Consider the following 43,840-nt stretch of genomic DNA (forward strand, 5'->3'; position numbering starts at 1 on the left):
CGCTGGACGGATCGGTATTTTCCAGAGTTTTGGACCGTGTTTCGTGACTTGGGGAAAACGGCGCTTTCGGTGTTGGAGTGGACGCCGCTTCCGGCTGATATGGCCGGCCGGACGGTGGAGGAGCTTCTTGAGGTGTACCGGCAAAGCGAAGGGATGAAATGCCCGCAGAAGGCCAAAATTCAGGCGTTGATCAACACCGCGAAGGACTCGATTGGGGTGACGGAAGGGACAGCGATGGCCCGGTTTGAGATCGCCGCGCTCGTCCGCCGATACCGCCAATTGGAGGCGGAGATCGCTGCACTGGACGCCGAGTTGAAGGCATTGGTTCAAACGACGATGGAGTACCAATGGTTGAAAACGGTCGACGGGTTGGGAGACGCCACGATCATCGATCTGCTGGCGGAGATCGGCAGCTTCGCCCATTATCGGGACCCGCGCCAATTGGTGAAGTTGGCGGGCCTGACGCTCAAGGAGAACTCCTCCGGCCAGCGCAAAGGGCAAAAGCACATCTCCAAACGGGGACGGAAACGGTTGCGCTCGGTGCTGTTTCGGGCGATGATTCCGCTGATTCGGCATAACGAGGCGTTTCGCGAGCTGCATGAGTATTATACGACCCGATCCGTCAATCCGCTGACCGGAAAGCAGTCCATCGTCGCCTTGTGCCGGAAGCTGTTGAATGTGCTGTTTGCGATTTGTACGAAGAAACAAGCGTTTGACGCGGAGCGAATGAAACAGGACGTCTTGTCCCAGGTGCAACGGGCGGCCTAAGGCCTCCCCCCTGCGAACGGAAGAATCGTTGGACAACGAGATGACACCGGAGAAGCTGGCGTGATTTCATCCATTCGACCTTGAGTCCCTAAAGGAGCTTGGCCGGCCTCCGCCTGATGACGAGACCGAACGAGGGAATGTTGGCGCGAAGACGCCCGGAGACATGGGAGGGTTCGTCCTCATCAGCGACGCGGAGATCCAAAGGGTGCATCGAATATGCTTCCCCCCNGTCGAAAAATATTTTTTGGACACCCCTGAGAGGCCGAAAAGCCTTGATAGATCAACATTTCTAGAGGGAGGAGAAGATAGACTATGAAAACGCGTCGAATTAACAAAGTACTTGTCGCAAACCGTGGAGAAATCGCCATTCGTGTCTTCCGTGCCTGCACAGAGCTAGGCATTCGCACCGTTGCTATTTACTCGAAGGAAGACACTGGCTCTTATCATCGCTATAAAGCGGATGAAGCATATTTAGTCGGCGAAGGAAAAAAACCGATTGAAGCGTATTTAGATATCGAAGGGATTATTGAAATTGCCAAAGCTCACGATGTCGATGCGATTCATCCGGGATATGGTTTTCTTTCGGAGAATATTCAATTTGCCAAACGATGCAGAGAAGAAGGAATTATTTTTATCGGTCCGAATGAAGAGCATTTAGATATGTTTGGCGATAAAGTGAAAGCACGCCATCAAGCGGAATTAGCGGGAATTCCAGTCATTCCGGGAAGCGATGGACCGGTGCATAGTTTAGAAGAAGTGGTGCGTTTTGCAGAAACATATGGTTACCCGATTATTATTAAAGCTGCCCTAGGAGGCGGCGGACGCGGAATGCGCATCGTTCGCTCTAAATCGGAAGTGAAAGAAGCGTACGAACGAGCAAAATCGGAAGCGAAAGCCGCATTTGGCAGCGATGACGTGTATGTGGAAAAACTAATTGAAAGACCAAAACATATTGAAGTGCAAATTTTAGGCGATTATGAAGGGAATATTGTCCATCTTTATGAACGTGACTGCTCTGTACAGCGCCGTCATCAAAAAGTGGTGGAAGTGGCGCCGAGCGTCTCGCTATCGGATGAATTGCGGCAGAGAATATGTGAAGCTGCGGTCAAACTCATGAAAAATGTAGGGTATGTGAACGCGGGAACGGTAGAGTTTCTCGTGTCTGGCAACGATTTTTATTTCATCGAAGTCAATCCGCGCATTCAAGTGGAACATACGATTACGGAAATGATCACCGGAATCGATATTGTTCAATCGCAAATTTTGATCGCCGATGGCTATTCGCTTCATAGCAAAGAAGTCGGCATTCCGAAACAAGAAGATATTCGCATTAACGGGTATGCGATTCAATCTCGTGTAACAACGGAAGATCCGCTTAACAATTTCATGCCAGATACAGGAAAGATTATGGCATATCGTTCCGGCGGCGGGTTTGGCGTGCGCCTAGACGCAGGCAACGGATTCCAAGGAGCAGTCATCACTCCGTATTACGACTCATTGCTTGTGAAAGTGTCTACATGGGCGCTGACGTTTGAACAAGCCGCGAGGAAAATGTTGCGAAATTTGCGGGAGTTCCGAATCCGTGGAATTAAAACAAATATTCCATTTTTAGAAAATGTCGTGCAACATCCAAAGTTTTTATCAGGAGAATATGATACATCGTTTATTGATACGACGCCGGAACTGTTTGTGTTCCCGCGCCGAAAAGACCGCGGTACAAAAATGCTGACATATATCGGTACCGTTACAGTAAACGGTTTCCCGGGCATCGGCAAAAAGAAAAAACCAGTTTTTGATAAGCCGCGCATTCCGAAAATAAGCTATAAAGAGCCAATTCCGAGCGGGACGAAACAAATTCTCGATAAACAAGGTGCAGAAGGGCTTGTTAAATGGATTAAGGAACAAGATCGCGTATTATTGACGGATACGACATTCCGCGACGCACATCAATCGCTGCTTGCAACGCGCGTGCGCACAGTCGATTTGGTCCGTATTGCTGAGCCAACGGCGCGCTTATTGCCAAACTTATTCTCGCTAGAGATGTGGGGAGGAGCGACGTTTGACGTTGCTTACCGCTTTTTAAAAGAAGATCCGTGGGACCGCTTGTTAAAATTGCGGGAACGAATTCCAAATATTTTGTTCCAAATGCTATTGCGTTCTGCGAATGCGGTTGGATATAAAAACTATCCAGACAATGTGATTCGTGAATTTGTTGAAAAGTCAGCGCAAGCGGGAATTGATGTGTTCCGCATTTTTGACAGTTTAAACTGGGTAAAAGGAATGACGGTGGCCATTGACGCCGTTCGGCAAACAGGCAAAATCGCTGAAGCGGCCGTTTGTTATACAGGGGATATTTTAGATCCGAGCCGTCCGAAGTATAATCTTGATTATTATAAAGCAATCGCCAAAGAATTGGAGCAAGCGGGAGCACATATTTTGGCCATTAAAGATATGGCTGGCTTATTAAAGCCAGAAGCCGCTTATGTGCTTATTTCTGCTTTGAAAGAGACCGTTGATATTCCGATCCATCTTCATACACACGATACGAGCGGAAATGGCATTTATATGTATGCGAAGGCGATTGAAGCTGGAGTAGATATCGTTGACGTTGCGGTTAGTTCCATGGCAGGCTTAACTTCGCAGCCGAGCGCCAATACACTTTATTACGCTTTAGAAGGAACAAAACGCGCGCCGGAGATGAATATACAAGGACTTGAACAGCTATCTCGTTATTGGGAAGATGTGCGCAAATTTTACCAAGAGTTTGAAAGCGGCATGAACGCTCCGCATACAGAAGTGTATATGCACGAAATGCCTGGCGGTCAATATAGCAACTTGCAGCAACAAGCAAAAGCAGTTGGACTTGGTGACCGTTGGGACGAAGTGAAGGAAATGTATCGCCGTGTGAACGATATGTTTGGGGATATTGTCAAAGTAACTCCATCCTCAAAAGTTGTCGGTGATATGGCACTTTATATGGTACAAAATAATTTAACCGAACAAGACGTTTTTGAACGCGGCGAAACACTTGATTTTCCGGATTCTGTAGTTGAGTTTTTCGAGGGATATTTAGGGCAACCATACGGAGGATTTCCAAAAGAATTGCAGCGCATTATTTTAAAAGGGCGTGAACCGATTACGGTTCGGCCTGGGGAATTACTAGAGCCGGTAGATTTTGAAAAATTAAGAGAAGAGTTATATCATACGCTTGACCGTGAAGTGACGGATTTTGATGTGCTTGCTTATGCCCTTTATTCGAAAGTATTTTTAGAATATGCGGAAACGGTCAAAAAATATGGCGATATTTCTGTTCTTGATACGCCGACATTTCTGTATGGAATGCGTCTAGGAGAGGAAATCGAAGTTGAAATTGAAAAAGGAAAAACGCTCATTGTCAAACTAGTTTCCATTGGACAGCCGCAGGCGGATGGCACACGCGTCGTTTATTTTGAGTTGAACGGGCAACCGCGCGAGGTCATTATCCGCGATGAAAGCATTAAATCGGCGGTCGTGGAACGGATCAAAGCGGATCGTACGAATCCTAACCATATCGCTGCTACGATGCCGGGAACGGTAGTGAAAGTGTTAGTGGAAAAAGGTGAAAAAGTGAATAAAGGCGATCATTTAATGATTACAGAAGCGATGAAGATGGAAACAACTGTACAAGCACCATTTGCTGGGATTATTAAAGACATTTATGTAAAAAATGGAGATGCCATTCAGGCAGGAGACTTACTAATTGAATTAACAAAATAAATAAAAAAGCGCTTGGGTGATTCCAAGCGCTTTTTTATTTGAGCAACATAGATGGAACGGTGTTTGTGCTGCGGCTTACCTCTTGCGCTTTTTGTTTATTATAATTGCTTCGTACAGCAAGCATCACTAAATAGCTAAGAACGCCGAATAAACAAGAAATAAAGAAGGCATGTGCCAAAGCAATATACAAATCCAATTGTGTCAATACGATCAGTGTCCCTGTTATCATTTGTAATAACACGAGGACAAGGGAAATGATCCATCCCCAGTAAACGACACGTTGATGTTTATAATATTTCACCGCCCGGATTGTTGCGATAGAAATCCAAATGATCATAATCGCTGCGGCAAGGCGATGTCCCATTTGAACCCATTCGTGAAGCTGCACAGGGATAATTCGGGTTTTTGAGCAAATCGGCCAGCTAGGACATGCTAAACTTGCTTCCATATGGCGCACTAATGCTCCGGTATAGACAACGACATAACAGTAGATGATGATGCCGTAAATGTGGAATTTCATTTTTCGATCAAGCACTAATGAGTGGGCATCGAATTTTTTATCCACTTCAAAAATGAGCAATGTTAATAAAAAAACAGCAGCAAATGAAATAAGAGAAATACCAAAATGCAATGCAAGCACAAAATCAGATTGTCCCCAAACGACAGCGGCAGCACCGATTAACCCTTGTAAAACAAGAAACACAAATGAAACGATTGCTAAAAATTTTGTTTCGCGAATATGCCCTATAGCACGCCATGCCCAAACGGATAAAATCAGCACCATCATGCCAGCCAAACCGGATACGAGCCGATGGCTTAATTCAATAACGAGTTCAGGGGTAATTTGCGAAGGGATTAGCTGACCGTGGCAAAGCGGCCATGACCGTCCGCACCCCATGCCGGATTCGGTTTTTGTTACGAGCGCCCCGCCGATGAGGACAAATAGCATTGCCAACGTTGTGACCGATGCAAACCATTTTAAAGAACGTTGCAAAATCTTCACCTTCTTATATTGAGAAATCATTATTTTGTCAATAATAAGTATACATTTATCTTACAAAAAAGAAATTGTAAGAGCAATTTCGCCAATATCATTTTACATGATGCCGAAAGAAAAACAAACTGATATTTACATATTGAATAAGTTCATTATGTTTGCTAGAAATATAATAGGATAAGCAATAAAAGCGTTTTCTCTTGATGGAGAGAATAATACGTTTTTTGTAATTCGAAAATTTGACACAAATTATTCAAAAAAAGTTCACATTATGTCATAAAAATGTGATTTAATATAAAGAGAAAATAGGTTTTTTCGTTCTAATGGAAGAAATAATTTCCTGCAATGATGATTTGCATGTGTTATGATATGATGGAGATGAAGAAAATTTGTTATATGGCACCGTCTATTATGTAATAAAAAGTTGACGGTGCGATAGGAGGAACGGGTGAATGGCTAATTTAAAAGCAATACATGAACAAGCTGCTCATTCGGGTGAAGGCTCGCGTGCAAATATAAGATCCATTTGGAAAGAGTTTTCGTCGGTCGTGAAAATCGGAATTGTTAATTCGAATCTAATTACGACATTCACTGGATTATGGTTAGCTCTCTATTTTATGGGAGAAGGTTTTTTGGAAAATCTTCATATTGTATTTTTTACGCTGTTTGGTTCCGCACTTGTTATAGCTGGTTCGTGTAGCATCAATAATTTCATTGACCGTGACATCGACCAGTTTATGGAACGAACGAAAACGCGGCCGACAGTAACAGGGACAATGGAAGCGAAGCGAGTATTGTGGCTCGGAATTATATTCATAACAGTAGGGACGCTCAGCTTGTTAATGACAACGGTCACTGCTGCTATTGTTGGGTTAATTGGCGCTATTACTTATATATTTTTATATACAATGTGGTCGAAGCGAAACTATACATTGAACACAGTTGTCGGAAGCATTTCTGGCGCTGTCCCGCCGGTTATTGGTTGGACTGCGGTAGATCCGGATTTCCATGTCGTTCCTCTTGTTTTATTTTTGATTATGTTTATATGGCAGACACCGCACTTTTTGGCATTGGCGATGAAACGATGCGAAGAGTATCGGGCGGCAGGCATCCCAATGCTTCCAGTTGTTCATGGTTTTGCGATGACAAAGCGGCAAATCGTTGTATGGGTTGCGTGCTTATTGCCACTGCCATTTTATTTGTACTCATTAGGCGTGCCGTTTTTAACTGTTGCTACGTTGTTAAACGTAGGATGGCTTGCATTGGGACTTTATGGGTTTAAAATGAAAGACGACTTAAAGTGGGCGAAGTGGATGTTTATTTATTCCCTTAACTATTTGACGATTTTATTTGTAGCAATGGTTATCGCTACCCTTTGGTAAATGGAGTTCGTTTAAAATTCTTTCCATAAAGAGAAAGAATTCATATAAAATTTTTTATTTCATCAATAGAAAGAGGGGTTTGATTAGGCTATGAAGAAATGGCTACATAACTGGCGCTTATTTTCTCTTTTTAGCATGATAGCGCTTCTGTTAGCTGGCTGCGGCAAGCCGTTTTTATCGACGCTTCAGCCGGCGGGTGAAGCAGCAGACACACAATTTTCACTGATGCTGCTTAGCACAGCCATTATGTTACTCGTTATTGTTGTTGTAACGATTATCTTTGTATACGTTGTCATTCGTTTTCGGCAACGTAAAGGTGAGGAAAACAAAATTCCAAAACAAGTAGAAGGAAATCATAAACTTGAAGTTCTTTGGACTGTTATTCCGATTATTCTTTTGCTTATTTTGGCAGTTCCGACGGTTGCTGCGACTTTTAAACTCGCAGACGTCAAACCGATGAACAAAGAAAAGCGCGATAAAGATACTCTTGTTGTCAATGTTCGCGCAAGTCTTTACTGGTGGGAGTTTGAATATCCTGATTATGGCGTAATTACAAGCCAAGATTTAGTGGTTCCGACAGATGAGCGCGTGTATTTTAACTTAAAAGCATCAGACGTAAAACACTCGTTCTGGATTCCTGCAGTTGGCGGGAAAATAGATACAAACATTGAAAACAAAAACCAATTTTGGCTAGAATTTGATCAAGAAAGAGCAGAAAAAGCGGGCAACATTTTCTACGGAAAATGTGCGGAGCTTTGCGGTCCTTCCCATGCATTGATGGACTTCAAAGTAAAAGCAGTTCCTAGAGAAGAATTTGATCAATGGATTGAAAAAATGAAAAACGCGAAAAAACCAGTTGTGACAGATCCGGTTGCTAAGCAGGGAGAAGAAATTTTCAATAAAAGCTGTATTGGCTGCCACGCGGTTACTCCAATTGACAAACGTCCAGAACAAGCGCGTACAGCGCCAAACTTGGCAAATTTCGGCGATCGCGAGCGCATTGCCGGTATTTTAGAGCATAATGAGGAAAACTTAAAGAAATGGCTAAAAGACCCTGAAAGTGTGAAACCTGGAAATAAAATGACAGGAACATATGCTAAATTAACGGATGAGCAAATTGATGCTTTAACGAAATACTTAATGAGTCTAAAGGTTGAATAACAAACGGGATTTCTATAAAAAAGGAGGTTTAAATCCGTGAGTACAGCAGTTCGTAAAAAGAGCCTAATATGGGACTACCTTACAACGGTCGACCATAAAAAAATTGCCATCCTTTACTTAATTGCCGGCGGTATTTTCTTCATCATGGGTGGTATCGAGGCTCTAATTATTCGTATTCAGCTTGCGGTGCCTAACAACGATTTTGTTAGCGCGGGTCTTTTTAATGAAATAATTACGATGCATGGTACGACAATGATTTTCTTGGCAGCAACACCGTTATTATTCGCATTGATGAATGCGATTGTTCCAATTCAGATCGGTGCGCGCGATGTTGCGTTTCCGTTCTTAAACGCATTAGGCTTTTGGTTATTCTTTTTCGGGGGGCTTTTTCTAAACTGTTCTTGGTTTTTAGGCGGAGCGCCTGATGCAGGATGGACGTCTTACGCTTCGTTATCATTAGAATCACCAGGACACGGAATTGACTTTTACGTATTAGGTTTACAAGTTTCCGGGTTCGGTACATTAATCAGTGGGATTAACTTCATCGTAACCATCATTACGATGCGTGCTCCAGGCATGACATACATGCGTATGCCGTTGTTTACGTGGGCAACATTCGTTGCTTCTGCGTTAATCTTATTTGCGTTCCCGCCGCTAACGGCTGGATTGCTTTTACTGATGATGGACCGTTTATTTGGTGGCAACTTCTTTAATGCGGCATTAGGCGGCAACACGATTATTTATGAACACTTATTCTGGATTTTCGGTCACCCGGAAGTATATCTCTTGATACTACCGTCATTTGGTATTTTTTCTGAAATTATTTCAACTTTCTCTAAGAAACGCTTATTTGGATATTCTTCCATGGTGTTTGCGATTGTATTGATCGGCTTTTTAGGATTCATGGTATGGGCGCACCATATGTTTACAGTTGGCATGGGACCGGTTGCGAACGCCATTTTTGCGGTTGCGACAATGGCCATTGCTGTTCCGACAGGTATTAAAATCTTTAACTGGTTATTCACGATGTGGGGCGGAAACATCCGCTTTACAACGCCAATGTTATATGCTATTGGTTTTATTCCTTCTTTCGTTATCGGCGGAGTAACCGGGGTTATGCAGGCAGTAGCGCCGGCTGACTATCAATATCATGACAGCTACTTCATCGTTGCTCACTTCCACTATGTCATTGTTGGCGGTGTAGTGCTAGCTTTATTAGGCGGCACGCATTATTGGTGGCCAAAAATGTTTGGCAAAATGCTAAGCGAAAAGCTTGGTAAGTTGACATTTGTGTTATTCTTTACCGGATTCCATTTAACATTCTTTATCCAACACTTCCTTGGCTTGATGGGTATGCCTCGCCGCGTATTTACATTCTTGCCGGGCCAAGGTTTGGAAACTGGAAACTTGATTAGTACAATTGGTGCCTTATTGATGGCGGCAGGTGTTATCGTCCTTTTAATCAATATCGTGATCACTACGTTCAAAGGAGAAAAAGCTGAAGCGGATGCTTGGGGACTCGGACGCACGCTTGAATGGGCGGTTTCCTCGCCAGCACCTGAATACAACTTTGCGCAAACTCCGCTTGTTCGCGGGTTAGATGCTTACTGGCTAGAAAAAATGGAAGGTAACAAAGGCTTAACTCCGGCGGAACCGCTTGGAGACATCCATATGCCAAATCCTTCATTCTTGCCGTTTGTCATTTCACTTGGGCTGTTTATCGCTTCATTCGGTTTCTTGTATCATAACGATTACTCTTGGGGCTTACCGGTAGCAATTCTTGGATTAGTGATTACCTTTGGTTCTATGTTCTTACGTTCGATCATTGATGATCATGGTTTCCACATTCATAAAGACGAAATTATCGAAGCAGAGAAAAAGGGGGTTAAGGCATAATGCATGTTGAAGAAAAATTAACGGCGGAAACATTCCCCGCATCCCCTGAAAGAGCTACCATCGAAGGAAAAAATAAATTTTTAGGACTTTGGGTTTTCCTAGGGGGAGAGACAGTTCTTTTCGCCTCCCTCTTCGGCACTTTCATAGCGCTTAGAGATAAAACGGCTGGGGGACCGACATCGCAGGAATTGTTTCATTTGCCGCTCGTGTTTGTCGCTACAATGCTTTTATTGACAAGCAGTTTAACAAGCGTTTACGCCATCTATCACATGAAAAACTTCGACTTTAAGAAAATGATGCTTTGGTTTGGCATCACTGTATTGTTAGGTCTCTGCTTCTTAGGATTAGAAATTTACGAGTTTTATGAATATGTGCATAAAGGCCTTAAGTTTTCAACAAGTGCCTTCTCATCTGCCTTTTATACGCTAGTCGGTCTGCATGGCAGCCACGTTGCATTTGGTTTATCGTGGATTTTAACGCTTATGATCCGCAACGCGAAGCGTGGTTTGAACCTTTACAACGCGCCAAAGTTTTATGTGGCGAGTCTTTACTGGCACTTTATTGACGTCGTATGGGTATTCATTTTTACCGTTGTATACCTAATGGGAATGGTGGGGTGAATATATGGTGAATCAAGCAAATTCTGGAAATGAGCGCGTTGATTTAGCATATCGCCGCAAAAAAAACGCGGAGGATATGAAGCATCAAGTTATTTCCTTTGTATTAATGATTTTGTTCACATTAATCGCATTTACCGCGGTTGGTTATGATAAATTTTCGCCTTGGTTTTCCGTTCCATTTATTCTTCTTCTTGCTGTGGTACAAGTGTTGTTCCAATTGTATTATTTTATGCATATGAGCCATAAAGGACATGAAATGCCAGCACTCTTCATGTATGGCGGTATACTTGTTGCCTTTGTGACCATTTGGGCGTTTGCGACAATTATTTGGTGGTAATAAAAAAGGAAATCAGCGAAAGCTGATTTCCTTTTTTAAACTAGTTTTGACTCAATTTTGCTTCAATCTTCTCAAGAACTTTTTCTAATTTTTCAAGCGGCACTTCTGTGCTTTCGGAAATATTTTTCAAATCTTGGTAGGAAAGTCCTTTTGAGCTGCGGAGAAGATTTCTTTGTTCATGATCATGCAGCAATAACTGAACCGCATCTGGTCTGGAATAATGCCCCAATCCGTCAAACACCACTTTTGCCGCCTTGATCTCATTCGCATGGCAATCCGCGTAAACAATCGTATCTTCGTTATAAACCGGTCCGGCGATGTATTCACCAAATGGATTAACGATAGCGGCTCCGCCTACCGCCCAACTGAAATCCATTTCTGGGCTATCAATAAAATGTTCGTATGATGCAAACAGGTTAATTGATAGCGCTTAACAATAGACAAACGATAGGAGTGTAGTATAATGAAAAGAGAAAGAATTGAGGTGATATGAAAATGGCATCGCTAAGCATGTTTGGTTTTGTCGCGTTATGGAGTCCTTATTTCCTTGCGTTTTTGTTGTTGATTACGTGTCTTTATTTTATGATTGTTGGGCCTTGGAGAACTCGTTTTACAAAGGAAGGACCACCGACGCGCAAGCAGAAAGCATATTTTCTCGCAGGGATCATGTTGCTTTATATTTCTTTCGGTTCGCCGGTTGATTTGCTCGGTCATTTGATTTTTAGCGCACATATGATACAAATGGCAATATTAAGTTTTATGGCTCCACCATTACTTATTTTAGGAATACCAAATTGGCTGTTTGAGCGACTTTTCGAAATTCGGCCATTAAAGGCGGCAGTAACGTTTTTGACAAAGCCGCTTATTGCGGTTGTTTTATTTAATAGCTTGTTCTCATTTTATCACGTTCCATTTATTTTTGATTTAGCGAACAGCAATGCGCTTTATCATGCGGTAATTACCACGATGATTTTTGTCGCTGCATGGATGATGTGGTGGCCTCTTCTTAATAAAATGCCGGGCTGGCAGTCTCTCAGCGGTCTTAAGAAGATAGGCTACATTTTTGCAGACGGCGCTTTATTAACTCCGGCGTGTGCCTTAATTATTTTTGCTGGAAAACCGCTATATGCGACTTATTACGATCCGCAAATGTGGATGAAGTCGCTTGCTCTTTGCGTTCCCGCTGGGACATTAGCTTCTCTTGATTTAACAGGACCAGAGATGTTCTTTTCTGTTCCGCTTCTTTACGATCAGCAGCTTGGCGGGATATTAATGAAAATTATTCAAGAAATTATTTATGGCATAATGCTCTTTTTCGCCTTTAGGGAATGGTACCGAAAAGAGCAGGAAAAAGAAAAATTGGAAACTGTTGCATCCCCACAACCTTCTGAGTCGTAATGTTTTATCGAAATGTTTTAATAATCAATAAAACATAGAAAGGAATTGGATATGGAGTATTCATTGCCAATTTTACCGACCATTAGCACGAGCTGTATTGTCATTAGCGCAGCGTTAGTGGCGTATGGATGGTATTTAATACTGAGGAGAAACATTGATGCCCATAAAAAGACAATGTTAAGTGCAGCGGTGTTCGCTTTATTGTTTTTTATTATTTACCTATCGCGAACGATTTTTATCGGGAACACGAGTTTTGGCGGCCCTGACAGTGTGAAAGTGTATTATACGATCTTTCTTGTGTTTCATATTATTTTGGCTACGGTTGGAGCAATTTTTGGCATTGTCACGCTTTGGACTGGTTTAAAAGACCATCGCGCCCGTCATAAGCGGCTCGGACCGATTACAAGCGTTATTTGGTTTTTTACAGCTGCAACCGGCGTTGCCGTGTATTTGCTTCTCTACGTATTTTATAAAGGCGGGGAAACAACATCAATGATTAAAGCTATTTTAGGTTTTTAAAACCCGACACGAAATTTGTCGGGTTTTTCTTATAGTAAACAAAGGTGGATAAAACACGTATACATATAAAACACATTATTGTTCGTATGAAGCTAATAAAGAGGGAGAGGGGGATGAAAACGATCGTCCGATTCCGAAAGTTGAGTGCAACGCAAGCGACCTTATTGACTATTGTTATGATGTGTTTGAAAGACTTAAACGAAATTGTTATTGATGATTGCGAAGTCCATGTGGCCATTGAGGAAGATTGCCTCTGTACAGTTACAGCGCTGATAGTAATAAAGTGGGGAGTACCGATTATTTCATTATGTGAGCAATTGCAAAAACATATTACAGAGGAAATTGAGGCAATGACGCCGTTTACTGTCGATAAGGTACATGTTGTTGTAAAACATCTGGCTATGTAATGAAAAAACGCATGAGATTTCCCTCATGCGTTTTTTTTCGCATTTTGGATTAGTCTTGAATTTTGTCAAGTTCTTCTTTTATTTGTGATAAAATGGTTTGGCATTGATTTACCAATGAAGAAGGGAAATGTTCATCGTCGCCGTATTCTACGCCATGAGGATAATAATATTTTCCTAAAATTGGAGGAAGTAACTTAATGAGTGCATAGCGGGAATCAACGTCTCCCTCAATGGCGTATCCTTGAACACGAAGATAGTAAATATCCCCCTTTATTTGAAATTTCCGATCGTATGTAACCCGTTCATAGTCCCATTGAGAAGCTCTAATAAATTTAAATTTTTCCATTAGATCATCTAAACGGGAAAGCTCCGCTGTTTGGTTTTCGATACCAGTATTTTCAAATTTCATATCTATTCCTCCTATCGACAAAGCCTAGTATACGGAAAAGAAAAATGCCCCTTCATTTATAATAGTATGAAAGCGGACGACTTTCAATCAATTGTTCGTCATTTTGCGATATTTTCAATTTATGATAAATTTTTGTCCTCCATTCATTATTTTATTGAATAAATGTCTGGTATACGAAATTCCCCTGGAAAGCAGGGGAATTCTTTTTTTACGTTTTGTTGCCATAGAAAAACGGCTATAATGGCAATAGGATATCTTTTTTCGGAAAGCGAGAGTTGCCGTGTGAAATGGTTTTTTCTTGTGTTATTGCTAATCATTGGATTTTATTATTTTGCGCCAAGTACACCACCGCTTAGCCCGCCTCAAGAAACAGAGCCGAAAGACTATATGGTAAAAGAACCGAAAGTCGAAAGCGGCATGCTTTCAATGATTGGAAAAACAGAAAGAGATGTAAAAAAGAAATTCGGCTCGCCGACACGAATTGATGCTTCCGCTTATGATTATGAATGGTGGATCTATAATCGGAGCGCAAGCACATACTTTCAAATTGGAATGATGGATGGGCGTGTTGTTACGGCATTTGTATGCGGAGAGAATGTGAATGTAAAACCATTTTACATCGGTCAGCCCCTTCAAGAAGTGTTTAAGACGATGCCTGTTTTATCCAATGTTGAAATAAAATTGAGAACAGGAATGTATCGTTTTGAGCTGTCAGAACAAGATTACGCCTCTCGGCCGATTGTCAAAGTTGGCAACGTCTACGCGCAATTATATGTAGATCGTTTTACCGGAAAGATTTCGAGCATTCGGCTTATGACTGGGGAAGTATTCGTAAAAATGAGGCCATATGAGCTTGTTTACCGTGGCAGTTTACCTAATTCAGCCCCTTTATCTTCCAAACAGCAACGAGAAGTGGAAATAGCGAATGAAAAACAAATTTTTGATATTACAAACGTTATTCGCCAACGTTACCGTGTTAAGCCACTTCGTTGGCATGAGGAAGCAGCAAAAGTTGCCTATATGCATAGTAAAGATATGAAAGATCATCACTTTTTCTCTCATAAATCTCCAAAAAATGGTGATTTAAAAGATCGGCTATTGGCTGCAAATATTAAATTTGAAATGGCGGGAGAAAATATTGCCGCACATCATATGGATGGTATTGAGGCGGTGGAAGGATGGCTAAACAGCAAAAGCCATCGAGAAACATTATTAAGCGAACAATTTACCTACCTTGGTGTAGGTGTTTCTGGTGATTATTATACTCAAGATTTTTTAAGGTTATGGAAATAAAATAGCGATTTTGTCGATGTAAAGAAAAAATGGGCGCACGTAAATCATATATAGGCAATAGTATATGGTAGATAGGCGTGAGTCGATGAGGGGAGTAGGTATTCAATGGAAAAGCATCTACATCCTTCGGTGGAGAAATTTAAACAGTTTGTGAAAAAGCATCCGAAAATAATTCAAGAAGTGCGCAATGGTCAAAAAACGTGGAAAGAGTTTTATGAAGATTGGTATTTATTTGGTGAGGATGATGAAATTTGGGAAGCCTATAAACAAAATCAAGAGCCAATAAAACGCAAGGAAAAAAGTAGTAATAGATGGATTGAAAAAATTGCAAATGTAATACAAAATATGGATGCTAATGAGGTACAAAAACATCTCGCGAGTGTTCAACAAGCGATTGACGCAATCCAAAACATTATTACTCAATTTCAAGGAAATGAAAAGCAGCATATGGGGATAACGAAAGATGAACATCCGTTTTCATTTCGTAAAGACTAGAGGGGGTGCCAATGAGAAAAGAGGTTATACAATATATTCGAACGAAAAAAATGCTGCAATCTTTTATTCGCAAAGAGCCGCGCTGGTATCGCCTTCTTTCCCGCTACCCACATAAGCTGCCATCATTTGAACTTGAGGCGCTTCATTATTATGAGCAGACGATTCCACATAAAGTGGAGAAAATCGCTAATTCCTTGCAAATGGTTTCATTAATGCTTCATATGTTTCAAGCGATGCGTGATTAATTTTTGCAAAAAAGCAAAGACTACTTCCTAAAGGGGAGTGATGTCTTTGCAAAAGCAGTTCGTTATTTTGCTTTTATTTCTTTTCGTCGTTTTAGGAGCGTGCGGAAACGATAAACCGGCGCCAGAAACAAATATCCCAAATGTTGCGTTTGCTATGACTAATCAGGAGAATAAATCATTTCAAGTCAAGCATGTTGTGAAAGGGAAAGATGTATTGATTGAGTGTATTGTCGCTGATTTTCCGTTTCGAAAAGGAACGAATGGGGGACACATAAACGTATATATAAATGGACAAAAAATAGATGAAGTATATACAGCGGCATTTATGTTGCGAGGATTACCAACTGGAAAACATGTGATACGCCTTGAGCTTATGTACAACGATGGAAAGATAACTGGATTGTCACATGAGTTTACAGTAACGATCTCTTAGAAAAAGGTCTGACGAGCAAGTCAGACTTTTTTTAATGCGCAACTTCATTACTTTCCTTTCTGATTCATCTCATGGTATCATTACATTGGAGGTGCCAAAACGTGATCATTGCAACTCTCGAGCGTCTCGAGATTTTAGATAAAGCAGAAGCATTAGCAAAAATGATTGTACAATCGGAATTGGCAGAAGAATACCGCCAATGTTTTCAACGACTGAAACAAGATCGTGTTGCTCAAGATATTATCGCTCGTTTTACAAAGGCAAAAGAGCGCTATGAGGAAGTACAGCGATTTGGAAAATATCATCCTGATTATCATAGCGTGATGAAAGAAGTGCGTGAAATAAAACGTGAACTTGATTTTCATGAGACGATTGCTGCGTTTAAAAAGGCGGAAAATGCCATGCAACAACTGTTAGATGAGATTAGCGTGTTAATTGGCAAAGCGGTATCAGATCAAATTAAAGTGCCGACAGGGAACCCGTATTTTTTGTCCATCAGCTGTTCGGGAGGATGCGGAGCAGGGGGAAGCTGCGGCTGCCGCACATAGTATATAAAAGGGGAATGGTGGTATGTTTCCAAAACGCCAAGGGATTATTGTCTGGTTGCATTCATTAAAGCATAGCAAACATCTGCGCAAATTTGGCAATATTCATTATGTTTCGAAACGGTTAAAATATGCGGTTTTATATTGTGATATGGAGCAAGTCGATGAAATGATGAAAAAGCTTGCTTCCTTGCCGTTTGTAAAGCGGGTCGAACCGTCTTATCGACCATTTTTAAAGCTAGAATTCGAATCAAAAGGGGAAAAAGAAAAAGACTCCTCTTATCCATTAGGATATTCGGCGGAGTAAAAAAAGGCTGATTTTCTTTGGAAAGTCAGCCGATTTTTATTTTTATCGCCACTATTGGAGCGGAGGGATAAAACGGTTCATCCGCATAATGCCAATTAAGTGTTGATAGTATAAATCTAATTCAGCAAAAAATGTCGAAGGCTTCACTTCTAAATGAATAATCTCCATTCCTAGTTCTTTCGCTAGTTGGGCAAATAAATCGTATCGCTTATTTGGTTTCACACGCGGATTTGGAATTCCTTCCCGGCAAATATACAACGGTTGAAAATCCCCTGGATCTGTTGGATGCAAAACGACAACACACGATGTCACCGGACGGCCGTTTTTCACCGTATGAAAAGCAAAAAGTCCAGACAAACGATGCCGATTTGCTCTGGCGAGTTCAATTAGTTCGTATATATCTGAATAACCTTCCCCTAGCTCTATAAAACGCTGAATCATCTATATCCCCCTTACTATGTTTGTCCATACATAACTTTAATCATTGTTTAACAAAATTTCAAATGGAAAAATAAAAAAAAACCCTGCAGCCTATGATCTGCAGGGGTCCTTTACGTTTACTTGCCCCTTGCGCATCGGAAGGAACAAGTAAACTAAAGGAAAAGAAAAGGGAGAGGAGAAACCGGAGGAAGAACTTATGGGGAAACGTAAGTCTTCTCCGTGGTTGGCAACAACATCCGCATGGATGTTGCCATTACTCATTATGGCCGGTTTGCTAATTTTATATACATGTTACTATGAAATTTTCAGCTGTTTTACTATAATAAAGTTTATGATACGATAATGTTGCGAAATTGTGTCAAAATGTGGTGAAAGCAATGAGGGTAATTTCAGGAAAATGTAAAGGTAGACGTCTGCAAGCGGTTCCAGGAATATCAACAAGACCGACGACAGATAAAGTGAAAGAAGCGATATTTAATATGGTTGGTCCGTATTTTTCCGGCGGGATGGGCCTTGACTTGTTTAGTGGCAGCGGCGGTCTTGGAATTGAAGCATTAAGCCGCGGGCTTGACCGAGTCATTTTTGTAGACCATGACGCAAAAGCGGTGCAAACCGTCAAAAAAAATGTTGCAACGTGTCGACTGTTAGAACAGGCAGAAATATATCGGAATGATGCAGAAAGAGCGTTGAGGGCAATTATAAAACGCGGGCTTCGTTTTCATTTGATTTTTCTTGATCCTCCATATAAAGAACAAAAATTGCAGTCAATCCTTTCGTTTATTGATGAACATGAGCTTCTTGAAAAAGATGGTGCTGTCGTTGTGGAACACTCTGCCGAAACACATCTTGCCGAACAAGTTGGTCGTCTTGTAAAGTGGAAACATGAAGTATATGGAATTACCGCGGTTTCAATCTACCGGTACATGGATGTGCAGAAAGGAGAATAGGGCATGGCGAGCATTGCGGTTTGCCCAGGAAGCTTTGATCCGGTTACATATGGGCATTTAGATATTATTAGGCGAGGGGCAAAAGTGTTTGATCAAGTGTATGTAGCGGTACTTAATAATTCTTCAAAGAAGCCGTTATTTTCTGTTGAGGAGCGGATAGAACTGTTGCGGGAAGTGACGCGGCCGTTTCCAAATGTGATTGTTGAATCGTTTCACGGCCTGCTTGTCGATTATGCGCGCAGTAAAAATGCGAGTGCGATTTTGCGTGGTTTGCGGGCTGTGTCCGACTTTGAATATGAAATGCAAATCACGTCGATGAACCGTGTTCTTGATGAAAATATTGAGACGTTTTTTATGATGACAAATAGCCAATACGCTTTTTTAAGTTCCAGTATTGTCAAAGAGGTAGCAAAGTATAATGGCAATATTTCCGACTTAGTGCCACCTGTTGTAGAGGAAGCGCTGAGAAAAAAATTTGCTTCCCTTACTTCTAACGAACGTAATGAAAGCTGACTTAAAAGAAGCTTCTTTTAAGTCAGCCTAATTTTATTTTGTCTTTATTCTTTGACCTTTTTTTGCCATTGAGCAGCAGTAAGCCATATATATAGACATAAAAAGACGATCGTAATGATTGGTCCGAATTGATGCAACAGCTCCCAATAATGGTTGATCCAGCTTGGTGAGCGTTCTATTAAAAATGTTGGAATAACGCGCATATTTCCATCGGCTGGGTGGACGTAGAGCGGTTTCCATAGTATATATGTAAAACATGCGGCAAAACATCCATGCATGATTCTGGCGATAAAAAATGGTTTAAAGCGGATGTTTGCTTCAGCGAGGATGCTTGCTACTTGTGCTTGCACGGAAAATCCGCCAAAAGCAAGAATAAAGCTTGTTGCAATGGCTTTTTCCAACAGTTCGGCTTTATCGGTTTGGCTAATCATCTGACTGCCGAGCGTAATTTCAAATAGACCGGAAATCATCGGGATGCTTAGTTCTTTTGGAAGTTGAAATAAGTGAAGAATATACTGGAAAATAAAGGATATATATTCCGTAATATGCATCATGTAAAGCAGCTTATTAATGACGGAAAAGAGAATAATAAACCCACCGATCATCAACAATGTTTGTACAGAAGACCGAACGGCGTCTCCTAACAATTTTCCAAGCGGCTGTTCGTTTTTTAGACGGGTTTCATGAAGCACTCGGAATGCGTAAGGAAAAGGAAACAAATGACTCGGTCGTTTTTGCTTTCCTTTTTCTTGTGATTTTCCATGGAATCTCATAATCATTCCTACACAAATGTTTCCTATATAGTGGGAAAGTGCTAAAATAATGCCAAGATTTGGATTGTGAAAAAATCCGATCGACACCGCGCCAAAAATAAACAATGGGTTGGATGAATTAGTAAATGAGGCTAACCGTTCTGCTTCGATCGTAGAAATTTGTTTTTCTTGATAAAGCCGTGCAGTTAGTTTTGCTCCTGATGGATAGCCGGAAGCCATTCCCATTGCCCAAACGAAACCGCCGACGCCAGGAACTCTAAAAAGCGGCCGCATAAGCGGTTCTAACAAAACTCCAAGCAAATTAACGACACCGAAGCTAATCAATAATTCAGAAACGATAAAAAAAGGTAATAGTGATGGAAAAACGACTTCCCACCACATATTTAAACCGCGGATGGATGCTTCTAATGATTGCTGAGGGTAGCAAATTAATGACAGTGCAAATAAAGTAACCGTTGAAGCGAGAAAGACGGTTTTTGCTTTTGGTTTCATATCTGTTCTGCCTCCTGGTAACGACACATCCTCTCTCCCCTTTTTAACACCATATTACGTGTACAACCTCATATAGTTTAATATACGAGTATAGGGGGGAGTTTTAGACCATAAGATGAAACAAGGTGGTCATGTAGAGAGGAGAGAAACGGTGTTTCCGAAAATTGGGTTAGCGCTAGGTTCTGGAGGGGCGAGAGGTTTCGCGCATCTTGGAGTACTGAAAGTATTGGAAGAGGAGAAAATCCCAATTTCCTACATAGCCGGAAGTAGCATCGGGGCGCTTGTCGCTGCTCTATATGCTAGCGGTCTCGGTCTTGAGCGTTTATATAAGTTAGCAAAGTCGTTTCGTCGAAATGACTACATCGATTTTACAATTCCAAAAATGGGGCTAATTGCTGGAAAGCGAATTACCGAATTTATTCGGCTTCTCACAAAAGGGAAAAAAATTGAGGAACTGTCCATCCCGGTGGCAATTGTAGCAACGGATTTACAGACAGGTCAAAAAGTGGTGTTTCGCCAAGGGGATGTTGCCCGCGCCGTACGAGCCAGCATTTCCATTCCCGGTATTTTTGTCCCTGAAAGGGTAGACGGGCGATTGCTTGTAGATGGAGGAGTTGTTGATCGCGTTCCCGTTTCCGTTGTCCGAGAAATGGGTGCGGATATTGTTATTGCAGTCGATGTTTCCCATGTGAAAGTGGACGGAGAAATTACGTCGATATTTGATGTGATTTTACAAAGCATTGATATTCTGCAAGACGAGCTTGTCCGCCATCGTCAACTTGCCTCCGATGTGATGATTCGGCCGCACGTAGAGCAATATAGCTCGCGAGCATTTACTCATGCACAGGAAATTATTGCTATCGGGGAACAGGAAACACGCAAATATGTGCCAGAAATCCGCCAAGCAATTCAAAACTGGAAGGAGCATTCACGCTGATGAAAAAACGAATGTATGTGGTTGCATTTTTCTTTGGCGTCATCGTAGCATTGTTGCTTATTTTTATTAAATTTCCTTATTACGTTACGATGCCTGGAACTGCGCAAGACTTAAAGCCGCTTGTTCATGTGGAGCATGGGGATGATGATGATGAAGGAACGTTTATGCTAACAACGGTGAAAATGGGACGGGCGAATGCTATTTCCTATTTTCTTGCACATGTTCGCTCCTTTTATGAACTATATCCGTTAGAAGAAATAAAACAAGAAGGGGAAACAGATGAGGAATATACAATGCGTCAGCTTCAGCTTATGGAGCAGTCAAAAGAGGCAGCGATTGCTGTTGCCTATAAAAAAGCGGGGAAACCAGTTTCTTATAAAGCAAAAGGCGTATACGTGATGAGTGTGCTTCCACATATGCCGGCAGAGGGGCAATTAAAAGTTGGCGATCGCATTATTAAAATAGATGGAAAAAGGATGGATACATCGGAACAAATGGTGCAATATATTCGTACAAAGAAAAAGGGAGATAAAGTTCATATTACATTTGTGCGCGGTAAAAAGGAAAAAGAGGCAACTCTTACATTAATGCCATTTGCGCATAATCCAAAACAAATAGGTATAGGGGTTTCGCTTACTACCGATTATGACATTGCTACAAACCCGCCAGTCCGCATTGATTCGGAACAAATCGGCGGGCCATCAGCAGGATTAATGTTTTCGTTAGAAATTTATAATCAACTTGTCGAAGAAGATATTACGAAAGGGCATAAAATTGCCGGTACAGGTACGATTAATATGAATGGCGAAGTCGGACCGATCGGCGGCATCTCGCAAAAAATTGTTGCTGCTGATCGGGAGGGAGCAGAAATTTTCTTTGCACCAAACGAAAATGGGGCAGCAGATTCGAACTATCGAGAAGCAGTGAAAACGGCAAAAAAAATCGGAACAAAAATGAAAATTGTTCCGGTCGATACGTTTGATGATGCGATTCGTTATTTAGAAAATTTAAAATAACCATCGTAAAGCGGCTGTTATTGCAAAAGAGGAGGAGTAGCGTACTCCTCTTTCAGCACATTGGTGCGAGCAGGTTCAGGAAATATTGCGGCATAAGCAAAAGACGCCTTTTTTTCTTGCTGGTAAATCGGGTCATGTTTTAAATTTGACACTTTTGTAACGAGCGGAAGCGGCAGATGTTTTTTTACATGTTGTAGATAGCGGCGCCCGTTGCTGCTCATTCCAAGCAAACGAATATATGTCGGCGTTTCTGTTTTTTTTCGCTGGTCTTTTGTAAAATTCGTTAAAATATGAGTGCATATTCGTTGCAGCCTCGTCCACGTATATCGTTTTGTTTTGATCGAGTTCATAAAAGCGGAAAACGTCGGGGCAGCAACAATTTCTTGCTTTAAGCGGTGTTCGATACCTTCGTCAACGCCGGCAATTTGGCGCAGCTCCGCCTCTTCCGCTGTCATGATGCGATACTTTAAAAACGGAAAATAGGCTTCCCATTCATGAAACATGCCGTATGTATCATAATATTGCTCGAGTGTTTGTTTTGTAGTGCCTGGAATATACGGGGCGATGGTTTCTAAATGTGCAAGCGACCCTTTAAGCGCTTTTCTTAAGCTTGTCGCGCTAGCGATCGATGGATGAGAGAACGTTTTGTCATGATAATCGGAAGCGATGCGGCGAATCGTACGAGGAGTGATCGGAATTTGTTTTTGTAAAATCGCTTTGACATACGCAAGACCGAGCACATTGTTCGGCTTAGATAAATCAAGGTTAGTGGCGTTCAATCGTTTCCAGGCTTCTGCGTTCGCCCGCGGATAGCTTACCCCTTCCTGAAGCGCTTCTTGCACATAACTGTCATGCTGCTGTTTTTGCTCTAAAAACGTTTTTGCCGCATCGATAAATGCGGTTATATTTCCATTTTCGCTTCCGAAGCAAATTTCTTCACAAAATAAGGAATGAAGCAATGTAACCGCGCCGCTGGCAAATCGTTCAGCAGATTGAACCGCAAATGCATACGGCAGCTCAATGACAATATCTACCCCGGCTGACAATGCCATTTTTGTTCGCGCCCATTTTGATACGAGCGCAGGTTCTCCGCGCTGCAGAAAATTTCCGCTCATGACGGCAATAATGCAATCTGCTCCAGTTTGTTTTTTGGTTTCTTCTAAGTGATATAAATGCCCGTTATGAAACGGATTATATTCGACAATGATTCCGACCGCTTTCATTTTGCTCTCCCTGCTGTTTAGTTGTTTTTTTCAAAAGAGTGATAAATTGTATATAAACTGACAACAATTATACTGTAAAGAAAAAATATTGACAAATAGGAAAACGAAACGTATAATTTTCTTTGTTGTCTTGAGGTGATTTTTTATGAAATGGACAGTCCATCAGCTTCATCAGTTTCATCATAAAGAAATCGTTATTGATGAATATGTTGATGTCTCTGATTTAAAAGAGATTGATAAACTGATCCGCGATATTTCGCCTGTGCATGTACAGGGAAGGGCAGATATCGGTTCGACAAAATTTACGTTTCACTTGCAAGTGTCGGGAACGATGGTACTGCCTTGTTCGCGGACGTTGGTCGACGTTTCGTATCCATTTTCGGTCGAAACGACGGAAACATTTTTTATGAATGATTATGATGTAGTATCGACAGATGAAGATACGCATCTAGTGAAAGACGAAACAGTAGATTTGTTACCGATTATCAAAGAACTTATTCTTTTGGAAATTCCGTTGCAAATATTTGCGGAAGAAGAAACGGTGCAGGACGGGGCTCCGCAGTCTGGAGAAGGCTGGGAAGTCATTAAAGAAGAACTTTGGGAAGCGATGGCAGAAGAACAGGCCAAACAGAAAATCGATCCTCGTCTTGCTGCATTAGCGAAGTTTTTTGATAAAGACAAAAAAGAGTAAGCGAAGTAGCCGGGATGATCCGGGCTTTTGATACTTCGACATGCTGATAAGGAGGTGGGAAGCATGGCAGTACCTTTTAGAAGAACATCAAAAACAAGAAAAAGATTGCGCCGCACTCACTTTAAATTGCAAGTGCCAGGCATGGTAGAATGCCCAAATTGCGGTGAAATGAAATTAGCGCATCGCGTATGCAAATCTTGCGGAACTTACAAAGGAAGAGAAGTTGTTAACAAATAATTATCTTTAACAACAAGCACAAGGAAGGAAAGTACTTGTGCTTGTTGTTTTTTTATTTTTAGCTATGAAAATAAGCAGGAAAATGCCCGCACGATGCCCAATTGATTTTAAGGAAAGGAGGAAACGGAAAAATATGAAAGTAGCTATAGTGGAATATGACAGTAATGGGATTATTTGGTTTACTATTCATCGCCCCGAAAAACGAAACGCGATCAATTTTGAAGTAATGGACAAGCTGGAAGAAACGATTGCGATGGTAGAAAAAAATGATGATGTGAAAATGCTTGTCATTACGGGAACAGGTGATGAAGCGTTTTGTTCAGGAGGGGATTTAAGCAAATTTCAACATTTACATACGACAGAAAATGCAAAACAAATGTTAGAAAAAATGGGGACGATTTTGTATTCATTGCTTACGTTGTCTAAACCAACTGTCGCGCTCATTAACGGCACTGCTATTGGCGGCGGTTGTGAGTTAGCATCAGCATGTGATTTCCGCTATGCGAAATCTGGAAGTAAAATCGGCTTTATTCAAGGAAAACTTGGAATAACGACTGGGTGGGGCGGAGCGACAATGCTTTTTGAAAAACTTCCGTACACTCAAGCGCTTGATATACTTTTGCGTGCAGAAAGAATAAGCGCAGAAAAAATGTACGAGTATGGATGGATACACGCGGTGCTGCCAGGAAACAATTTGCGGGAAGAATGCCGCGAGCTGCTTGCCCCTTATTTATCACAATCAGTTTCTGTATTGCGTGCATATAAAATGGCAGCTGCAGAAAAGTGGAAAAGCGATGAATTTCGGATGAGATTTTTTGCGGAAATCCGCCGTTGTTCCGAATTATGGGGGTCAGAAGAACATAAAAGAGCTATCCAATCTTTTTTAAATAAATCATAATTTTCTCCCTTCTATCTTTTCTATTAGCTGCATAAATATAGTAAAAAAGCAGCTATAGAGGGGGAAGAAGATGACAAGTGTACGTCAGGATGCGTGGACGCAAGACGAAGATTTGCTATTGGCAGAAGTCGTATTGCGCTATATTCGCGAAGGAGGTACGCAGCTTCAGGCTTTTGAAGAAGTAGGACAGCTTTTGTCACGCACCGCAGCTGCATGCGGCTTTCGATGGAATTCCTATGTTCGAAAGCAGTATAAAGAAGAAATTGAACTAGCGAAAAAACAGAGAAAGGAGAGAAAAAAAGAGGCTGCGGCTAGTGAAGAAAGAGAACGAAAAAGGAAAGAGGAAATAACAGACAAAAGCTTGACGTGGTCTGATGTCATCACATTTTTGCAAACACATGGGCAAAAGGCGCATGATTCGCAAAGAATAGCGGATGAAAACCGTGCTTTAAAGAAAGACATGGAGCAATTACAACAAATGATTACAAAACTCCAAGCCGAGAAAGAAGCATTGCAAAAACAGCTATTTGCTGTTCAAGAGGAGTATAAAACATTGCTTGCCATTATGGAACGTGCAAGAAAAATGGCGGAGCTTGAAGAAGAACAAGAACGAAAAGCTCCACTCTCGGGAAACACGGTCCTAGAAAAAGTGGAAAAATCGTAAAAAGCTGACCCCATCGTCTGCTTTTTTTTCTTAGCGGATAAATTGGCTATTTGCTAAAATAGGAATAGCATGGATTGATGGAAGGTGAGGAAGAAATTGTGAAAATTGGAATTGTTGGCGGCGGAGCCATTGGTCTATTAATCGCTGCTTATTTAAGTAATGAATATGAAGTCACTGTTTATACAAGACGTTCAGCACAAGCACAACGATTAATGAACGAAGGATTGCGGTTTGTGAAACGCGGAGAAACAAAGCGTATTTCACTTCAAGCCATGACATTTGCGGAAGCGAACATTAACGATGATCTTGTTTTTATAACGGTGAAGCAGTATGATATTGCAACGATTATCAATCACCGAAACCTGTTTGATCAGGTGAAAACGGTTGTTTTTCTACAAAACGGGATGGGGCATATTAAGTTGCTTTCTCCACTCATGGAAAAAAATATTATTGTTGGAATTGTCGAGCACGGTGCACTCAAACATGATGATCGTACGGTAGAACATACAGGAATTGGAAAAATTGTGCTTGCAAGCTTGTATGGCACATTTGGACAAGCTGTAAATTTATCGGCAAAGAGCATCTCTGATTTTCCATTTGAATTTGCTAATAATTGGGAGAATATGTTAGTGAAAAAATTGATCGTGAATGCAGCCATTAATCCGCTGACAGCGCTTTTACGCATCAAAAACGGGGATTTGCTTAAAGTGAAACCATATTATGAAATGATGAAATTGTTGTTTTCCGAGCTGAAGCAAGTGTTGCCGATCGAAGACGAACAAAAGGCATGGGAACATATTGTGAGTGTTTGTCAAAAGACAGCAGAAAATTATTCATCAATGTTAATGGACATTTCCCAAAACCGAAAAACAGAGATTGACGCCATTTTAGGCTATGTTTTAGAAAAAGGAAAAGAGCTTGGCATTGCGCTGCCGCTCTCACAATTTTTATTTTATGCCATAAAGGGGTTGGAAGAAGGGGGGACGAAAAATGAATGAGCTGTTTGCCCACCTGATTGCGGCGTTCGTTACGATGCCGTTATTATCATTTTTTCTCGTTTATTATTCTGCTCGTAAATTGTTAAAAAGAAAACGAAAATCGTTTTATGCGGCAGTGAATGTTTCGACGCTTTTTTTTATTATTGCTGTTCATTTCTTGGCTACCGTCCTTTCCGGAAAATCGTATTTATGGCACATTGTCTTCTTTTTACTTATCATGCATATGTTGATCGCGGTCGGATATTGGCGCAAAAAAGAAGATTTTCACTTTTCCGCTGTTTTTCGCTTGTTTTGGCGGGCAAACTTCTTATTGTTTTCCTCGCTTTATTTTAGTCTTCTCGTCTATGGAATGATTGTGAGAGTATCTAGCAATTTATAAATAAAAAACTTGAATGACGGTGAGCAACTGTTTTTTCATTGCAAAAAAGAAATGCTATACTCATGAAAGAACATACATAAGAAAGGAAGTTTCTAAAAATGGAAGTTCGGGAAATTTCTTTGGCTGCTACAACACCGTTAGCAACCGATTACATAAACGGTACTTTTCCGACGGAAAAAGGATTTTCTTACCCTCTTCAGGCGGACGATGTGTTTTATAGGCGGCTGCGTGACATAAAAGAAAGAACATATCCACGCCGCGAGCTTGTTGAATATTTACGTTCGTATCATCAACAATTTCACGCGAGTCCCGAAACATTTGATAATATTGAAAAATTGCTTGATCCTGAAAGTGTAGTAGTAGTAGGCGGGCAACAAGCAGGATTGCTGACCGGACCGCTTTATACGATTTATAAAATTATCTCGATCATCAAGCTTGCTAAAGAGCAAGAAAGAAAATTAGGTGTGCCGGTCGTTCCGCTTTTTTGGATTGCTGGTGAAGACCATGATATTGCCGAAGTAAACCACGTGTACATTGCAGAAGATGGAAAAATTAAAAAGTATGTTTATCCCGATATTCCGCAGGAAAAGCGTATGGTATCGGATTTACCGTTAGATCATCAAGTTTGTTCGACTTGGATAACCGATATTGTAAAAACATATGGAGAAACAGAAACGACAAATAAGTTGCTTGATTTTCTGCTTCGATGTTTAGGCCAATCGAAAACGTTCGTTGACTTTTTTGCTGCTATCGTTTTACGTCTATTTGCTTCTGAAGGATTGGTTGTTCTTAATGCAGCCGATGTCCCGTTGCGCGCCATCGAGAGCAGCTTTTTTACTGCTTTGATTGAATGCCATCGCGAAGTGACGGATGCTGTTTTGCGAAAGCAGCATCAGCTTCGGCAGCTCGGATATAAAAATACGTTAGATATTCAGCCGCATTGTGCAAACTTGTTTTATTATGATGGGAGACAACGGTGGCTGCTCGAGCATGATCCACAAAAAGAGGTATTTCATAGTAAAAAAGGAGAATTTGTTTTCTCCAAAGATGAATTAATACAACTTGCTAAAACCAAACCTGGCCATTTAAGCAATAATGTCGTGACCCGGCCGCTTATGCAAGAATTTTTGTTGCCGACATTGGCGTTTGTCGCTGGTCCTGGAGAAATTGCATATTGGGCAGAGCTGAAAGAGGCGTTTTCGATATTTGGTTTCAAAATGCCGCCAGTCATCCCGCGTGTCAACATCACTATTGTAGAACGCTCCATTCAAACCGATTTAGCTGAAATCGGGATCGATATCATGGATGTTTTCAAAGGACGGCTAGAAGAAGCGAAACAGCAATGGTTAGCGCAGCAAACTCGTTATCCGCTTGAAGAAATGTTTGCGAAAGCAAAAGCGGAAATCGAAGAAATTCATCGCCCGCTTCGGGAATTTGGAATGGAAATTGATCGCGGATTAGCAGGGTTGTTGGCGAAAAATGCAACTCTTCTTCAAGCGCAAATCGATTTTCTTCAGCAAACGTTGCAACGAGCATTAATAAGGAAATATGAGGTGGAGTTGCGAAAATTTTCCCGCGTGGAAATGTCGTTAATGCCGAATCAAGCGCCACAGGAGAGGATTTGGAATATTTTCTATTACATCAATAAATATGGATTTGATTTTTTAGAAAAACTTTTGCAGCTTGATTATAAATGGAACGGCATGCATAAAATTGTATATATATAATAGTTTTTACAAGAAAAAGTCGAAAAGAAAAGTCCTGTTTTATGCAGGATTTTTTTTTATCGGAATGAAATAGTAGACATACAGAAATTAAAATGGAAATAAAAGTAAAATAACAAATATTAGTTCGTATTTATTGTGAGCTGCCGAAATACGACAAAAGTAAACAGAAGAAGACGAGTTTTTACAAAAAAAGCTAAAATTTTGTTGTGTTTTGCAGTATAATAAGTAAATGATCGCTCTATATGAATAACGAAGCTTTCCTAGCTGATTTTCCACGACGTTTATTTTCGTATACCATATGTTGCAGCAATGAGTGATTAAAGGTGGTGAACATGTGTTTCAACATACGACAGTGCTATTAAAGGAAGCAGTAGATGGACTCCATATAAAACCGGATGGAATTTATGTCGATTGCACCCTTGGCGGTGGAGGACACAGTGAATATTTACTTTCACAACTGTCAGAGGACGGAAGACTATTTGCGTTTGATCAAGATGATATGGCGATCGAGTATGCGAAAAAAAGATTAGCTCGTTATGAAAAACAGGTGACGTTTATTCGCAGAAATTTTCGCTTTCTTGCGGAAGAGCTAACGGCGAGGGGAGTTCATAGAGTGGATGGAATTTTGTTTGACTTAGGAGTGTCCTCACCGCAGTTAGATACACCAGAACGAGGATTTAGTTATCACCATGATGCACCGTTAGATATGCGAATGAATCGCGAGCAATCATTAACGGCTTATGATATCGTTAATCATTGGCCATATGAGGAGCTCGTACATATCTTTTTCCATTATGGTGAAGAAAAATTTTCGAAGCAAGTGGCGAGGAAAATCGAAGAAGTTCGCAAAGAAAAGCGAATTGAAACAACCGGGCAATTAGTTGACATCATTAAAGAAGCTATCCCGGCGCCGGCAAGGCGAAGCGGAGGGCATCCGGCCAAACGAATTTTTCAAGCGATACGAATTGCCGTAAATGATGAGCTGCAAGCATTCAAAGAGGCGATTACACAGGCGATTGATTTATTAAAATCAGGTGGAAGAATTAGTGTTATTACGTTCCATTCATTAGAAGACCGTATTTGTAAAGTGGCTTTTAAAGAAGCAAGCCAAGGCCCACAGCTTCCTCCTGGGCTTCCGCTCATTCCTGATCAATACCGCCCGGCATTAAAAATTATCACGAAAAAGCCGATTGTCCCTTCCGAGGAAGAGATCGAACATAATCATCGCGCGCGTTCCGCAAAGCTGCGTATCGCCGAAAAGCTATGAACAAAAAACGATGTTGAATCACTAATGACAGGAGGGAAAAACAATGAATAATACGGCAGTAAAAATTCATGAACGACAACGTCCGTCATCACGTCCGCGCACTAGAAAGCAACGAAAGCTAAAAATTCGCTTTACGTTAGGGGAAAAGCTTTTATTCCTATCGTTTTGCGTATTTGCTATGTATGCAGCAGTGCATATTGTGTCCAATCAAGTGAAGATTTATCAAGTAAATAAAGAAATTCAACAGCTACAAGAAACGGTTCAAGAACAGAAAAAGCAAAATAATGATTTATATGTTGAAGTTCAACAATTAAGCACATATGAACGGATTTTGCAAAAAGCGAAAGAACTCGGTCTCTCACTAAACGAAAATAATGTAAAAGTTGTACAGGAATGATCGCCGATGGAAAGGAAAAAGCATAGCAATACACATAAAGGAGCAGCTATATTATTTTTCTTATTCAGTCTGCTCTTTTTTGTGTTATTGGCTCGTTTTATTCAGTTGCAGGTAACGGGAGTTGCTGATGGCCAAGTGTTAGCGGCAAAGGCGGAGGAAAAGTATAAACAAAAGCGAACGATCGAAGCAAAGCGCGGAACCATTTTTGACCGAAATGGCGAAGTGCTTGCTCAAGATGTGCCGTCATATACAGTTATAGCTGTCCTTGATCCAAAAATGACGACAGATCCTGATCATCCGAGACATGTTGTTGACCCACAAAAAACAGCAAAAAAATTAGCCCCATTGCTAAAGATGGATGTAGATGAAGTGAAACGAATTTTAACAAAAGATGCAAAACAAGTGGAATTTGGCGCAAATGGACGAAATATTAGCTATGAACTGAAAGAAAAAATTGAAGCATTAAATCTGCCAGGGATTGGGTTTATTCGTGATACAAAACGATTTTATCCAAATGGCAATTTTGCCTCGTACGTAATTGGTTACGTACAAAAAAATAATAAAAAAAATGAAACAGTTGGAAAAATGGGGATTGAGAAAAGCTTAGATAAGCATTTGCGTGAAAAAGACGGTTACGTATCTTTTGCCGGGGATATCAGCGGATTTCGCCTTCCAAATACGAAAGAAACCGTCGTTCCACCGGATAATGGAGCGAATGTTTATTTAACGATCGATCAAAAGATTCAAACGTTTTTAGAAGATGCGATGAACGATGTGGAAAAACAATATAAGCCGAAAAAAATAATTGCGATTGTTGCAGATCCGAAAACAGGAAAGATCTTAGCAATGGGAACAAGACCGAGTTTTGATCCAAATAAGCGCAATATACAAAACTATTTCAACGATGCGATTTCCTATCCGTATGAGCCTGGTTCGACAATGAAAATTTTTACGCTTGCGGCTGCCATTAATGAAGGTGTGTATAACGGGAATGAACAGTATCGGTCTGGCTATTATAAAGTGGGACCAAATATTATTCGTGACCATAACAAAGTAGGTTGGGGAACGATTACGTTTAACGAAGGAGTCCAACGCTCTTCTAATGTCGCTTTTTCTATTTTAGTAAAAGAAAAGTTAGGAGAAGACCGCTTTTTGCAATATTTGCATCGTTTCCGTTTTGACAAAAAAACTGGTATAGACCTTCCAGGAGAAGCGGTAGGGCAAATTCATTACAAATATCCGATTGAAAGAATAACGACAGGATTTGGTCAAGGAACATCGGTGACACCAATCCAACAAATTCAAGCCGCAACCGCGATTGCAAACGGCGGAAAAATGATGAAGCCATATGTGGTCGATCGTATTGTTGATCCGGATACAGGAAAAGTGATTGCAAGAAACAAGCCAGAAGTAGTGGAACAACCAATTACAAAAGAAACGGCTAAACAAGTGTTAGATATATTAGAAACGGTAGTTACTTCGGAGAAAGGAACGGGGCGTCCGTATCAAATTGAAGGGTACCGAGTTGCTGGAAAAACAGGAACAGCACAAATTCCGTCACCAAGAGGAGGATATTTAACCGGCTATGAAAACTATATTTTCTCTTTTTTAGGAATGGCCCCGAAAGAAGACCCGCGTTTAATTATGTATGTCGCAGTTCAGCAGCCAAAACTATCCTATACGGAGACAGGGGCAGCTCCTGTTTCACATATTTTTACTAGCGTGATGAAAAATAGTCTTCAATATTTGCACATTCAGCCTTCTTCCAATAAGAAGGCGTCAAAAGAAAAATCAAAAGGAATTGAAATCGGTTCTTACGCGGGTCGTTCTACAGAAGAAGTAGTGAAAGAACTAAAGGAAAAAGGGCTTGTCCCAATTGTAATTGGAAATGGGCGGCAAATTGAAGAACATGTACCGTTATCTGGTGATAAAGTAATCGCTGGGGAACGGGTTGTGCTTAAAACGGATGGGAAGGCAGTGATGCCAGATGTCCGGGGCTGGTCGCTGCGCGATGTAATGAAAGTGGCGGAACTGCTAGAGCTTCGTCCGAGCACGAAAGGAAATGGGTATGTTGTCAGCCAAAATATTCGGCCAGGTGCATTAGTAAAGAAAGGTGATTACTTAATTGTAGAACTGGAAGAACCGCGAAAATGGAACGAAAGAATGGAACAAGAACAAAAAGAAGCATCAGATAGAAAAAGTGATGGTCCAGTTGATTGATTTAAGACGTTCTATAATGAAGCGTACAAGCATATAGTGGAACGAGCCTATCATAAAGGAGGTTCCTCTATATGCGTGTTTCCCACGTCACTGTCCGCAAACGGCTGATGATCGTGTTTCTAGTTGGGGTGTTTATTTTTGCGATTATTGACATTCGTCTCGGATATGTTCAATTTATATTAGGTGATATGTTAACAGAAAGAGCGAAAGATTCATGGAGCCGAAATATTCCATTTGAGCCGAAGCGCGGAGAAATTTTGGATCGCAACGGCGTTCCGCTCGCTACGAATATGAGCGCGCCAACGGTTTACGTTATCCCGCGGCAGATTGAAAATCCGGTTGAGACGGCAGAAAAGTTAGCGAAGGTGTTAAATATGCCCATCGAAAAAGCGTATAAGCATATTACGAAAAAAACATCGATCGAACGCATTCCAGAAGGCAGAAAAATATCGAATGAAAAAGCAAAAGAAATTCGGGCACTCGGCTTAAAAGGAGTATATATTGCGGAAGATACGAAACGTTATTATCCGTTCGGCAGTTATTTGTCCCATGTTTTAGGATTTACCGGCATCGATAACCAAGGTTTGACGGGACTGGAACTTTATTATGATAAGGAATTGAGCGGGCAACGCGGTTCGGTGCAATTTTATTCGGACGCAAAAGGAAAAAGAATGCCTAATATGGCAGATGATTATACGCCGCCAACAGATGGGCTAAATTTAGTGCTCACGATTGATTCGCGTATCCAAACAATCGTGGAGCGGGAACTCGATATTGCCGAAGCAAAGTATAATCCAGACGGCATTATTGCGATTGCGATGAACCCGAATACGGGAGAAATTTTGGCAATGGCGAGCCGTCCGACGTTTGACCCGGCAAACTATCGAACTGTACCGCCGGAAATCTATAATCGCAACTTGCCGATTTGGAGCACCTATGAGCCTGGTTCGACGTTTAAAATTATTACGCTTGCTGCGGCGTTGGAAGAAAAAAAAGTAAATTTATTGAAAGATCATTTTTATGATCCAGGATATGTAAAAGTTGCCGGTGCAACATTACGTTGCTGGAAAAAAGGCGGGCATGGATCGCAAACTTTTTTAGAAGTTGTGCAAAACTCTTGTAACCCAGGTTTTGTAGAGTTAGGGGAACGCCTAGGGAAAGAAAGATTGTTTGAGTATATTAAGAAGTTCGGCTTTGGTGAAAAAACAGGCATTGACTTGCAGGGGGAAGGAACCGGAATTTTATTTGATTTGAAACGCGTTGGGCCTGTCGAACAAGCAACAACGGCCTTTGGGCAAGGGGTGTCGGTGACACCGATTCAGCAAGTGGCAGCTGTTTCTGCGGCAGTAAATGGTGGAATTTTGTACACGCCATATATTGCGAAGCAATGGGTTGATCCTGAAACAGGAAAGGTAGTAAGCCGCAATACACTAAAGGCGAAGCGACGCGTTATTTCCGAGGAAACGTCGAAACAAATTCGTTATGCCCTAGAGAGCGTTGTTGCTCAAGGGACAGGGAAAGGCGCCTATGTAGAAGGGTATCGTGTTGGCGGAAAAACAGGAACGGCACAAAAAGCGAAAGGCGGCCGATATTTAAAAGATAATCATATCGTTTCTTTTATCGGATTTGCACCGGCGGATGACCCACAGCTTGTCGTTTATGTTGCTGTCGACAATCCGAAAGGAACGGTTCAATTCGGTGGTGTCGTCTCTGCTCCAATCGTCGGAAAAATTATGGAGGATAGTCTACGTACACTTGGCGTGAAACCACGCAAAGGCCAAATAGAAAAAGAACGGGCGTGGAATGATCCGAAAATGGTCGAAGTTCCGAATTTAATCGGCTTATCAAAAAAAGACTTGCAAGAGCAACTTTTTAACTTAAAATTAGATGTTAGTGGAGAAGGTGATGTTGTTATTGAGCAAGCCCCAGAACCTGGGGTGAAAGTGAAAGAAGGTTCCACTATTCGCATTTACTTAGCATCAAAGATGTCTTCTAAAAAAGAAGTTCGATGAAAGCGATCAATATATCGATATATCAAGGGGGCGGCTGATGTAAGTTGTCATATATCTTATCTCGCCCCTTTTTTCCGCTTTTATGTTTTCTTCTAAAGACTATGAAAGCGAAAGGGATGAACAAAAGTGAAACTGCAGACGCTGCTTTCGTATTTGCATGATTTTACAACGTATGTTGGCGAAAATCCGACAATTACTTCCATTGAAATGGATTCGCGACAAGTCAAAAATGGGGCATTATTTATTTGTATTAAAGGATTTACAGTTGATGGCCATGATTTTGCGAAACAGGCAGTCGAAAATGGTGCTGTAGCTGTCATTGCCGAACGGCCTCTTGACGTAGATGTGCCTGTTATTGTTGTTCGCGATAGCCGCCGTGCGATGGCGATGCTTGCCGATGCGTTTTATGGTCAGCCGACCCATCGGTTGCATTTAATCGGTGTTACGGGCACAAATGGGAAAACGACAACGACTCATATAATAGAGCACATCGCTAGAAAGGCGAATAAAAAAACGGGACTAATTGGAACGGTGCATATTAAAATTGGCGATCATACGTATCCAACGAAAAATACGACGCCAGAATCATTGCTGTTGCAACGAACGTTTAAACAAATGGTGGACGAAGGTGTCGATGTTGCAGTAATGGAAGTGTCTTCGCATGCCCTTCATATGGGACGCGTGCACGGTTGTGACTATGATGTTGCCGTGTTTACAAATTTAACACAAGATCATCTCGATTATCATGGGACGATGGAAGAATATCGCAATGCGAAAGGATTGCTGTTTGCCCAACTCGGGAATCGTTATGATCATGAGCGGCCAAAGTTTGCGGTATTAAACAATGATGATCCTGCTTCAAAATATTATAAGCATATGACGGCTGCGTCCGTTATTACATATGGAATTGAAACAGATAGCGATATTATGGCAAAGAAGATCGATATTGTTCCAAGCGGAATGTCGTTTGATCTTATTACTCCGAACGGCACTGTTCGGGTCAAAACAAGGTTAATCGGATTGTTTAACGTATATAATTTGCTCGCAGCTGTTTCCGCCTGCCTTGTGTCTGGTATTCCGCTTCCTGTTATTGTAGAAGCGATTGAAGAAATTTCTGGGGTTGCGGGACGGTTTGAAACAGTCGATGAAGGGCAAAACTTTACAGTAATTGTTGATTACGCTCATACACCAGATAGCTTAGAAAATGTCTTAAAAACGATTCGGCAATTTGCACAGAAAAAAGTTTATGTGGTTGTTGGCTGCGGCGGTGACCGAGACCGCGCCAAACGGCCGCTGATGGCAAAGACAGCGGTCAAGTACGCCGATGTAGCCATTTTCACTTCTGACAATCCACGTTCCGAAGACCCCGAACAAATTTTGCGTGATATGGAAGCAGGTGTTCCTGGCGAGCGTTATGTAACGATTGTCGATCGCAAAGAGGCGATTTATTATGCAATTGAACAAGCACAAGAAGGCGATATTATTTTAATTGCGGGCAAAGGACATGAAACGTATCAAATTATTGGTGATCGCGTCATTGATTTTGATGATCGACTTGTTGCCCGGGAAGCGATTAAGGAGCGGAAGAACATATGTTGACGTATGAAATGGTTAAACGGTTATGTAAACAAGCTCGTGGCATTGTGGATAATGCGATTACGTTTCATCATGTGTTTGTAGATCCTTACGAACATGCGCCAAAAGGGTTATTTGTTCCGCTTGGGCATGGGGCGGAAACATTAAAAATTGCGATTGAACATGGAGCAATCGCAGCGTTTTGGCAAGAAGGCGATGAATTGCCGCGTTACATTCCAAATCAGTTTCCGATTTTTTTTGTTTCCTCACCGCTTCAAGCGTTGGAGGAGCTTTTAGACACATACGGACAATTGCAAAAAACAAAGTTTAACCTTACCATTTCTGCGCATAATGAACAAAATTGTTCATATGATATAGCGGTGCTTGCTGCTCTCAAACGGCTGCAACAAAAATGGATGCATGCTCAAGGACAAGAAGGATGTGACCGATCATGTTAGAGCAAGTCATGGTTTTAGCCATTATTCTTTCCTTTCTGATTACGGTTATCTTATCGCCATTGTTTATTCCGTTTTTAAGACGGTTAAAATTCGGGCAAAGCATACGGGAAGAAGGGCCGAAATCACATCAAAAAAAATCAGGCACCCCGACGATGGGAGGTATTATGATTTTACTTTCCATCGTTGTGACAACGTTATTGATGACGAGAAAATTTGCAACTCTTTCCGTTGAAACATATTTATTGCTTTTTGTAACGATTGGTTATGGGTTGCTTGGCTTTTTAGATGATTTTATTAAAGTAGTGATGAAACGGAATCTTGGGTTGACGAGCAGACAGAAGTTGATTGGTCAGTTAATGATTGCCATTGTTTTTTACTTCGTATATCAGCGCAGTGGTTTTTCTACTGCCTTACATATTCCGGGGACCGATCTTTCTATTAATCTTGGCTTTGGATATGTGTTATTGCTTATTTTCATGCTTGTCGGCGGTTCGAATGCGGTCAATTTAACCGACGGGCTCGATGGTTTATTGGCTGGGACAGCGGCCATTGCGTTCGGCGCTTATGCAGTTCTTGCCTGGAATCAGGGGCAATATGATATCGCTATTTTTTGTGTTTCCGTTGTTGGGGCTGTACTAGGATTTTTAGTATTTAACGCCCATCCAGCAAAAGTATTTATGGGAGATACCGGGTCGCTTGCGTTAGGCGGCGCGATCGCTACAGTGGCAATTTTAACGAAGTTGGAAATATTGCTCGTTATTATTGGCGGTGTATTTGTTATCGAAACACTGTCCGTTATTATTCAAGTCATTTCATTTAAAACAACGGGAAAACGCGTATTTCGCATGAGCCCGTTGCATCATCACTATGAGTTGATTGGCTGGTCGGAGTGGCGCGTTGTCGTCACATTCTGGGCAGTCGGCTTATTATTTGCAATGCTAGGAATCTATATCGAGGTGTGGATCTAATTGAAACAGACAGCTTTCTATCAACAACGTCGCGTGTTAGTCATCGGTTTGGCAAAAAGCGGATTTGCAGCGGCAAAACTGCTTCATGAGCTAGGAGCTATCATCACGGTAAATGATCAAAAGCCGTTTGAAGAAAATAAAGAAGCACAACAGTTAGAACAATTAGGAATCCGGGTTATTTGCGGCGGGCATCCGCTTGAGCTCTTGGATGAGCCGTTTAATCTTGTCGTGAAAAACCCTGGCATTCCATATACGAATCCAATGGTCAAAAAAGCAATGGAAAAAGGATTACCCGTTGTCACAGAAGTGGAGTTAGCATATCACATTTCAGAAGCGCCTTTTATTGGGATTACCGGTTCTAATGGAAAAACAACAACAACGACATTAATTTATGAAATGTTGCGTGAAGGAGAAAAACGCCCGCTGCTTGCCGGAAACATAGGGACGGCTGCTTGTGAAGTGGCAAAAAAGGCGGAAGCAAGCAATTGGCTTGTAACAGAACTTTCCTCCTTCCAGCTGGCGGGAATTCGCGACTTTCGTCCGCGTATTTCCGTTTTATTAAACATTTTCGATGCCCATTTAGATTACCATGGTACAAAAGAAGCTTATGCGCAGGCAAAAGCAAATATTTTTAAAAACCAAACAAACGAAGATTATGCGGTTATTAATGCCGATGATGAACTTGTGATGCAGCTTGCTGAGAACATTCATGCACAAAAAGTTGCTTTTTCGGCAACAAAAGTGTTAGGCCGCGGTGCTTATATAAACAATGGTTTTATCTATTGGAACGATGAAGCGGTGATTGCTGTTGCCGATATCGTACTTCCTGGAAAACATAATTTGGAAAATATATTGGCAGCTGTTGCTGTGGCAAAATTAGCAGGCGTAGACAATAAATCCATTTATCAAGTCCTGACGACATTTACAGGAGTAAAGCATCGGCTTCAATATGTTGCTACTATTGATGGGAGAAAGTTTTTCAATGACTCTAAAGCAACAAATATTCTTGCGACACAAAAAGCGTTGTCTGCTTTTGAAAAAGATTCTGTCATCCTTTTGGCAGGTGGACTAGACCGCGGCAATGAATTTGATGCACTCCTTCCTTATTTGCACAACGTAAAAGCGGTCGTATTGTTTGGACAAACCGCGCCAAAAATAGCCCGTGTCGCTAAGCAGGCGGGAATAGAAACCATTGAATATGTCGATAATGTGGAAAAAGCGGTACCGGTTGCATATCAGCTATCTGAGCCAGGTGATGTCATTTTGCTGTCACCGGCATGTGCGAGCTGGGATCAATATAAAACTTTTGAACAAAGAGGGGACATTTTTATAGGCGCGGTGCATAAGTTGAAATAGAGGGAAAGGACAGCCTTTCTCTCTTATTTTAGAAAAGCAGAGGTGTTGGGCATTGTCGCGGAAAAAGTCTACGCCTGATTTTTTGCTGATTATCCTTACGTTTTCGTTGTTGGCGATTGGACTTATTATGGTGTATAGCGCCAGCGCCATTTGGGCGGAATATAAGTTTCACGATTCGTTTTTCTTTGCCAAACGGCAGCTTTTATTTGCCGGTGTGGGAGTCGTCGCGATGTTTTTTATTATGAATATTGATTATTGGATATGGCGCGACTGGTCGAAAGTGCTGATTATCGTCTGTTTTGTGCTGCTCGTTCTCGTGTTAATCCCTGGAGTGGGGATGGTTCGCAACGGATCGCGCAGCTGGATTGGCGTCGGAGCGTTTTCCATTCAGCCGTCGGAATTTATGAAACTCGCAATGATCGCCTTTTTGGCGAAATATTTATCGGAAAATCAAAAAAATATTACATCGTTTAAACATGGATTGTTCCCTGCCTTGGTGCTTGTTTTTATTGCGTTTGGAATGATCATGCTGCAACCAGACTTAGGAACCGGCACCGTAATGGTCGGTACGTGCATCGCCATGATTTTTGTCGCTGGCGCGCGCATCAGCCATTTTATTGGGCTAGGAGTGCTGGGACTGGCAGGATTTGCTGCGCTTGTTTTGTCAGCGCCATACCGAATTAAGCGGATTACTTCTTTTTTAAATCCTTGGGAAGATCCGCTTGGAAGCGGGTTTCAGATTATTCAGTCGCTGTATGCGATTGGTCCTGGCGGTTTGTTTGGTCTAGGACTTGGACAAAGCCGCCAAAAGTTTTTTTATTTGCCTGAGCCGCAAACGGATTTTATTTTTGCGATTTTAGCAGAAGAACTTGGCTTTATTGGCGGGTCGCTTGTGTTGCTTTTATTTAGCTTGTTGCTTTGGCGTGGAGTGCGTATTGCACTTGGGGCGCCGGATTTGTATGGAAGTTTTCTTGCCATCGGCATTATTTCGATGGTGGCCATTCAAGTAATGATTAATATCGGCGTTGTTACAGGATTAATGCCGGTAACGGGAATTACGCTGCCGTTTTTAAGCTATGGTGGTTCATCATTAACGCTTATGTTAATGGCAATTGGGGTTTTACTAAACATTAGCAAGCATGCAAAATATTAATAAAACCAATTCGTTGCGTTGCATCCAACAACCAAAAAACAAAATGTTCAAGTTTCATCGATCTAGAAGGGGATCTCTCAAATTAGAGAGACACCCTCTCATTTTGTTAAGGTGACATCTGCGATGAAAGGAGCATACGTATATACATAGGCGGTTTGGGAAAGGAGATGAAAGCGATGAAGGCAATGGTAAATGAATTATTAAGCGCTAACGTTGGGAAAGTGAAGGAAATGGAACCTTTATCGAACCATACGACGATAAAAGTTGGCGGCCCTGCAGATGTATTGATCGAACCAGACAGCGTAGAAAGCCTAAAAAAAGCAATGGCGATTATAAAAAAGCATGAAGTGCCATGGCGCGCGATTGGCCGTGGTTCGAATTTACTTGTTTCTGACGAAGGGGTCGAAGGGGTTGTAATCAAAATTGGCGAAGGATTAGATGAATTACATGTTGATGGGGAAACCGTTACGGTCGGTGGAGGATACTCATTAGTACGCCTTGCCACGTTAATGAGCAAACAAGGGTTGTCTGGTTTAGAGTTTGCCGGCGGAATTCCTGGATCGGTCGGGGGAGCTGTTTATATGAATGCGGGGGCGCACGGCTCCGATATGTCACAAATCGTAAAAAGGGCGTTAATTTTATTTCCAGACGGGATGATGGAATGGCTGACGAATGAGGAAATGCAATTTGCGTATCGCACTTCTGTGTTGCAAACAAAAAGACGTGGAATTTGTATAGCAGCGGAACTTCAGCTTACTTCCGGGAACCGTGAAGAAATTGTTGCAAAAATGCGGAAAAACAAAGATTATCGCCGTGAGACACAACCGTGGGATAAACCTTGTGCGGGCAGCATATTCCGCAATCCTTTGCCGCAATATGCTGGAAAACTGATTGAAGAGGCTGGTTTAAAGGGATATACGATTGGCGGCGCGAAAATTTCTGAACAGCATGCCAATTTTATCGTTAATACAGGAAAAGCAAAAGCAAAAGATGTACTGGACTTAATTCAGTTTGTGAAAAAAACGATTCATGAATTGCATGGCATTCATTTGCGGACAGAAGTAGAAATTATTGGCCGGAAGTTGTAAAATCTATCTCTCTATATATTATAATATATTATAATGCTATGATATAATAAAATTGAGTTTGTCCATGTTTATCGAACATAGAAATACAACGGCATCGAGGTGTGCCGTTTGTTTTTATAGACGTGCTTTCGAGCTTATGTCGGAAAGCGGTGAATGGCTTTGGAAAAAGGAAAAAAAATCGTTGTTCTTGAGGAACGGGTGCCGAAATTAAAGGAACGGCGGAGACAAAAAGCGAATCGTCGTTTAATCGCGTATATCTCTTTCTTTTTTCTTCTCATTTTATGCATGATTTATTTTCAATCACCATTAAGTTATGTCCGTCATATTCAAGTAAACGGAAATCATCATCTTTCCGAAAAACAAGTGATACAGTTAAGCGGCATCACAAAACGGACAAGCTTTTGGAAAGTAAAAAAAGACGAAATTAAGCGGAATGTGGAGAAACATCCGGAAGTGAAGAGCGTATCATTGGAAAAACATTTCCCAAATACGATCATCATTCATGTGAAAGAGCGGAGGAGAATCGCTTATATTTATGACCAACAAACATTTTTTCCGCTTTTAGAAAATGGTTACATACTAAAGAAACACACATCAAAAACCGCGCCAAGCGATGCGCCGATTTTAATTAATTGGAAAAAGGGAGAAGATATTCAAGAAATCGCAGGACAGTTGGCGCAGCTTTCCCCATCGATATTAAACGCCATTTCTGAAATTCATTATACACCGAGCGATGATAACCGTTATCATATTACTGTTTATATGAATGATGGTTTTGAAGTGAGTGCGAACGTGCAAAATTTTGCCGATAAAATGTCATTGTATCCGTCTATTGTCCAGCAATTAGATCCAAACGTAAAAGGGGTAATCCATTTAGAAGTAAGCAATTATTTTACCGCTTATAAACAACCGAAAAAGGAGGATGACAATGACAAAGCGGAAAGGTAACCGTGTCATCCTTTCTTTTATCTGTTTTATACTAGGATCTATGCTGGCGTTTTCTTATCAATATACAAAAAGGGAAGCATCAAAGCGAAATATAACAGACCGACAGTGGCAAAAGGAATATGAGTACCGGCAGCAATTGATTGAGATACAAAAAGAAAATCGGCGATTAAAAAATGAGTTAGTACAAAAACAAAATCAAGTGGCGGAGATGGAAAAAGCGCTAGCAGATCAACAGGCAATGTATACGGATTTGGCAAAACAGGCGGAAAAACTGCGCATGTATGTAGGAAAGGCCAAAGTAAAAGGAAAAGGAATTGAAATAACGTTATCGGATGCATCTTATATTCCTTCTGAACAAAGTGCGACAGACTACATTGTTCACGAACAACATGTCTTTAAAGTCATTCATGAGCTGCTCATTTCCGGAGCAGAAGCAATCGCCATTAATGGGCAACGAATTTCCCATCGTTCGTACATTGTTTGCAATGGTCCCGTAATCGAAGTAGATGGTACGCAACACGCAGCCCCTTTTGTCATCTCCGCAATTGGCAATCCAACGGTTCTCGCTTCCGCTTTGAACATTCCCGGCGGGGTAAAGGATCAGCTTATTCAAGATAACATAATTGTAGGGATTGCTAGTAAAGATGAAATAGTGTTAGATCCTATCTTTCATGTTAATCATCCATAAATTGCCTCGGCAGAAAGAATGGTGAAGATGATTGGAACGGAAAAAAACGATCTATTTTACTTGTATTACGGCCATTTTTGGATTTATGCTAGCTGTTCAACTTCAGACAACGTCACATCCTAAAGTTCGCGATACACGTGATATTTGGGAGTTGCGCGCTGATTTAAAAAAAGAACAACAATTGCAGCGACAACTTGTATTAGAAATCGGGGATTATGAGGAAAAATTACGGAATTACAAGCAAAAGCAGCGATCTAATCAAGAAGCCGTTTTGCACGAAACAGTAAGTGAATTGGAACAGGAAGCTGGTTTGACAAAAATAGAAGGTCCAGGAATTGTTTTGACAATTGAACCATTTTATTCGGATCATTACGTAGGTCCCATTGCGGAAACGGTGTCGCCTGAACTGTTGCACCGGCTTATTAATGAATTAAACATGTATGGTGCGAAAGAAATTGCTATTGCCGAGGAGCGGATTACAAACACGACGGCGATTCGCGATGTTAATGGTTCGACGAAAATCGGAGATAGCAAAATCTCTTCATTGCCAATTACAGTAAAAGTAATCGCAGATGATGCAGAAATGTTATGTAATCGTTTAAAAGTATCGACCATTCTTGATGATTTTGTCGTTGAAAATTTGCAGCTTACAATTTCTGAACCGTTGACATCGGTGGTTATTCCGCCGTCTAAAGAAAAATGGAACGTGAAATATATGGAAACGGTAAAAGCCGAAAAGGAGCATTCCCGTTAGGAGCTTTTCCGGGGACTTGATCAAAAAAAGCCCTCTTGGTATGATGCAGGGG

General features: G+C 41.4%; 46 protein-coding genes. 40 read left to right on the plus strand and 6 right to left on the minus strand.

Annotated features, from left to right (window positions below):
• Both DCC82_RS18025 and pyc read left to right on the plus strand, forming a co-directional pair.
• Positions 1-768, plus strand: a 768-nt coding sequence (locus DCC82_RS18025; RefSeq protein WP_233252947.1) for a transposase, incomplete at its 5' end; no start/stop codon positions are given.
• A 312-nt stretch (positions 769-1,080) separates the two neighbouring features.
• Positions 1,081-4,524: a pyruvate carboxylase gene (gene pyc, locus DCC82_RS07130; RefSeq protein WP_108430294.1), complete on the plus strand. Its 3,444-nt coding sequence runs from the start codon at positions 1,081-1,083 to the stop codon at positions 4,522-4,524.
• Between the two features lie 34 nt (positions 4,525-4,558).
• Here pyc and DCC82_RS07135 read toward each other — a convergent pair whose 3' ends face one another.
• Positions 4,559-5,518 (minus strand): COX15/CtaA family protein, encoded by a 960-nt coding sequence (locus DCC82_RS07135; protein ID WP_015863319.1) that lies wholly within the window; start codon positions 5,516-5,518, stop codon positions 4,559-4,561.
• Positions 5,519-5,973: 455 nt separating this feature from the next.
• On the opposite strand from DCC82_RS07135, the gene cyoE reads away from it, so the two are divergent.
• From cyoE to ctaF, 5 genes are all read left to right on the plus strand, one after another.
• The gene (gene cyoE / locus DCC82_RS07140) at positions 5,974-6,903 is read left to right on the plus strand and encodes a heme o synthase (RefSeq protein ID WP_081189620.1); all 930 of its coding nucleotides are present in this window, start codon (positions 5,974-5,976) and stop codon (positions 6,901-6,903) included.
• A gap of 90 nt (positions 6,904-6,993) precedes the next feature.
• A complete protein-coding gene (coxB, locus tag DCC82_RS07145; protein ID WP_097354280.1) occupies positions 6,994-8,064 on the plus strand; it encodes a cytochrome c oxidase subunit II in 1,071 nt (356 codons plus the stop codon).
• 36 nt (positions 8,065-8,100) lie between these two features.
• Positions 8,101-9,960, plus strand: coding sequence for a cytochrome c oxidase subunit I (gene ctaD / locus DCC82_RS07150; protein ID WP_097354281.1), 1,860 nt, complete (start codon positions 8,101-8,103; stop codon positions 9,958-9,960).
• A complete protein-coding gene (locus DCC82_RS07155; RefSeq protein WP_015863323.1) occupies positions 9,960-10,580 on the plus strand; it encodes a cytochrome (ubi)quinol oxidase subunit III in 621 nt (206 codons plus the stop codon). Before ctaD ends, DCC82_RS07155 begins: the two co-directional genes overlap by 1 nt.
• A gap of 4 nt (positions 10,581-10,584) precedes the next feature.
• A complete protein-coding gene (gene ctaF, locus DCC82_RS07160; protein ID WP_015863324.1) occupies positions 10,585-10,917 on the plus strand; it encodes a cytochrome c oxidase subunit IVB in 333 nt (110 codons plus the stop codon).
• A 40-nt stretch (positions 10,918-10,957) separates the two neighbouring features.
• Here ctaF and DCC82_RS07165 read toward each other — a convergent pair whose 3' ends face one another.
• The gene (locus DCC82_RS07165) at positions 10,958-11,293 is read right to left on the minus strand and encodes a hypothetical protein (protein WP_041269609.1); all 336 of its coding nucleotides are present in this window, start codon (positions 11,291-11,293) and stop codon (positions 10,958-10,960) included.
• A gap of 119 nt (positions 11,294-11,412) precedes the next feature.
• Between DCC82_RS07165 and ctaG the strand changes: the two genes are divergently transcribed.
• From ctaG to DCC82_RS07180, 3 genes are all read left to right on the plus strand, one after another.
• Complete coding sequence (ctaG, locus tag DCC82_RS07170; protein WP_015863325.1) at positions 11,413-12,315, plus strand: cytochrome c oxidase assembly factor CtaG; 903 nt, start codon at positions 11,413-11,415, stop codon at positions 12,313-12,315.
• A gap of 51 nt (positions 12,316-12,366) precedes the next feature.
• Positions 12,367-12,834 (plus strand): DUF420 domain-containing protein, encoded by a 468-nt coding sequence (locus DCC82_RS07175; protein WP_108430295.1) that lies wholly within the window; start codon positions 12,367-12,369, stop codon positions 12,832-12,834.
• A 113-nt stretch (positions 12,835-12,947) separates the two neighbouring features.
• Positions 12,948-13,241 (plus strand): Asp23/Gls24 family envelope stress response protein, encoded by a 294-nt coding sequence (locus DCC82_RS07180; protein WP_015863327.1) that lies wholly within the window; start codon positions 12,948-12,950, stop codon positions 13,239-13,241.
• 49 nt (positions 13,242-13,290) lie between these two features.
• Here DCC82_RS07180 and DCC82_RS07185 read toward each other — a convergent pair whose 3' ends face one another.
• Complete coding sequence (locus DCC82_RS07185; protein WP_015863328.1) at positions 13,291-13,650, minus strand: YugN family protein; 360 nt, start codon at positions 13,648-13,650, stop codon at positions 13,291-13,293.
• Positions 13,651-13,932: 282 nt separating this feature from the next.
• Here DCC82_RS07185 and DCC82_RS07190 point away from each other — a divergent pair, with 282 nt between their 5' ends.
• The 6 genes from DCC82_RS07190 (at position 13,933) to DCC82_RS07215 (ending at position 16,968) form a co-directional block, all read left to right on the plus strand.
• Positions 13,933-14,943 carry a CAP domain-containing protein gene (locus tag DCC82_RS07190; protein WP_062753634.1) on the plus strand — a complete coding sequence of 337 codons (1,011 nt, stop codon included), beginning with the start codon at positions 13,933-13,935 and terminating at the stop codon, positions 14,941-14,943.
• A 105-nt stretch (positions 14,944-15,048) separates the two neighbouring features.
• Positions 15,049-15,438: a YlbD family protein gene (locus tag DCC82_RS07195; RefSeq protein ID WP_015863330.1), complete on the plus strand. Its 390-nt coding sequence runs from the start codon at positions 15,049-15,051 to the stop codon at positions 15,436-15,438.
• Between the two features lie 11 nt (positions 15,439-15,449).
• A complete protein-coding gene (locus DCC82_RS07200; RefSeq protein ID WP_015863331.1) occupies positions 15,450-15,683 on the plus strand; it encodes a YlbE-like family protein in 234 nt (77 codons plus the stop codon).
• A 40-nt stretch (positions 15,684-15,723) separates the two neighbouring features.
• The gene (locus DCC82_RS07205) at positions 15,724-16,116 is read left to right on the plus strand and encodes a hypothetical protein (protein ID WP_015863332.1); all 393 of its coding nucleotides are present in this window, start codon (positions 15,724-15,726) and stop codon (positions 16,114-16,116) included.
• Between the two features lie 101 nt (positions 16,117-16,217).
• Positions 16,218-16,664 carry a YlbF/YmcA family competence regulator gene (locus tag DCC82_RS07210; protein WP_015863333.1) on the plus strand — a complete coding sequence of 149 codons (447 nt, stop codon included), beginning with the start codon at positions 16,218-16,220 and terminating at the stop codon, positions 16,662-16,664.
• 22 nt (positions 16,665-16,686) lie between these two features.
• Positions 16,687-16,968 (plus strand): YlbG family protein, encoded by a 282-nt coding sequence (locus DCC82_RS07215; RefSeq protein WP_062753515.1) that lies wholly within the window; start codon positions 16,687-16,689, stop codon positions 16,966-16,968.
• Positions 16,969-17,019: 51 nt separating this feature from the next.
• Here the strand turns inward: DCC82_RS07215 and DCC82_RS07220 are convergent, their stop codons facing one another.
• The gene (locus DCC82_RS07220; protein WP_015863335.1) at positions 17,020-17,409 is read right to left on the minus strand and encodes a DUF7147 family protein; all 390 of its coding nucleotides are present in this window, start codon (positions 17,407-17,409) and stop codon (positions 17,020-17,022) included.
• A 377-nt stretch (positions 17,410-17,786) separates the two neighbouring features.
• On the opposite strand from DCC82_RS07220, the gene rsmD reads away from it, so the two are divergent.
• Positions 17,787-18,356, plus strand: a complete 570-nt coding sequence (gene rsmD, locus DCC82_RS07225) for a 16S rRNA (guanine(966)-N(2))-methyltransferase RsmD (protein ID WP_108430296.1) — start codon at positions 17,787-17,789, stop codon at positions 18,354-18,356.
• 3 nt (positions 18,357-18,359) lie between these two features.
• Entirely contained in the window at positions 18,360-18,869 is a 510-nt protein-coding gene (coaD, locus tag DCC82_RS07230) for a pantetheine-phosphate adenylyltransferase (RefSeq protein ID WP_015863337.1), read from the plus strand.
• A 44-nt stretch (positions 18,870-18,913) separates the two neighbouring features.
• Here the strand turns inward: coaD and ylbJ are convergent, their stop codons facing one another.
• Positions 18,914-20,134: a sporulation integral membrane protein YlbJ gene (ylbJ, locus tag DCC82_RS07235; RefSeq protein WP_062678278.1), complete on the minus strand. Its 1,221-nt coding sequence runs from the start codon at positions 20,132-20,134 to the stop codon at positions 18,914-18,916.
• 151 nt (positions 20,135-20,285) lie between these two features.
• Here ylbJ and DCC82_RS07240 point away from each other — a divergent pair, with 151 nt between their 5' ends.
• On the plus strand, positions 20,286-21,071 hold the full coding sequence (locus DCC82_RS07240) for a patatin-like phospholipase family protein (protein ID WP_041269610.1): 786 nt from the start codon (positions 20,286-20,288) through the stop codon (positions 21,069-21,071).
• Complete coding sequence (locus tag DCC82_RS07245) at positions 21,071-22,087, plus strand: SepM family pheromone-processing serine protease (RefSeq protein WP_015863340.1); 1,017 nt, start codon at positions 21,071-21,073, stop codon at positions 22,085-22,087. The genes DCC82_RS07240 and DCC82_RS07245 overlap by 1 nt, the downstream gene beginning before the upstream one ends.
• 17 nt (positions 22,088-22,104) lie before the next feature.
• On the opposite strand, the gene DCC82_RS07250 is transcribed toward DCC82_RS07245, so the two are convergent.
• Positions 22,105-23,310, minus strand: a complete 1,206-nt coding sequence (locus tag DCC82_RS07250) for a nucleotidyltransferase (protein WP_062678276.1) — start codon at positions 23,308-23,310, stop codon at positions 22,105-22,107.
• Between the two features lie 145 nt (positions 23,311-23,455).
• Here DCC82_RS07250 and DCC82_RS07255 point away from each other — a divergent pair, with 145 nt between their 5' ends.
• The 20 genes from DCC82_RS07255 to DCC82_RS07350 all read left to right on the plus strand — a co-directional run bounded on the left by DCC82_RS07255 (position 23,456) and on the right by DCC82_RS07350 (position 43,788).
• Positions 23,456-24,001, plus strand: coding sequence for a YceD family protein (locus tag DCC82_RS07255; protein WP_062678275.1), 546 nt, complete (start codon positions 23,456-23,458; stop codon positions 23,999-24,001).
• Positions 24,002-24,064: 63 nt separating this feature from the next.
• On the plus strand, positions 24,065-24,238 hold the full coding sequence (gene rpmF, locus DCC82_RS07260; RefSeq protein WP_003251950.1) for a 50S ribosomal protein L32: 174 nt from the start codon (positions 24,065-24,067) through the stop codon (positions 24,236-24,238).
• Between the two features lie 133 nt (positions 24,239-24,371).
• The gene (locus tag DCC82_RS07265; protein ID WP_015863343.1) at positions 24,372-25,136 is read left to right on the plus strand and encodes an enoyl-CoA hydratase/isomerase family protein; all 765 of its coding nucleotides are present in this window, start codon (positions 24,372-24,374) and stop codon (positions 25,134-25,136) included.
• A 70-nt stretch (positions 25,137-25,206) separates the two neighbouring features.
• Complete coding sequence (locus DCC82_RS07270) at positions 25,207-25,800, plus strand: RsfA family transcriptional regulator (protein WP_089097040.1); 594 nt, start codon at positions 25,207-25,209, stop codon at positions 25,798-25,800.
• Between the two features lie 98 nt (positions 25,801-25,898).
• A complete protein-coding gene (locus tag DCC82_RS07275) occupies positions 25,899-26,798 on the plus strand; it encodes a 2-dehydropantoate 2-reductase (RefSeq protein ID WP_108430425.1) in 900 nt (299 codons plus the stop codon).
• The gene (locus DCC82_RS07280; protein WP_015863346.1) at positions 26,791-27,177 is read left to right on the plus strand and encodes a DUF3397 domain-containing protein; all 387 of its coding nucleotides are present in this window, start codon (positions 26,791-26,793) and stop codon (positions 27,175-27,177) included. Before DCC82_RS07275 ends, DCC82_RS07280 begins: the two co-directional genes overlap by 8 nt.
• Before the next feature lie 98 nt (positions 27,178-27,275).
• Complete coding sequence (gene bshC, locus DCC82_RS07285; protein ID WP_108430297.1) at positions 27,276-28,904, plus strand: bacillithiol biosynthesis cysteine-adding enzyme BshC; 1,629 nt, start codon at positions 27,276-27,278, stop codon at positions 28,902-28,904.
• A 334-nt stretch (positions 28,905-29,238) separates the two neighbouring features.
• Complete coding sequence (gene rsmH, locus DCC82_RS07290; RefSeq protein ID WP_015863348.1) at positions 29,239-30,171, plus strand: 16S rRNA (cytosine(1402)-N(4))-methyltransferase RsmH; 933 nt, start codon at positions 29,239-29,241, stop codon at positions 30,169-30,171.
• 43 nt (positions 30,172-30,214) lie between these two features.
• A complete protein-coding gene (ftsL, locus tag DCC82_RS07295) occupies positions 30,215-30,568 on the plus strand; it encodes a cell division protein FtsL (RefSeq protein ID WP_015863349.1) in 354 nt (117 codons plus the stop codon).
• 6 nt (positions 30,569-30,574) lie between these two features.
• The gene (locus DCC82_RS07300) at positions 30,575-32,788 is read left to right on the plus strand and encodes a penicillin-binding protein (RefSeq protein ID WP_015863350.1); all 2,214 of its coding nucleotides are present in this window, start codon (positions 30,575-30,577) and stop codon (positions 32,786-32,788) included.
• A 71-nt stretch (positions 32,789-32,859) separates the two neighbouring features.
• Positions 32,860-34,800, plus strand: coding sequence for a stage V sporulation protein D (locus tag DCC82_RS07305; RefSeq protein ID WP_097354286.1), 1,941 nt, complete (start codon positions 32,860-32,862; stop codon positions 34,798-34,800).
• Between the two features lie 126 nt (positions 34,801-34,926).
• Entirely contained in the window at positions 34,927-36,399 is a 1,473-nt protein-coding gene (locus DCC82_RS07310) for a UDP-N-acetylmuramoyl-L-alanyl-D-glutamate--2,6-diaminopimelate ligase (RefSeq protein WP_062678272.1), read from the plus strand.
• Positions 36,393-36,833 carry a hypothetical protein gene (locus DCC82_RS07315; RefSeq protein ID WP_015863353.1) on the plus strand — a complete coding sequence of 147 codons (441 nt, stop codon included), beginning with the start codon at positions 36,393-36,395 and terminating at the stop codon, positions 36,831-36,833. Before DCC82_RS07310 ends, DCC82_RS07315 begins: the two co-directional genes overlap by 7 nt.
• Complete coding sequence (gene mraY, locus DCC82_RS07320) at positions 36,827-37,801, plus strand: phospho-N-acetylmuramoyl-pentapeptide-transferase (RefSeq protein ID WP_097354287.1); 975 nt, start codon at positions 36,827-36,829, stop codon at positions 37,799-37,801. The genes DCC82_RS07315 and mraY overlap by 7 nt, the downstream gene beginning before the upstream one ends.
• Positions 37,802-39,157 (plus strand): UDP-N-acetylmuramoyl-L-alanine--D-glutamate ligase, encoded by a 1,356-nt coding sequence (gene murD, locus DCC82_RS07325; RefSeq protein WP_097354288.1) that lies wholly within the window; start codon positions 37,802-37,804, stop codon positions 39,155-39,157.
• Between the two features lie 52 nt (positions 39,158-39,209).
• Positions 39,210-40,310, plus strand: a complete 1,101-nt coding sequence (spoVE, locus tag DCC82_RS07330; RefSeq protein ID WP_015863356.1) for a stage V sporulation protein E — start codon at positions 39,210-39,212, stop codon at positions 40,308-40,310.
• Between the two features lie 176 nt (positions 40,311-40,486).
• Positions 40,487-41,398 carry a UDP-N-acetylmuramate dehydrogenase gene (gene murB / locus DCC82_RS07335; RefSeq protein ID WP_015863357.1) on the plus strand — a complete coding sequence of 304 codons (912 nt, stop codon included), beginning with the start codon at positions 40,487-40,489 and terminating at the stop codon, positions 41,396-41,398.
• Between the two features lie 153 nt (positions 41,399-41,551).
• Positions 41,552-42,346, plus strand: coding sequence for a cell division protein FtsQ/DivIB (locus DCC82_RS07340; protein WP_097354289.1), 795 nt, complete (start codon positions 41,552-41,554; stop codon positions 42,344-42,346).
• Positions 42,327-43,034 (plus strand): DUF881 domain-containing protein, encoded by a 708-nt coding sequence (locus tag DCC82_RS07345; protein ID WP_015863359.1) that lies wholly within the window; start codon positions 42,327-42,329, stop codon positions 43,032-43,034. The genes DCC82_RS07340 and DCC82_RS07345 overlap by 20 nt, the downstream gene beginning before the upstream one ends.
• Before the next feature lie 31 nt (positions 43,035-43,065).
• Positions 43,066-43,788: a DUF881 domain-containing protein gene (locus DCC82_RS07350; protein ID WP_187252187.1), complete on the plus strand. Its 723-nt coding sequence runs from the start codon at positions 43,066-43,068 to the stop codon at positions 43,786-43,788.
• Positions 43,789-43,840 lie beyond the last annotated feature (52 nt).

The organism is Geobacillus sp. LYN3, from assembly GCF_003064505.1.
Lineage (GTDB): Bacteria > Bacillota > Bacilli > Bacillales > Anoxybacillaceae > Parageobacillus_B > Parageobacillus_B toebii.

Coding starts and splice junctions, on each gene's coding strand:
- DCC82_RS07155 (WP_015863323.1), top strand. CDS start 9,960: ATGCATGTTGAAGAAAAATTAACGGCGGAAACATTCCCCGCATCCCCT.
- DCC82_RS07245 (WP_015863340.1), top strand. CDS start 21,071: ATGAAAAAACGAATGTATGTGGTTGCATTTTTCTTTGGCGTCATCGTA.
- coxB (WP_097354280.1), top strand. CDS start 6,994: ATGAAGAAATGGCTACATAACTGGCGCTTATTTTCTCTTTTTAGCATG.
- DCC82_RS07300 (WP_015863350.1), top strand. CDS start 30,575: ATGGAAAGGAAAAAGCATAGCAATACACATAAAGGAGCAGCTATATTA.
- DCC82_RS07315 (WP_015863353.1), top strand. CDS start 36,393: ATGTTGACGTATGAAATGGTTAAACGGTTATGTAAACAAGCTCGTGGC.
- rsmD (WP_108430296.1), top strand. CDS start 17,787: ATGAGGGTAATTTCAGGAAAATGTAAAGGTAGACGTCTGCAAGCGGTT.
- DCC82_RS07205 (WP_015863332.1), top strand. CDS start 15,724: ATGTCTTTGCAAAAGCAGTTCGTTATTTTGCTTTTATTTCTTTTCGTC.
- ctaF (WP_015863324.1), top strand. CDS start 10,585: ATGGTGAATCAAGCAAATTCTGGAAATGAGCGCGTTGATTTAGCATAT.
- murB (WP_015863357.1), top strand. CDS start 40,487: ATGAAGGCAATGGTAAATGAATTATTAAGCGCTAACGTTGGGAAAGTG.
- DCC82_RS07345 (WP_015863359.1), top strand. CDS start 42,327: ATGACAAAGCGGAAAGGTAACCGTGTCATCCTTTCTTTTATCTGTTTT.
- ctaG (WP_015863325.1), top strand. CDS start 11,413: ATGGCATCGCTAAGCATGTTTGGTTTTGTCGCGTTATGGAGTCCTTAT.
- DCC82_RS07175 (WP_108430295.1), top strand. CDS start 12,367: ATGGAGTATTCATTGCCAATTTTACCGACCATTAGCACGAGCTGTATT.
- DCC82_RS07340 (WP_097354289.1), top strand. CDS start 41,552: ATGGCTTTGGAAAAAGGAAAAAAAATCGTTGTTCTTGAGGAACGGGTG.
- mraY (WP_097354287.1), top strand. CDS start 36,827: ATGTTAGAGCAAGTCATGGTTTTAGCCATTATTCTTTCCTTTCTGATT.
- DCC82_RS07250 (WP_062678276.1), bottom strand. CDS start 23,310: ATGAAAGCGGTCGGAATCATTGTCGAATATAATCCGTTTCATAACGGG.
- ftsL (WP_015863349.1), top strand. CDS start 30,215: ATGAATAATACGGCAGTAAAAATTCATGAACGACAACGTCCGTCATCA.
- DCC82_RS07185 (WP_015863328.1), bottom strand. CDS start 13,650: ATGAAATTTGAAAATACTGGTATCGAAAACCAAACAGCGGAGCTTTCC.
- rpmF (WP_003251950.1), top strand. CDS start 24,065: ATGGCAGTACCTTTTAGAAGAACATCAAAAACAAGAAAAAGATTGCGC.
- DCC82_RS07265 (WP_015863343.1), top strand. CDS start 24,372: ATGAAAGTAGCTATAGTGGAATATGACAGTAATGGGATTATTTGGTTT.
- DCC82_RS07165 (WP_041269609.1), bottom strand. CDS start 11,293: ATGGATTTCAGTTGGGCGGTAGGCGGAGCCGCTATCGTTAATCCATTT.
- coaD (WP_015863337.1), top strand. CDS start 18,360: ATGGCGAGCATTGCGGTTTGCCCAGGAAGCTTTGATCCGGTTACATAT.
- cyoE (WP_081189620.1), top strand. CDS start 5,974: ATGGCTAATTTAAAAGCAATACATGAACAAGCTGCTCATTCGGGTGAA.
- DCC82_RS07305 (WP_097354286.1), top strand. CDS start 32,860: ATGCGTGTTTCCCACGTCACTGTCCGCAAACGGCTGATGATCGTGTTT.
- DCC82_RS07280 (WP_015863346.1), top strand. CDS start 26,791: ATGAATGAGCTGTTTGCCCACCTGATTGCGGCGTTCGTTACGATGCCG.
- DCC82_RS07255 (WP_062678275.1), top strand. CDS start 23,456: ATGAAATGGACAGTCCATCAGCTTCATCAGTTTCATCATAAAGAAATC.
- DCC82_RS07215 (WP_062753515.1), top strand. CDS start 16,687: ATGTTTCCAAAACGCCAAGGGATTATTGTCTGGTTGCATTCATTAAAG.
- DCC82_RS07180 (WP_015863327.1), top strand. CDS start 12,948: ATGAAAACGATCGTCCGATTCCGAAAGTTGAGTGCAACGCAAGCGACC.
- DCC82_RS07200 (WP_015863331.1), top strand. CDS start 15,450: ATGAGAAAAGAGGTTATACAATATATTCGAACGAAAAAAATGCTGCAA.
- bshC (WP_108430297.1), top strand. CDS start 27,276: ATGGAAGTTCGGGAAATTTCTTTGGCTGCTACAACACCGTTAGCAACC.
- pyc (WP_108430294.1), top strand. CDS start 1,081: ATGAAAACGCGTCGAATTAACAAAGTACTTGTCGCAAACCGTGGAGAA.
- DCC82_RS07270 (WP_089097040.1), top strand. CDS start 25,207: ATGACAAGTGTACGTCAGGATGCGTGGACGCAAGACGAAGATTTGCTA.
- DCC82_RS07220 (WP_015863335.1), bottom strand. CDS start 17,409: ATGATTCAGCGTTTTATAGAGCTAGGGGAAGGTTATTCAGATATATAC.
- DCC82_RS07195 (WP_015863330.1), top strand. CDS start 15,049: ATGGAAAAGCATCTACATCCTTCGGTGGAGAAATTTAAACAGTTTGTG.
- ylbJ (WP_062678278.1), bottom strand. CDS start 20,134: ATGAAACCAAAAGCAAAAACCGTCTTTCTCGCTTCAACGGTTACTTTA.